Annotated in this window: 51 protein-coding genes, 2 pseudogenes, 1 riboswitch and 1 other annotated feature (1 of these 55 running past the window's edge); of the genes and pseudogenes, 39 read left to right on the top strand and 14 right to left on the bottom strand. The window is 43.4% G+C overall.

The window, feature by feature from the left end:
* A riboswitch (purine riboswitch) is annotated at positions 1 to 98 on the bottom strand (it extends 3 nt beyond the left edge of the window).
* A 433-nt stretch (positions 99 to 531) separates the two neighbouring features.
* Positions 532 to 769, top strand: a binding site (T-box leader).
* 52 nt (positions 770 to 821) lie between these two features.
* The 17 genes and pseudogenes from ileS (at position 822) to BMZ78_RS15470 (ending at position 17,335) form a co-directional block, all read left to right on the top strand.
* Positions 822 to 3,432 (top strand): annotated as a pseudogene (ileS, locus tag BMZ78_RS15550) (isoleucine--tRNA ligase).
* 399 nt (positions 3,433 to 3,831) lie between these two features.
* Positions 3,832 to 4,218, top strand: coding sequence for a Na-translocating system protein MpsC family protein (locus BMZ78_RS15545; RefSeq protein ID WP_093231331.1), 387 nt, complete (start codon positions 3,832 to 3,834; stop codon positions 4,216 to 4,218).
* A gap of 196 nt (positions 4,219 to 4,414) precedes the next feature.
* Entirely contained in the window at positions 4,415 to 5,833 is a 1,419-nt protein-coding gene (gene allB, locus BMZ78_RS15540) for an allantoinase AllB (RefSeq protein WP_093231330.1), read from the top strand.
* 173 nt (positions 5,834 to 6,006) lie between these two features.
* The gene (locus BMZ78_RS15535) at positions 6,007 to 6,585 is read left to right on the top strand and encodes a cysteine hydrolase family protein (RefSeq protein ID WP_093231329.1); all 579 of its coding nucleotides are present in this window, start codon (positions 6,007 to 6,009) and stop codon (positions 6,583 to 6,585) included.
* A gap of 82 nt (positions 6,586 to 6,667) precedes the next feature.
* On the top strand, positions 6,668 to 7,225 hold the full coding sequence (locus tag BMZ78_RS15530; RefSeq protein ID WP_093231328.1) for a UbiX family flavin prenyltransferase: 558 nt from the start codon (positions 6,668 to 6,670) through the stop codon (positions 7,223 to 7,225).
* A gap of 1 nt (position 7,226) precedes the next feature.
* Entirely contained in the window at positions 7,227 to 8,567 is a 1,341-nt protein-coding gene (locus BMZ78_RS15525; RefSeq protein WP_093231327.1) for a UbiD family decarboxylase, read from the top strand.
* Positions 8,568 to 8,595: 28 nt separating this feature from the next.
* Entirely contained in the window at positions 8,596 to 8,859 is a 264-nt protein-coding gene (locus BMZ78_RS15520) for a BMC domain-containing protein (protein WP_139203345.1), read from the top strand.
* 18 nt (positions 8,860 to 8,877) lie between these two features.
* Complete coding sequence (locus BMZ78_RS15515) at positions 8,878 to 9,861, top strand: hypothetical protein (RefSeq protein ID WP_093231325.1); 984 nt, start codon at positions 8,878 to 8,880, stop codon at positions 9,859 to 9,861.
* A 13-nt stretch (positions 9,862 to 9,874) separates the two neighbouring features.
* The gene (locus BMZ78_RS15510) at positions 9,875 to 10,309 is read left to right on the top strand and encodes a BMC domain-containing protein (protein ID WP_281244586.1); all 435 of its coding nucleotides are present in this window, start codon (positions 9,875 to 9,877) and stop codon (positions 10,307 to 10,309) included.
* 60 nt (positions 10,310 to 10,369) lie between these two features.
* Complete coding sequence (locus BMZ78_RS15505) at positions 10,370 to 10,651, top strand: BMC domain-containing protein (RefSeq protein WP_093231337.1); 282 nt, start codon at positions 10,370 to 10,372, stop codon at positions 10,649 to 10,651.
* A gap of 53 nt (positions 10,652 to 10,704) precedes the next feature.
* A complete protein-coding gene (locus BMZ78_RS15500; protein WP_093231323.1) occupies positions 10,705 to 11,394 on the top strand; it encodes a hypothetical protein in 690 nt (229 codons plus the stop codon).
* Positions 11,395 to 11,407: 13 nt separating this feature from the next.
* The gene (locus BMZ78_RS15495) at positions 11,408 to 11,680 is read left to right on the top strand and encodes a EutN/CcmL family microcompartment protein (protein WP_093231322.1); all 273 of its coding nucleotides are present in this window, start codon (positions 11,408 to 11,410) and stop codon (positions 11,678 to 11,680) included.
* Positions 11,681 to 11,783: 103 nt separating this feature from the next.
* Positions 11,784 to 13,604, top strand: a complete 1,821-nt coding sequence (ade, locus tag BMZ78_RS15490) for an adenine deaminase (protein WP_093231321.1) — start codon at positions 11,784 to 11,786, stop codon at positions 13,602 to 13,604.
* Positions 13,604 to 14,296 (top strand): cyclase family protein, encoded by a 693-nt coding sequence (locus BMZ78_RS15485; RefSeq protein ID WP_093231320.1) that lies wholly within the window; start codon positions 13,604 to 13,606, stop codon positions 14,294 to 14,296. Before ade ends, BMZ78_RS15485 begins: the two co-directional genes overlap by 1 nt.
* A gap of 12 nt (positions 14,297 to 14,308) precedes the next feature.
* Entirely contained in the window at positions 14,309 to 14,926 is a 618-nt protein-coding gene (locus BMZ78_RS15480) for a DUF1989 domain-containing protein (protein ID WP_093231319.1), read from the top strand.
* Between the two features lie 2 nt (positions 14,927 to 14,928).
* Positions 14,929 to 16,107 carry a M20 family metallopeptidase gene (locus tag BMZ78_RS15475; RefSeq protein WP_093231318.1) on the top strand — a complete coding sequence of 393 codons (1,179 nt, stop codon included), beginning with the start codon at positions 14,929 to 14,931 and terminating at the stop codon, positions 16,105 to 16,107.
* 139 nt (positions 16,108 to 16,246) lie between these two features.
* On the top strand, positions 16,247 to 17,335 hold the full coding sequence (locus tag BMZ78_RS15470) for a DUF871 domain-containing protein (RefSeq protein ID WP_093231317.1): 1,089 nt from the start codon (positions 16,247 to 16,249) through the stop codon (positions 17,333 to 17,335).
* Positions 17,336 to 17,521: 186 nt separating this feature from the next.
* On the opposite strand, the gene BMZ78_RS15465 is transcribed toward BMZ78_RS15470, so the two are convergent.
* From BMZ78_RS15465 to BMZ78_RS15455, 3 genes are all read right to left on the bottom strand, one after another.
* Positions 17,522 to 18,700 (bottom strand): MalY/PatB family protein, encoded by a 1,179-nt coding sequence (locus BMZ78_RS15465; RefSeq protein WP_093231316.1) that lies wholly within the window; start codon positions 18,698 to 18,700, stop codon positions 17,522 to 17,524.
* 218 nt (positions 18,701 to 18,918) lie between these two features.
* Positions 18,919 to 19,929: an ARPP-1 family domain-containing protein gene (locus tag BMZ78_RS15460; RefSeq protein WP_093231315.1), complete on the bottom strand. Its 1,011-nt coding sequence runs from the start codon at positions 19,927 to 19,929 to the stop codon at positions 18,919 to 18,921.
* Between the two features lie 2 nt (positions 19,930 to 19,931).
* Positions 19,932 to 21,293, bottom strand: coding sequence for a hypothetical protein (locus BMZ78_RS15455; protein WP_093231314.1), 1,362 nt, complete (start codon positions 21,291 to 21,293; stop codon positions 19,932 to 19,934).
* A 577-nt stretch (positions 21,294 to 21,870) separates the two neighbouring features.
* Between BMZ78_RS15455 and BMZ78_RS15450 the strand changes: the two genes are divergently transcribed.
* The 4 genes from BMZ78_RS15450 to BMZ78_RS15435 all read left to right on the top strand — a co-directional run bounded on the left by BMZ78_RS15450 (position 21,871) and on the right by BMZ78_RS15435 (position 26,278).
* Positions 21,871 to 23,529: a tetratricopeptide repeat protein gene (locus BMZ78_RS15450; RefSeq protein WP_093231313.1), complete on the top strand. Its 1,659-nt coding sequence runs from the start codon at positions 21,871 to 21,873 to the stop codon at positions 23,527 to 23,529.
* Positions 23,530 to 23,914: 385 nt separating this feature from the next.
* Positions 23,915 to 24,355, top strand: coding sequence for a thiol-disulfide oxidoreductase DCC family protein (locus BMZ78_RS15445; protein ID WP_093231312.1), 441 nt, complete (start codon positions 23,915 to 23,917; stop codon positions 24,353 to 24,355).
* A 9-nt stretch (positions 24,356 to 24,364) separates the two neighbouring features.
* Positions 24,365 to 24,841 (top strand): hypothetical protein, encoded by a 477-nt coding sequence (locus BMZ78_RS15440; protein ID WP_093231311.1) that lies wholly within the window; start codon positions 24,365 to 24,367, stop codon positions 24,839 to 24,841.
* Between the two features lie 471 nt (positions 24,842 to 25,312).
* Positions 25,313 to 26,278: a threo-3-hydroxy-L-aspartate ammonia-lyase gene (locus tag BMZ78_RS15435; protein ID WP_093231310.1), complete on the top strand. Its 966-nt coding sequence runs from the start codon at positions 25,313 to 25,315 to the stop codon at positions 26,276 to 26,278.
* Positions 26,279 to 26,577: 299 nt separating this feature from the next.
* On the opposite strand, the gene BMZ78_RS15430 is transcribed toward BMZ78_RS15435, so the two are convergent.
* Entirely contained in the window at positions 26,578 to 27,492 is a 915-nt protein-coding gene (locus BMZ78_RS15430; protein WP_093231309.1) for a Gfo/Idh/MocA family protein, read from the bottom strand.
* 167 nt (positions 27,493 to 27,659) lie between these two features.
* Entirely contained in the window at positions 27,660 to 28,589 is a 930-nt protein-coding gene (locus tag BMZ78_RS15425; protein WP_245739875.1) for a GNAT family N-acetyltransferase, read from the bottom strand.
* A 164-nt stretch (positions 28,590 to 28,753) separates the two neighbouring features.
* Here BMZ78_RS15425 and speE point away from each other — a divergent pair, with 164 nt between their 5' ends.
* The 6 genes from speE (at position 28,754) to BMZ78_RS15395 (ending at position 33,728) form a co-directional block, all read left to right on the top strand.
* A complete protein-coding gene (speE, locus tag BMZ78_RS15420; RefSeq protein ID WP_175482521.1) occupies positions 28,754 to 29,608 on the top strand; it encodes a polyamine aminopropyltransferase in 855 nt (284 codons plus the stop codon).
* Positions 29,609 to 29,667: 59 nt separating this feature from the next.
* Positions 29,668 to 30,327 (top strand): DUF2953 domain-containing protein, encoded by a 660-nt coding sequence (locus BMZ78_RS15415; RefSeq protein ID WP_093231307.1) that lies wholly within the window; start codon positions 29,668 to 29,670, stop codon positions 30,325 to 30,327.
* Positions 30,300 to 30,773, top strand: coding sequence for a GerW family sporulation protein (gene ytfJ / locus BMZ78_RS15410; RefSeq protein WP_093231306.1), 474 nt, complete (start codon positions 30,300 to 30,302; stop codon positions 30,771 to 30,773). The genes BMZ78_RS15415 and ytfJ overlap by 28 nt, the downstream gene beginning before the upstream one ends.
* 387 nt (positions 30,774 to 31,160) lie before the next feature.
* Entirely contained in the window at positions 31,161 to 32,318 is a 1,158-nt protein-coding gene (locus BMZ78_RS15405) for a D-alanyl-D-alanine carboxypeptidase family protein (RefSeq protein WP_139203344.1), read from the top strand.
* Entirely contained in the window at positions 32,315 to 32,899 is a 585-nt protein-coding gene (locus BMZ78_RS15400) for a nucleoside recognition domain-containing protein (protein ID WP_093231305.1), read from the top strand. Before BMZ78_RS15405 ends, BMZ78_RS15400 begins: the two co-directional genes overlap by 4 nt.
* A gap of 295 nt (positions 32,900 to 33,194) precedes the next feature.
* Complete coding sequence (locus BMZ78_RS15395; protein ID WP_093231304.1) at positions 33,195 to 33,728, top strand: spore maturation protein; 534 nt, start codon at positions 33,195 to 33,197, stop codon at positions 33,726 to 33,728.
* 353 nt (positions 33,729 to 34,081) lie between these two features.
* Here the strand turns inward: BMZ78_RS15395 and BMZ78_RS15390 are convergent, their stop codons facing one another.
* From BMZ78_RS15390 to BMZ78_RS15375, 4 genes are all read right to left on the bottom strand, one after another.
* A complete protein-coding gene (locus BMZ78_RS15390; protein ID WP_175482520.1) occupies positions 34,082 to 34,393 on the bottom strand; it encodes an AtuA-related protein in 312 nt (103 codons plus the stop codon).
* Positions 34,390 to 35,709 (bottom strand): acyclic terpene utilization AtuA family protein, encoded by a 1,320-nt coding sequence (locus tag BMZ78_RS15385; protein ID WP_093231302.1) that lies wholly within the window; start codon positions 35,707 to 35,709, stop codon positions 34,390 to 34,392. The genes BMZ78_RS15390 and BMZ78_RS15385 overlap by 4 nt, the downstream gene beginning before the upstream one ends.
* A 10-nt stretch (positions 35,710 to 35,719) precedes the next feature.
* Positions 35,720 to 37,009 carry a CitMHS family transporter gene (locus tag BMZ78_RS15380; RefSeq protein ID WP_093231301.1) on the bottom strand — a complete coding sequence of 430 codons (1,290 nt, stop codon included), beginning with the start codon at positions 37,007 to 37,009 and terminating at the stop codon, positions 35,720 to 35,722.
* Between the two features lie 231 nt (positions 37,010 to 37,240).
* Positions 37,241 to 38,650 carry a sigma-54 interaction domain-containing protein gene (locus BMZ78_RS15375; RefSeq protein ID WP_093231300.1) on the bottom strand — a complete coding sequence of 470 codons (1,410 nt, stop codon included), beginning with the start codon at positions 38,648 to 38,650 and terminating at the stop codon, positions 37,241 to 37,243.
* Between the two features lie 182 nt (positions 38,651 to 38,832).
* Here BMZ78_RS15375 and BMZ78_RS15370 point away from each other — a divergent pair, with 182 nt between their 5' ends.
* From BMZ78_RS15370 to BMZ78_RS19205, 3 genes and pseudogenes are all read left to right on the top strand, one after another.
* Positions 38,833 to 39,057 (top strand): hypothetical protein, encoded by a 225-nt coding sequence (locus BMZ78_RS15370; protein ID WP_093231299.1) that lies wholly within the window; start codon positions 38,833 to 38,835, stop codon positions 39,055 to 39,057.
* Between the two features lie 32 nt (positions 39,058 to 39,089).
* Positions 39,090 to 39,752 (top strand): aspartate/glutamate racemase family protein, encoded by a 663-nt coding sequence (locus tag BMZ78_RS15365; RefSeq protein ID WP_093231298.1) that lies wholly within the window; start codon positions 39,090 to 39,092, stop codon positions 39,750 to 39,752.
* 64 nt (positions 39,753 to 39,816) lie between these two features.
* Positions 39,817 to 40,025, top strand: a pseudogene (locus BMZ78_RS19205) (MMPL family transporter); the annotation flags it as partial.
* Positions 40,026 to 40,104: 79 nt separating this feature from the next.
* Here BMZ78_RS19205 and BMZ78_RS15355 read toward each other — a convergent pair.
* The 4 genes from BMZ78_RS15355 to BMZ78_RS15340 form a co-directional block, all read right to left on the bottom strand.
* Positions 40,105 to 41,937, bottom strand: a complete 1,833-nt coding sequence (locus BMZ78_RS15355) for an ankyrin repeat domain-containing protein (protein WP_175482519.1) — start codon at positions 41,935 to 41,937, stop codon at positions 40,105 to 40,107.
* Positions 41,938 to 41,951: 14 nt separating this feature from the next.
* Entirely contained in the window at positions 41,952 to 43,745 is a 1,794-nt protein-coding gene (locus BMZ78_RS15350; protein ID WP_093231296.1) for an ankyrin repeat domain-containing protein, read from the bottom strand.
* Between the two features lie 420 nt (positions 43,746 to 44,165).
* Positions 44,166 to 45,986 (bottom strand): ankyrin repeat domain-containing protein, encoded by a 1,821-nt coding sequence (locus BMZ78_RS15345; protein ID WP_093231295.1) that lies wholly within the window; start codon positions 45,984 to 45,986, stop codon positions 44,166 to 44,168.
* Positions 45,987 to 46,001: 15 nt separating this feature from the next.
* The gene (locus BMZ78_RS15340) at positions 46,002 to 47,798 is read right to left on the bottom strand and encodes an ankyrin repeat domain-containing protein (RefSeq protein WP_175482518.1); all 1,797 of its coding nucleotides are present in this window, start codon (positions 47,796 to 47,798) and stop codon (positions 46,002 to 46,004) included.
* A 368-nt stretch (positions 47,799 to 48,166) separates the two neighbouring features.
* Between BMZ78_RS15340 and BMZ78_RS15335 the strand changes: the two genes are divergently transcribed.
* The 7 genes from BMZ78_RS15335 to BMZ78_RS15300 all read left to right on the top strand — a co-directional run bounded on the left by BMZ78_RS15335 (position 48,167) and on the right by BMZ78_RS15300 (position 56,079).
* The gene (locus BMZ78_RS15335; protein WP_175482517.1) at positions 48,167 to 48,670 is read left to right on the top strand and encodes a GNAT family N-acetyltransferase; all 504 of its coding nucleotides are present in this window, start codon (positions 48,167 to 48,169) and stop codon (positions 48,668 to 48,670) included.
* Between the two features lie 448 nt (positions 48,671 to 49,118).
* A complete protein-coding gene (locus tag BMZ78_RS15330; protein WP_093231292.1) occupies positions 49,119 to 49,844 on the top strand; it encodes a pseudouridine synthase in 726 nt (241 codons plus the stop codon).
* Between the two features lie 107 nt (positions 49,845 to 49,951).
* The gene (resB, locus tag BMZ78_RS15325) at positions 49,952 to 51,514 is read left to right on the top strand and encodes a cytochrome c biogenesis protein ResB (protein ID WP_175482516.1); all 1,563 of its coding nucleotides are present in this window, start codon (positions 49,952 to 49,954) and stop codon (positions 51,512 to 51,514) included.
* 6 nt (positions 51,515 to 51,520) lie between these two features.
* Positions 51,521 to 52,729, top strand: coding sequence for a c-type cytochrome biogenesis protein CcsB (gene ccsB / locus BMZ78_RS15320; protein ID WP_093231334.1), 1,209 nt, complete (start codon positions 51,521 to 51,523; stop codon positions 52,727 to 52,729).
* Between the two features lie 60 nt (positions 52,730 to 52,789).
* Positions 52,790 to 53,506 (top strand): response regulator transcription factor, encoded by a 717-nt coding sequence (locus BMZ78_RS15315; RefSeq protein WP_093231290.1) that lies wholly within the window; start codon positions 52,790 to 52,792, stop codon positions 53,504 to 53,506.
* Positions 53,503 to 55,269: an ATP-binding protein gene (locus BMZ78_RS15310; protein ID WP_093231289.1), complete on the top strand. Its 1,767-nt coding sequence runs from the start codon at positions 53,503 to 53,505 to the stop codon at positions 55,267 to 55,269. The genes BMZ78_RS15315 and BMZ78_RS15310 overlap by 4 nt, the downstream gene beginning before the upstream one ends.
* 537 nt (positions 55,270 to 55,806) lie before the next feature.
* Positions 55,807 to 56,079, top strand: coding sequence for a hypothetical protein (locus tag BMZ78_RS15300; protein ID WP_093231287.1), 273 nt, complete (start codon positions 55,807 to 55,809; stop codon positions 56,077 to 56,079).
* On the opposite strand, the gene BMZ78_RS19410 is transcribed toward BMZ78_RS15300, so the two are convergent.
* The gene (locus BMZ78_RS19410) at positions 56,054 to 56,263 is read right to left on the bottom strand and encodes an IS4 family transposase (protein WP_281244587.1); all 210 of its coding nucleotides are present in this window, start codon (positions 56,261 to 56,263) and stop codon (positions 56,054 to 56,056) included. The genes BMZ78_RS15300 and BMZ78_RS19410 overlap by 26 nt on opposite strands.
* Before the next feature lie 221 nt (positions 56,264 to 56,484).
* Here BMZ78_RS19410 and tnpA point away from each other — a divergent pair, with 221 nt between their 5' ends.
* Together tnpA and BMZ78_RS15285 are read left to right on the top strand one after the other, a co-directional pair.
* Positions 56,485 to 56,877, top strand: a complete 393-nt coding sequence (tnpA, locus tag BMZ78_RS15290; RefSeq protein WP_093231285.1) for an IS200/IS605 family transposase — start codon at positions 56,485 to 56,487, stop codon at positions 56,875 to 56,877.
* Positions 56,878 to 57,671 (top strand): transposase (locus BMZ78_RS15285; protein ID WP_093231284.1); only part of this gene is annotated, 794 nt, incomplete at its 3' end.

Below are 57,671 nucleotides of genomic sequence, written 5' to 3'. Positions count from 1 at the left end.
ATAGGCAAATACTCTCGTAGCTAGGAAGTTTACGGCTTCCACTAGAAAGTCTCAACCCATATCGTTGAGATTATACGAGGTAGATAAGAAAATTATGGTATTTTTAATAATATCAATTATTTACGTCATCAATTTTATCAATATTTAGTTTACTGTCAAGTGGTTTTTTTCTATAAATTTTTTACATAAATATTGCTGTTATTAAGATGGAATCCACTCAGAACCCTATATATAGAGAAACTCTTGGATATGCCTGGCGTCATCACGAGAAGAAAGGTTTTATGCAACTGCTGAATCAAAGATCTATTCAAGAATCAAACACGTAGGTGGCGGTGGAAATAAAAATATTATGAAAGGAGAAATTTCATGGTATATCTATTGTCTGAAACTCATTGCGACAGCACAAAGGGAGATGGAACAAGCTCATCGCAGATTATATGAGTATCAAGAAAACTAATTAAAGGCGCAAATAATAAAGCAATTATTGATTTTTATGCAAGTTAGTGTAAAAATGAAAAAAAGAATGATTCGGTAAATTCAATGACGAGGAAAGTAGGTTATGGCTTGTTCCACAGAGAGTTGGTATATGCTGAAAGCCAATGTTCAGGTCATAACTGAAGATCACCTCTGAGAAGCAAAGCTGAACATTAAGTAAGCTTTGACGTCCCCGGCGTTATTGGGAAAGCGTATGAGAGCCATGGTTCTCTTGTCAGAAATAGAGTGAATCATGGAAGTAGGGTGGTACCGCGAGTGAAAACTCGTCCCTAATGAGGGGCGAGTTTTTTTTAAGGGAACGTATTCGAAATGAAAGGATGATCTGTATGCGGAGAATCGATGTAAAAGAAAAAGCAAGAACAAGAGAGCTACGAGTTCTTCAACAATGGAAAGAAGAAGATATCTTCCAAAAATCCATTGCCAATCGTGAAGGCAATCCTCCATTCGTTTTTTATGAAGGGCCTCCAACAGATGCCCCATATTGGGCATGTGCTTGGTCGGGTCATTAAAGACTTTATCTGTCGTTACAAAACGATGATTGGGTACAAAGTAATTCGAAAAGCTGGATGGGATACCCATGGGTTGCCTGTAGAGCTTGGCGTTGAAAAACAACTTGGCATTTCTGGAAAACAAGAGATTGAAAAATATGGTGTTAAAGAATACAAAGGTGTAGAATTTGTTGGCGCTCGCTATGAAGCACCATTCTCATTTGTAACACCTGAACATGGTCATTTTGTGATTGAAGCTGATTTTGTCAGCGATACAAGCGGTACGGGGATCGTGCATATAGCTCCTGCACATGGCGAAGATGACTATCGAGCAGCAAGACGGAATGGAATTAGCATGGTTCAAGTTGTGAATAAATCCGGTTGTTATACGGATGAAGTTGTACCGTTTACAGGTCGTTTTGTAAAGGATTGTGGTGTGGATATTGTTAAAAATTTATCTCAACGAAATCTTCTTTTCCACAAAGAAAAATATGAGCATAGCTACCCATTCTGTTGGCGGTGTCATTCTCCACTGCTTTACTATGCAATGGAAAGCTGGTTCATTAAAACAACAGCTATCAAAGATCAACTCATTGCAAATAATAAGACTGTTAAATGGTATCCAGATCATCTTCGTGATGGACGTTTTGGTAAGTTTCTTGAAGTACTGGTTGATTGGAACATCAGTCGTAACCGTTATTGGGGCACTCCGTTGAACGTATGGGTATGTTCCCAATGTCAAACCTAGTATGCGCCTCACAGCCATAGCGACTTGCGAGCAAAATCGATCGAACCCATTGATGAAAACTTGGAGTTGCATAAACCATATGTAGATGAAGTAAAACTCAAAAGTCCAAATTGCTTAGGGATTATGGAAAGAACACCTGAAGTGATTGATGTATGGTTTGATAGTGGATCTATGCCATTTGCACAATATCACTATCCCTTTGAAAATGAACAACTCTTTGATGAGCAATATCCAGCTGATATGATTTGTGAAGGTATTGACCAGACACGCGGTTGGTTCTTCAGCTTACTTGCAGTTTCTACACTGCTTAATGGTAAAACCCCTTATAAATCCGTTCTCTCTACAGGGCATATCCTGGATGAAAAAGGTCAAAAGATGTCCAAGAGCAAAGGCAACGTCATTGATCCCTGGGAAATCATTGAAGAATATGGTGCCGATGCTTTTCGTTGGGCATTATTATCTGACAGTGCTCCATGGAACAGTAAGCGCTTCTCAAAACAGATCGTGGTTGAAGCAAAATCGAAAGTGATCGACACGTTGAACAATGCCCATGCCTTTTTTACTCTTTATGCCAGCATTGATAACTTCGATCAGGCTCAATTTCCATTAAAGAAGTCGGAGAACAAACTTGATCGATGGGTTTTGTCTCGCCTAAACAGTGTTTTGAGAGAAGTACGAAAAGGCTTGGAGACTAATGACTTTTTAAACCCAGCCAAAAACATCGAAAGCTTTATCAATGATCTGAGTAATTGGTACATTCGCCGTTCCCGTGATCGTTTTTGGGATAGTGAAATGTCCGATGATAAAATTTCTGCGTACCAGACTCTTTATGAGGTTCTTGTAAAAGTGAGTATGATGATTGCACCTTTTACACCATTCATCGCTGAGGAAATTTATCGAAATCTTGTTGGAACCGGCAGCGTTCATTTAACTGATTACCCGGAAGTGGATGAAGCTGCAATTGATGAAACCCTTGAGCAAGACATGTTGACTGTTCGTCAGATCGTTGAGTTGGCCCGAAACATTCGTAACGAAACTGGAATTAAAACACGTCAACCCCTTTCTGAGCTAATCGTTATGCTTGATCGTGATTTGAACCTGAGTGACTATGAAGATATCATCAAAGACGAGATCAATGTAAAGAAAATACGTATTGAACGAAGCGATAGTGGATTTGTAGATTTCTCATTAAAACTAAATCTCAAAGTAGCTGGGCCCAAGTACGGGAAGAATGTTGGTGTACTCCAAAACTATCTTCGTCAGCTTACACCAGAACAAGCGAAAGAGATTGTCGAGAATGAGCAGTTTGACTTGGAAACGGCTACAGGTGAAAAACTAACCATTGTGAAGGAAGAACTTTTAATTGATAAGCAAGCGAAGCAGGGATTTGCTGCTACATCGGGTAATCAAATGACTGTTGCGCTAAATACAAGGATTACAAAAGAACTGAAACAGGAAGGACTTGTTCGTGAAGTTGTTCGGGCTATACAGGATTACCGCAAGAAACTGGATCTCCCTGTTGAGAAGAAGGTGAAACTTGTACTGAATGTAGATGAAGAACTAAAAGAAGCTATCGAGTGTTTTAAAGATATACTGTTCAAAAATGTACTTCTCCTTCAAGTTTCCTATGGAAAATTCAAAGACATGGAAGTAGTATCCATTGATCATAAAAAGCTTGGTATGTTCATTCATGTCGACTAAGAATCGCGTTGACAGTATCATCTATCCAATCTTTAGGTGAACGATCCTGCCATTATCCGTTCCGCCAGAAATAGGGTTGCACTTTCCAGCGTCAGGGGGTTCGCCAATTGTGATGTATTTCTGACAACTTGGGCGGCATACTGTTTAAAGTCGGGTAGTAAGGCTTCTTTACAGGCAATGGCCTTTGAAATAGCTTGTAGTCTCATGCATCACATAGATGCATTGTAAAAAGTAATCTATAAATATACGAATAAATACCTATTTTTATAATCGAATTTTTGTAAATAATATTCATAAAAAGCTGGTATTGACGAATAATAATTTTTTGCTTAATATAGAAAGTGAAATGAATATATTGGCAAGTAGGAAAGTTCATAGACCTTCTAAGGAGGACAATGCATGAGAAACCCTAAGTTCCTTGCTCCTACTAGTACAATCAAAAGAATGATTGCACAATTTTGTAATGAGATCAGTCAGGAGATGTATGGCTTAGGGGTAAAAAAGCAGCGGATCGAACTCTATGATGACAAGATCATCATCTTCGGTCAACACAAACGGGTTCCAGCTTTGACCGCTCTTACTGGCAAGTATGGCGATCTTACCTTAACGGTGGATGCAGCCTTGGTAAGAGAGTATAAAGAAAGACTCAAGGAATATCTCGAAAAGGAACTGAACTTGCAGGTACTAACAATCCTGAAAGATTATGACCCAAATACTGAAAATGCTTTTATCGCAATTTATTTGAAAAAGCCTTTAAGCATACACGATGGTCTTCCTGCATCCTGAACATAAAGATCTTTCCTGGAGACAAATGCGCAAAGGTCGGTTTGTCTGCCAGAACGACAGGTCTTGCGGACGGTTATACTCTGTTGAACGGGGTATCTCACGCCGTGGAAGTAGAGAGTGTGCTCTCTATTTCTACGGCGTTTTTTTATAAATGTTATATTTAACCATCATTTTTAAATACAGGAGGCGTGTTGGTATGCAACTGATTTTAAAAAATGCAACGATTCCACAAGGTTTTGGCAATCGTACGGTAAAGACAAACATCTTGGTAGATGATAACAAAATCGTTGGTTTTACGAACTGTATTGATGGCATTGAAGCCAAAGAAGTCATTGATATGGATGGCAAACTGGTCGTGCCAGGCTGTATCGATCCCCATACACATTTTATGGATCCTGGCTTTACCCACCGTGAGACTTTTGCCACCGGAAGTGCATCGGCAGCAGCTGGCGGTTTAACCTGTATCGTTGACATGCCTTGTTGCAGCAAGCCATCTGTGAGAAGTAGAGACGAGTTTTACCAAAAGCTCAATCCCATTAAAGACCAGTCTTACATCGACTTTGCTTTCTGGGGTGGAATGACTGGTGAAGATGTTCGTGAAGGTAAGCTCGACAATGTATGGGGACAGGTGGAAGAGGGGGTAACCGCATTTAAAGTGTATATGACTCCTTCGGTTCCCACTTTCCCGAAAGTCAGTGATGCGGAAATGCTGGAGATTTTCGCGAAAGTGGCGGAAACGGGCTTGCCAGTAGGTGTGCATGCAGAGAACTACGATATTTGTAGCTTTCGAGTCGAAAAACTGAAAAAACAAGGTCGGATGGATGGCCCAGCCTGGGCAGAAGCGCGAAACTCACTCGCGGAAAAAGTGGCGATTGAGCTCGTGATCAGCTTTGCCGAAGCGACCGGGGCCAGAGCCCATATCGTTCATATGAGTACCAAAGAAGGAGTCGGGTTGGTACGTCAGGCGAAGTTGCGTGGACTCCCGATTACAGCTGAAACTTGCCCGCATTACTTGGTATTGAATGCCCAAGAGGCAATGACTGAATTTGGTACTTTTGCGAAAATCGCTCCGCCTCTGCGTGGCAAGGAAGATAATGAAGTACATTGGAAGGCATTGGCGGATGGTACGATCGACTTTGTGGCCACGGACCATGCTCCCTATGAGATTCCAACGGAAAAAGAAGGGGAAGGTTTGGACATTTGGACCGCTTTCCCTGGCATTCCAGGCGTGGAGCAAATGGTTCCGATCCTGGTCAGTGAAGGGTTGAACAAAGGGCGTCTCACCTTGCAACGTTTCGTTGAGGTAACCAGTACCAATGCAGCGATCCACTTTGGGCTCTATCCAAAGAAAGGTTCCATGGAAATTGGAACAGATGCCGACTTCACGGTGATCGACCTCGAGAGAGAGTATGTCATTGACAAAGACAAAGTACACTCCATGGCCAAATACACCCCATTCCATGGCATGAAACTCAAAGGCAAACCCGTTATGACCATCGTTCGCGGTACGGTTGTGTACGATGAAGATCACGGCGGATTGGTTGGTAAAAAAGGTTATGGTCAGTTTGTGAAACGTCAAAGCAACATTGCCTTGCCAAGACAGCTCCAATTCTAGTTTTACGCTGTTTGCCGGTTAGGGAAGAAAAAGGTTTCATGCTTTACTGATGTTCCAACTTTTCGTATCAACCATGGGTTATTGGAATGAATGGTTTGAAGTCACCGGGATAACCCATGGATGAACGCATAAATCCGAATGATCCACAAAGGAAACAAGGGAGGAAGTTGGAGATGAAAGGTGAAAAACACGCACTTGTGATCATCGATATGTTGAACGATTTTATCGGCCCAAAAGCAACCTTGCGTTGTGAAAACGGGGAAAAAATTGTTCCTAACATTCGCAAGCTGATTGATTTCTGCCACGAAGTAGGCATCCAGGTGATCCATGTACAAGAATGGCATCGTCCCAATGATGCTGATTTCCGTGTTCGTCCTGTACATGCTGTTCGCGGAACCTGGGGAGCCGAATTCATTCCGGAACTGCAACCCGAGGAAGAGAAAGGGGACTACATTGTCCGAAAAAGACGTCACAGTGCATTTTCCTACACGGATATGGATCTCTTCTTACGTGAAGAAAAAATTGATACCGTTGTACTCACAGGTGTATGGACCAATGTCTGTGTAAGAAGTACGGGTTCTGATGCTCTGTACCATGGTTACAATGTGATCGCCATCAGTGATGCTTGTGCTTCGCAGACGGAAGAAATGCATGTGTCTGGTCTTCGTGACCTCGGTATTTTTGGTGAAATTTTCTCCACGGAAGAATATATCAGAATGGCCAGAGAAAAATTTGGGGCGAAAGCAGTGTAAGGGTAAACCACAGTTAAATGGAGCCTGTTGACAAAACTTCCATTTTGTCAACAGGCTGGACATAGCAAAAAGGGGCATGCCTATGAGAATTGTCGTTGGAATAACAGGAGCCAGTGGTTCTGTTTACGGATATACATTGATTCGGGCTTTATATGAGTTAGGGATTGAAACCTATGTCATTTTCACCAGTATGGGTGAGAAAGTACTGGAATTTGAATGTGGTGTCAATCCGGAAGAGATCAAGAAGTATGCCACCATTTTGAACAATAAAAACCTGTTCGCTCCCGTCGCCAGCGGTTCCTTCAAGACCGATGGCATGGTGATTGTGCCTTGTTCCATGAATACATTGGGAGCGATCGCAAACGGGGTGGGAGATACCCTGTTAAGTCGAACGGCCAGTGTGGTTCTGAAAGAGAAACGAAAGCTGGTCATCGTTCCGCGCGAAACGCCACTTCATTTGATTCATTTGGAGAATATGACCAAACTCGCTCAAGCGGGCGCGATGATCATGCCGGCTTCTCCTGGATTTTATCATCGTCCAAAAGAAATATGGGAGCTGGTCAACTTCATCGTGGCTCGTATATTGGACGCATTCGATATCGAGCATGAATTCCTGGCAAGGTGGGGAGAAAAACATTGAGATGATTACAAACATTCGACAGTTGATCGATTATTGGAGTCAGACAGGCAAGTTAATGCGAATCCGGAAAGAAGTGGATCCAGATTTTGAATTGGGAGCGGTCGTCAATCATCTTTATGGAAGACAGCCGATGTATTTTGAGAAGGTTAAAGGCTATGATGTACCGATGATTGCCGGATTTGGTGGCGATCGGGAGTTGATGGCGGATAGTATCGGGCTTTCTTCAGGCCGTGAACTTGTGCCGAAGCTGATCGAATCCATTGTCAATCCGCTGCCAACGAATTTGGTTCCTACGGCTCCCGTTCATGAAAACGTGATTTTGGAACCGGATGATTTGGAAGAACTTTTTCCCATCTGCAGGTATCACGAGCTGGATTCTGGACGTTATTATGTTGCGGGTGTATTGGTCGTCAAAGATATTGCAGGCAATAAGCGATATACCTCCATTCGCCGGATGCAATTTCTCGGTGGGAACCGAACCAATATCTTGATTACCTCTCCGGAATTGAACGAGCAGTATAATTATTACGAAAGCCGGAACGAACCGATGGAAGTAGCAGTCATGTTTGGAGTAGTCCCGGCAGTGGTTCTCAGTTCCCAGGTCAGTACGCATTTATATCATACGGATAAATTTAACATTGCGAGTGCGCTGATCGGTCAACCGCTAGATGTGGTGAAGTGCAAAACAGTGGATCTGGAAGTATTGGCGGAAGCAGAGGTTGTGTTTGAAGGTCGCATGCTGCCGCATGTTCGAGAGATGGAAGGGCCTTTTGGCGAGCTGGCCGGTTATTACGGCAAACAGGCACCGCAGCCAGTCATCGAGATTTCGGCCGTGACTTTCCGCAATAATCCGATCTGGCAAACGATTCATCCTTCCAGCCATGAAGAGTTGTTGCCAATGGCAGTTGTTCGGGAAGCGACCTTACTCAGTACTGTTAGACAAGTGGTTCCCGGAGTAAAAGATGTGGTGGTGACCTTAAATGGAGCAGCTCGCTGCCATGCCGTGATCCAGATTGAAAAACGGCGTGAAGGTGATGGGAAACAGGCGTTGCTGGCCGCTTTTGCCAGTGATAAAGACTTGAAGCATGTGGTCGTTGTCAATGAGGATGTGAACATTTGGGACCCCAATGATGTAGAGTGGGCGATCGCCACAAGAGTCCAGGCAGATCAGGACGTATTCATTGTACCTGGAGCCAATGGTTCTCCGCTGGAGGCATCGCACAACTTGCGGGGCGTATCCGCCAAAATGGGGATTGATGCAACGTACCCATTATACGCAGCGGACAAATTTAAACGGAAGTCGATTCCTTGGGGGCCCATTCATTTGGAGGACTATCTCTAACAGGCAAGGAGAATGAAGGAGGATTACTATGCAAGCCATCGGCTTGGTGGAGACAAGGGGGCTGGTTGCCGCATTGGAAGCGTTGGACACGATGTGCAAAGCAGCCAATGTTCGCATGATCGACCTGAAACGGGTCGGATCCGGTTTGGTCACCGTGATTGTGGAAGGGGATGTTGCAGCAGTCACGGCAGCCGTCGAAGCAGGAAAAGACGCTTATACCCGCACGGGTGGAGAACTCATTTCAAGTAATGTCATTCCAAATCCGCATCCCGAACTGGCCATGATTTTGTAGCATTGGAGGTGATTGAGGTTGTCTGAATTTATGCGAAACATCGTAAATGGGATCTTAAATAAAAATGGATCGTTTCCATCGACTGCTCGTCCGATCGCGACACAGCCTAGCGGACAGGAGAATGATCAAACAGCAGTACCACTGAATCTCAAAAGGCCCAATTATCAACGAGATAAAATGAAGCAGCGTCTTTCTCCCATTATAAACAGGATGGGAAGCTCTCAGATGCAGGCAGCAAAAACGAATGAACCCGGTACGCCAAAAACACCACCTGTTTCAATCCAGCACAAGCCCAATCGTGTAGAAAATCCGGTTCCCGGCGTTTATGTGGAAAACGCCCTCTCTCCTTTACAAAGACTCTCTCTGTTTCAAGTGATTGGACAAGAGACTCCTTCTTCGCTTTCTCAGCAAGAACAGGCACAGTTTATCGGCAAAACGAGGGATGGCAGTTATGTCTGGTTCTATCCAAAGCTGGATCCAAGTCTGGCTACCTATTTACAAGTGGCAGGAAAAGAGAATGAGGCGGTTGGAATTGTCGCAGCGAGTCGCTTTTCGTCGGGACAACTCTTTTTGATCGATGAAGTCATGAAAGAATTCCCACAACTCGCCTATAACACAGATGCCTGTAAAACAGAGGAATTTCCTTTTGTATTCCGTGTAACAGGCCATAATCCAGCCGAAATCCAAAAGTTGGTGAAAGAAATTTATCTCCGGCTCAATCGCCGAGTTGTTCATGGGGTCACTTCGTATTTCACAGCTCAACCAACTCGCTTTTTGGTTCAACATTTACAATTGCAAAACCAGGAAGCGGTAGCCGTTTTGGATGGAATCAATACATTTCATGGAGTGGGATTACTGGATCGATTACTGAAACAAAAACGTCTTGCTTCACTTCGCTTCCGTGTGGAGTCCAGCTATTTGTTAATCCAGGGAGAGCAGGAATTGGTCAGGAATACCATGGCCGCACTTAAACAGGAAGCAGACAGACTGCCTTTAGACTGAATAAGGGGAGGGTATGATGAAGCAGCAGGCTTTGGGTTTGATTGAAACCGTTGGGTATACGACCGCTGTTTCTGCAGCAGATGCAGCTCTCAAAGCGGCCAATGTCACGTTGATTGGAGTGGAGCGGGTGATCGGGGCTGGCAAGTCTTTGGGAGTTACCATCCACTTAAGCGGGGATGTGGCTGCAGTGACTGCGGCAGTGCAAGCGGGAAAGGAGGCAGCGGAAAGAGTGGGCAAAGTGATTTCGGCTCATGTCATTCCACGGGCTCACGATGAAGTGACTGATAAAATTTTGACGCAATTTCTATTGGGGCAACAAAAGGCAGAAGAAGTAGTAGCCAAAGAAGAAAGTGAGTCCGTGGAGTCGCAATCCTCTCTTCCTGAGGTAACAAACAAGCCATCAAGTGAACCAAAGAAGAAAAAGAACAAAGGCCAAAAGGAGACCTGAATGTTTTAAATGCTAATCGATTCCGAGAAAAATTCCATTTACCAAGAGGAGGAAATGAACATGAGTGAAGCATTGGGATTAATTGAGACCAAAGGATTGGTTGGAGCGATCGAGGCAGCAGATGCGATGGTGAAAGCTGCCAACGTACAAATTTGCGGTTATGAAAAAATTGGCTTTGGACTGGTTACCGTCATGGTAAGAGGAGATGTCGGAGCAGTCAAGGCCGCTACTGATGCTGGGGCAAGTGCGGCCAGTCGTGTAGGTGAACTTGTATCTGTTCATGTCATTCCTCGTCCGCATACCGAAGTGGAAAGAGCCATTCTATCCAAAGGAAAAGAATGATCTAAATGATGGGTAAAACGCGGAGCACTCTTTTAGAGGAGATTCTTCTAAAGTTGTACTACCGCGGCCGAGAGCATGAATTGGAACAGATGCCAAAGGTGTTGGCTCTTCTGTCTTATCATATGACAGGATGGGATCAGGGCTTAAAAGCATTACGTACGCTTGCAAAGGAAGCGATTCGATTGGAGATCTGGGCGGATCAGGCCCTGCCTTTGCCGAAGGAGTGGAGTAAGGATGTCCATCGTTTGCAAGCGCATAATCCATTGTGGATGGCTGAATGGTTTGAAGAAAGCAAGGATCGGTTTCAGTATCTGTTTATTCCTGTCCTGTCTTTTTCATTGATTTCGAAGTTAGTGCAGATGGATGATGAACATCCATACGTTCAGTTGATTTTATGGTCTTTACTTTCTGGAAAACAAGTAGCTGCCCTGACTGCAGGGATCGATCCATATGGTGCAAGGGGGGACAAGCGGTTTCAAGCAGGTCCTCCCCTGTTAAAACAACAAATTCGCAAGCATATCGACCAATTACGCAGCTATGGGATTGCATTTCTGGATGAGAGCCAAATTCACCAATGGTTGACTGCACAACGTGATCGCCAAAAACGTGTCATTACGAGTAAAGATATTGAACAAGCTCGATTAAACAGGCAGAACCAGATCATTGTTTCTCGCCAGACGATCATTACGCCATTGGCTGCTGATTTGGCTGAAGAAAGCTACATCCAAATTATTCGAAAGTAAGGGGAAGATGGTCATGTATCTGGGACAAGTGATTGGGCTAGCGATTGCCACTCGGAAAGATGAACGACTTGTTGGAACAAAACTGCTGATCACGCAGCCCATTTTACCGGATGGAAGCTTCTCTGGTCAGCCAATCATCGCAGTAGATTCTGTTGGAGCAGGTATTGGCGAGCGAGTGATCTTCGTCACAGGCAGTGTGGCCGCCCGGATCATGTCTGATCCGAACGCTCCCTGCGATGCAGCCATTGTGGGAATTATCGATAGCATAGAGAGCTTTCATCGTTAATGGATGATAGAACAGCGGAGTCGATTATTCAGAATAAGGAAGTTTTTGAAAGCGAGTGTTGGCACGCTTCTTAACTGGGGATAGAAGGGGTGATGGTTGGAGAATGAAAACATCAAGAATCAAACAGGCGATCGAGTGGCGTTTACTTATTGAGACTTTGCTCAATCCAAATAAATATGCAGACCTCGTACTAAAAGGTGGATATGTCATTAACGTCATTACCCGGGAAATCTATGAGGCGGATGTAGCGATTTTGGGTGAACGGATTTTGATGGTGGGTGATGCCTCCAAACTGATTGGCCCCCAGACCAAAGTGGAAAACGTTCAAGGCAAGTTTGTCAGCCCAGGATTTATCGACTCTCATATGCATTTTGAGAGTGCCATGCTCACGGTGACAGAGTTTTCGAAATTATCGATCCCGACGGGGACCACTACCCTTGTAGCTGATCCACATGAGATAGGAAACGTCTTGGGTGTAGTCGGTATGAAAGCCATGATCGAAGAAGCCAAACAACTGCCAAACAATGTTCTCTTTACGGTTCCTTGTTTAACACCAGACGCGCCTGGGCTTGAAACAGCAGGATATGATGTGACATCAAAAGACATGGAAGAACTGCTTAACGATCCTTACGTACAGGGAATTGGAGAAATTCAGGGCTTTGCCAATGTTCGACCCGTATTTGCCCATGCTTCTCATGTGTTGGATGATCAGCTTGCTTCAGTGGCTTATGCCAAAAGCATTGGAAAAACCGTAGAAGGAAACTGTCCGGGACTCTTTGGGGAAGAGCTGGCAGCTCATATCATCAGTGGTGGTACGCATATATCCTGTCACGAGACAACCACCAAAGAAGAAATGATCGAAAAGCTGCGCTATGGGGTCAGCGTATTTATGCGGGAAGGTTCTTCGCAGCGCAATATGGCAGAGTGTATCCGGGCCATTACGGAAGAAGGTCTCGATTCACGTCGGGCGATTTTGGTATCGGATGATATGGTACCAGAAGATTTGATGAAATATGGGCATATGAACGATATTGTTCGGCGGACGATTGCTCAGGGAGTCGATCCGGTCGAAGCAATTCAGATGGTGACCATTAACCCGGCCACCCACTTTGGATTCCAGGATGTAGGTGTACTTGCACCAGGAAAACGTGCCGATATCGCTGTGATCGGAGATCTCGAGCAAATGCGCGTCGACCAGGTCTATTTGGCAGGGAAGAAAGTAGCGGAAAATGGGGAACTGATTATCGACATTCCTTCCTACACCTATCCGGATTACGTCAAACAATCCATAAAACGTAAACCCGTCAAAGTCGAAGAACTCCACATTCAGGCAGATGGTTATCGGGTGAAGGTAAGAGCTATTGAAGTGATTCCTGATCAAAACCTGACCGGAGCCCTCGAATTTGATATGACGGTGTCACAAGGTGTCATTCAACCTGATGTGGGGCGTGATGTCTTGCCGCTGCTTGTCGTTGAACGCCATGGGCGTAGCGGCAAAATCGGGAAAACTTTTGTGCATGGCATACGCCTGAAATATGGAGCGATAGCGGAGAGTGTAGCTCACGACACCCACAATATCATTGTGACTGGAACCAGCTATGAAGATATGGCTCTGGCAGTCAATCGTGTCATCGCCATGGGTGGCGGAATTGCTATGATTAAAAATGGCAAGGTAGTCGGTGATCTGCCGCTTCGTGTCGGTGGACTGATTACTGATGAAATGACCGGAAAAGAAGTGAGTGAGCGGATTGCCCAGCTTCATCGCCTGGCAGAGGAAGAGCTTGGATGCACCTTGCATGTGCCATTCATGCACTTGTCTTTCTTGTCGCTGATTACCAGTCCGAAGTGGAAAATCACAGACATGGGCTTAATTGAAGTAGATCGGTTTGAAGTGATTCCAACAGTGATTCAGGGAGGGATTTGATGCAGCAAAAAGGCATACGTCTCGTGGATTTATCACTGGAAATCTATCAAGGTGCTCCAGTTTGGGGACTGCATCAAAAAACGATGATTTTCCCTAACATGACTCATGAAGAAAGTATCAAAAAACTTGGTTTCCCTTTTGCTACCAACAACTTGTTGATCAATGAGCATGGAACAACACACTGTGATGCGACCTATGAGTTTGACCCCAATGGAAAGTATATTACCGAAATGCCGATGGAGTATTTCTATGGACCAGCGATTTGCCTGGATGTGTCCTTTGTTTCACCCGATGATTACATTACACCACGAGACCTGGAAACCGCTTTGGAGCGTTCGGGTTTAACCATCGAAAAGGGTGATATCGTTCTTTTATGTACCAAACATTATAATCGTGCCTATGATACCAATGAATGGCTCACCCGTCATCCAGGGCTGAACTATGAAGCAGGTAAATGGCTGGCTGAAAAAGGGGTGGTCAATATCGGAATCGATGCGCCCTCGATCGATAGACCTGATGACACCAATTATTCAGGCCATGTTGTCTGTCGGGAATATCAGATTACCAATACAGAAAATCTCTGTAACCTGGACCAGGTAGCCAACAAGCGTTTTGTTTACTTTGGCCTGCCTCTCAAAATTCGCAAGGGAACAGGATCACCGATTCGGGCGGTCGCTTTGCTGGATGAATAAGGAGAGGGGGAAATGACGTTGACTGGCTATCAAATCATGGAAGAAATTTTTATTCCTCCATATGAAGGACGCAGTGTATTGGTCAGAAAAGGGGAACATCTTTGTATAATTGATGTAGAAGGAAAACAGGTAGGCGACTTTGTTTGCTTTGATTACCAGGATCCAACCGAACATGTATCTCCTGTGCATATGCGCGCTTCCTTGAGCAGTATTCGATTAAAAGAAGGCGATTATCTCTACAGCAACCGGCGCAGGCCACTGATGCAGCTGGTTAAGGATACAGTGGGCCGGCATGATTTCTTCTTTCCTGCATGTGACTATTATCGCTATAAAGTCGATTTTGGGCTTGAGGATCATCCAAACTGCCATGACAACCTGGTTCGGGCGTTAGAGAAATATCATATTCGCCCAGCTTGCCTTCCTGATCCGATTAACTGGTTTATGAATAACGTCTTGGATGAAAATTGGGATTATGAAATTCATGAACCCTTATCCAAACCGGGAGATTATGTGGAACTTGTAGCATTGACCGATGTGGTAGTTGCCCTTTCGACTTGCTCGCAAGATTTGGCTCCAGTCAATGGCTGGAAAGTGACCCCCTTAAAAATGCAGATTTTAAGGGGAGAGTAAAAATGGCTGAGATTGTGGATACCAGGGATGCGATTCAGTTTTTACAAGAGATGATCCGAATTGACAGTACCAATCCACCTGGTCATGAGCATCGGGTTACAGAATGGCTGGCGAGACGTTTTGAGCGTATACACTTGCCTTTCCAAGTGATGCAGATCGAAGATGGACGGAGCAACCTGGAGGTTCGCCTGACAGGAACGGGACGGAAAAAGCTTTTTTTCTGTGGCCATATGGATACGGTGGCTACAGGCGACTGGACTGCGTGGACATATCCTCCTTTCTCTGGGGAGTTGGTAGACAACCGTTTATATGGTCGGGGCGCTTCAGACATGAAAAGCGGCTTGGCCGCGATGGTACTGGCGATCGAATCGTTATATCGTGATGCAATGAAGTTGGATGGCGATGTAATTTTGCTGGCAACGGCTGGTGAAGAAGTGGATAGCTGTGGGGCACGCCGGTATAGGGAAGAAATCGGGGTTGACGATGTGGACGCGATCGTCATTGGTGAACCAACCCATGAAAAAGTGGTGATCGGACATAAAGGTGCGCTATGGCTGGAAGTCACCTGCTTTGGAAAAACGGCCCACGGCTCCATGCCTGACCAGGGGATCAATGCGATTGAACATATGATTCAATTCATTGAGCAACTAAAGATATATGAACACGAGTGGAGAAAAGAAGAGCGTATTCTGGGAAAAAGCAGTATAACTGTTACACAGATGCATGGTGGAATCCAAACCAATGTGATTCCGGACCGATGTGTGATTCATTTGGATATTCGCAGTGTCCCTCCTCAATCCCATCTGGATCTGATCCGTGAGATTAAACAAAAAGCAGAAGCGCTTTCCAAAGAAATCAATGGTTTTCGGGCGGAAGTTCGCATGTTATTGGATCGGGCTCCAATCTTAAGCTCCACCTCCTCCGATATCATACAAACGGCTTTACAAATCAAAGGGTTGTCAGAAGATGATGTGTACGGTGTTTCCTATTATACGGATGGTTCCGTGTTAAATCCGCAAAGTACCATTCCCACCCTCATTTATGGACCGGGCGATGAAAAGTTGGCGCATCAACCGAATGAATGGGTAGATGTTGATGCTTATATACGATCGATCTCCTTCTATAGAGAGCTGGCGATACAATATCTGGGACGGGGCATGAACTTCCCCCATCTACGCTAACGTAGGTGGGGGTTTCTGATTTGAAAGAATCTTTGTAGTGCAGGGAAAAGTATAGTATTGTTTTTGTAGAGAGAAGAAAGTGGCATTTTCATTTCCTGTCTGATCAAAAAATCAAGTCCAGTGAGGTGGATGAACAACCATGAAGCAATTAGGGATTTCCATTTATCCGGAACACTCCACGCCAGAGAAAGATAAAGCGTACATAAAAATGGCTTCTCAGTATGGATTTCGTCGGATTTTTACCTGTTTATTGTCAGTCGATGGAAATAAAGAAGAAATCATGAACCGATTTAAGGAGATCATCCATTTTGCCAATGATCTGGGCATGCAGGTCATTTTGGATGTGGCCCCGCCGGTATTGCGAAAATTGAATGTATCTTATGACGATTTATCCTTCTTCCACGAACTGGGTGCTTATGGGATCCGTCTGGACCTGGGCTTTACCGGTCATGAAGAAGCAGCCATGACTTGCAATCCCTATGGCTTGAAGATTGAAATCAATATGAGCCAGGGGACCAGGTATGTGGATCAAATTTTGAGTTGTCAGCCTAACCGCGACAATCTATGGGGCTGTCATAACTTTTATCCGCATCGATATTCCGGTTTATCGTATGACTTCTTTGTCAAGTGCAGTCAGCAATTCAAGGATTTGGGAATTCGTACAGCTGCTTTCGTCAATTCCCATTCGGCTACCTTCGGTCCCTGGCCGGTTATGGAAGGGCTGTGCACACTGGAAATGCATCGGGAATTGCCCATTGATGTACAAGCCAAACATTTATTTGCCACCGGCTTAATCGACGATGTCATTATCGCCAATGCGTATGCTTCCGAAGAAGAGTTGAAAGCACTCAGCCAAGTTGATCGGGAGGTTATCACTTTTCATGTGGAGTTATCGGAAGATATTACCGATTTGGAAAGAAAGATTGTTTTGGAAGAGACGCATTTTTATCGGGGCGATGTCTCTGACTATCTCATTCGCTCCACGCGAAGTCGTGTAAAATATAAGGCGGAAAGTTTCCCGCCACATAATACGGTGGATATGAAAAAAGGAGACCTGCTCATTGATAATGAGCTGTACGGTCAATACAAGGGTGAACTGCAAATTGCCCTTCAGCCCATGAAAAATTCAGGGAAAACCAATGTGGTTGGAAAAATTGTGGATGATGAGGTTTTTTTATTGAAGTATCTCAAGCCTTGGAGCAAATTCAAGTTTGCTGTCAAAGAGTAAGAGGGGATTTTCTCATAAAAAGAGCTGAAATGGAGCCTTGATTAACAGTCAGATGGCACCTGTATGGAAAAGATACAGGTGTCATCAGATAGAAATTGACACTTCCAATGCTTGAAGGCGGGGGGCCTTGGGTTAGCATGCGCAGTCCGTTTCCGTTATGGCGGGCACCCAAGGCAAATGAATTGTTCATCGACAGTTTTTGATTGCGGTCTCTATCCGTTGTAATCCTTCTCTAAGTATAGAGCGTGGGCAGGCAATATTGATTCTGACAAATCCTTCTCCTTCTTGGCCGAAAGTGGATCCTTCAGATAAAGCGACTTTTGCCTGTTTTAACAGCAATTGATGAAGTGTTTTTGCATCCATTCCAAGATTGCGGCAATCAAGCCATACCAAATAGGTTCCTTCTGGTTTGACTACTTGGATCTCTGGAATATGTTTTTCTAAATATTGGATTAGAAATTCAAGGTTTTTGGACACGTATTCCAAACATTGATCTAGCCATGATTCTCCATATCGATAAGCACTTTCAGTTGCCAGAACTCCAAATGTATTGGTGAATTGCAAATAATGGTCTTCGATTGCTTTTTTGAAAATCTGTCTTAATCTGGGATTTGGAATGATAATGTTAGAAGTATGCAAGCCAGCCAAATTAAAAGTTTTGCTTGGTGATGTGCAGATAATCGTGTTCTGGGCGAAATCTTCCGAAATCGCTCCAAAAGGTGTATGGGTGTATCCTTTGTAGACGAGATCACAATGAATTTCATCTGATACGACAAGGACATTTCGCTCCAAGCACATTTCTCCCAAACGGGTAAGTTCTTCCTTTGTCCATACACGTCCAACCGGATTATGCGGACTGCAGAGAATCAATAATCTGACACCATGATCCAATTTTTGCTGTAAGTCAGCAAAATCCATTTGGTATCGCCCATAGGTATATTGAAGCGGATTGGTGACGAGCTCACGGCCATGTCTTGTGACTACCTGTGCAAATGGAGCGTATACAGGGGGTTGGATTAAAACTTTATCTCCAGGTTTGGAAAAATGTTGAACGATGAAACTTAATGCCGGTACGATTCCGGGACTGAAGCAGATCCATTCTCTTTGTATGGACCAATGATGCCTTTTTTGCGTCCATTGTATGATGGCTTCATAATAGGATTCGGGCCGAAGGGTATAGCCAAAAATTCCGTGTTCAGCTCTTTGCTTGATCGCTTCAATGACAGGAACAGGGCTTCTGAAATCCATGTCAGCTACCCACAAGGGAAGAAGATCTGATTCCCCGAACACTTCTTCGACTCCATCCCATTTTTCGGATGCAGTATGATAACGATCAATGAGCTGATTAAAATCATATTGTAACATGATAGAACCTCCATAAAATAAAAAGCCTCTAGCACAACCACTAGAGGCTTGACTTCATAAATCATGTAGGACAGGCGGTCAGCGCTATAGCAGCCACTTACTGTCCTCGGAATGACAGTCTAATCCAATTTGGCACTGGATCGGGTAAGCCTGCATAGCCCAACTCAGTTCCTACCATGTACATAATATAGAAATTTTATAGGAAAGTCAATATGTTTCTACAAAGAATAGATCGAAAAAATGGAGGCATAGATGATCCGTTTTTGTTGATGAGAATGGAAAATGCGTCCAACCGGTTCAACTTCTTCCACAAATTGTCCAGCGAAATTCGTTCCAATCAATGTTTTTAATCTGAAATTCAAGTAGGTGTCTTCTTCTTTGACTTCATAATTTCCCAGTTTTGCAGAGGATAATTTGGTTAACAGTTTCTGTTCATACTCACTCCGTGCATTCTCCAGTTCCGCTCTTAACTCTGTTAAATTTTTCGCTTCAAAAGGTGAAGGAGGACCCGCTTCATTGCCTCCATTGATTCTTTCTTCCCACATAGCCGCTACACCGTAGCAAAAGCAGACCAAAGGCATCCACAATTCACGGAAATATTGATAGGTAGGAGCAATTTCCAATCCGACCAGTTCATCCCGTATGAAAAAGATGGCGCCAATCTGTTCAGAGAGAAGTTCAAACCGGCTTTGATACTGATTGAGATACCCACGCTCCCGGCTAATGATTTGCTCCAGGTGTCCCCGTTTGGGTAAATGAAAACGTTCATTGAGCAGACTGATATCAGGCCAGAGCTTGCCAAAGTCGTTTTTTCCCCTTAACGCCAATGCCTGGCTGCGAAGCTGAAGGGGCAGGATAAAGAACCACTGCTCTTTTCCTTTCAGATAGCCGCCTTGGGATTGCTGGACACAGCATGCATCATTCATCGTGATTGTTTTTCCCGGAGGCAGCAGCGCTGAGCGACATAGTGCATGGTTTTGTGCCCCATCCTGAATATAGCCCATATGCAATGGAACAACGGCGACCGCTTCCTCAGATACATTCGATAATTCCACATTTCCATATCCCACAACACGATTGAGCCTTAATCCTATCAGAGGAGGAGAAAACGCTCCTTCTGCTTCAGGCCCAAAGATCGGGATGACGGTCATTACACCGGAGCGCTGTGGGAGACCAAGCCGATACTCCGATAAGTCAAATAACTCTTTGGTTAATGTTTGCCATTCCATCTCTAAAACTCCTCTTCCCATTGAGAAAGTTTTTTAAGCAGATAGTTTTGTGCCGCTTGCAAACTATCTTCCTTTCCAACATAGATCCATAAAGATAATAGCAATTCGGCAAAATCAGCCTGATGCCAGAAAGAGAATTCCTGGATGTTTGGAGCGGGACGACGCAATTCCAGATGATCTGCATAAGAAAATTTGCTATGGCAAAATACAATGGGTGTCTGGATTTTCATTTGCTTTAATGTAGCCAGTACTCTGGCCAAATCGCCAGCATGATGGTTTTCATACCCATCGGATATGATCATCACCAGATCCGGTTCTGTTTCCAGGGCTGTGATCAGCGGACCAGCCAAATCCGTCGTTCCCTTAGGCTCCGGAAAATCTCCTTCACCACCAACCGTGAGCAATGTAAAGTTGGGACAGACTTTTTTCAATACTTTGGTTAGCGCAAGTGATTGTGACAGACAGCAGAATTCGCGTTCACCATAGCCGCGAGTGGAAGCAGAAGCATCCAGAATGCATACCACTTTCCCATCGTAGTGAGGAACACGTTCAGCTTCCATGGCGACCGCTGTTTCAATCGTTTGGAGATACATCTCCTTTTTTTCCGGGCTGTTACCATATAAATGCGCAATTGCAGCTGCAATTTCTCCCCGGTTTGTGGCAGTAACAGTTGTAGGACGTTCAAAAGCAAAGGCTTTCACCAATGGCTGATGGGTTTCTGTATAAGAAGTCCCGTTTTCATTGGATGGATTTTGTTCCTCTTTCTGTCTGTAAAGAGTGGCAAAAATCTTACGTACCCGCTCTGGATCGGAATGGTATTTTAATAGATTTTTCCGTAGATACTTCTGTTTTTCGGTATCTGATGAAGACAGATAGCGAAAGCAGGCGCGAGCGACATTTTTACCTAAAGCATGTTCAACGGCATCCACAACGGCACGCCGGCGTCGTTTGCTCATATCGAGCGCTTGTGGATGATTGAGGATAAAACGTAAAATGGTATGGCGTACATGTTTGTAATTCGCACGTTCCCTCCTCAGTGCCAGGAAAACGCGCAGGACTTGATCAGGATGAAGGATCGTGCACAAGAAGGATACAATCCGTTGCAAAATGTTTCTCTGTTCCTGGCCAAAATGTTGCCATGTACTCCGTAACAACTGGAATAAAATCCGTTCACGCTGCTCAGGCAATGCTTTTTCAGAAAGGCTTAATAGTCCATATAGGATGGGGTTTTGCTGATAAATGGATTGATGTAAAGAAATATCTTTCCATTCAGGCGGTAACCCTTTTCGCAAAAGAAAAGGTGAAGATGAAGATACCAAATGTTCTATAAAATCATGAAATGACTTTGTTTGTCCCCCATTCATCCCTATTCCTCCCTGGATCATCGACCTCTCCATTTTGTAGGCCATGCATACAGATAAAAAATAATTTCGTAAAAGAGCCAGTATTATTACTATAAATAATCATTATTGAAAGTCAATAGAATATGCAAAATAAGAATAATAAGATGTATTGTTGATAAACCAGGTTCCTTTACCAGTTGAACGACTTTGGCTTGTATTGATTGAGCGAGAGTGAAACGGAAAAGGAAAAGCGGCATATAACGGTAACTTTGTCAACAATCTGAATAAAATGGCCTGCTTGGTTGACTATTTTTCTGGCAAAATAGATATGTTATATATAATTTGTTACATTGTAAATCAATAGACATTTTCGTTAGTAGAAAAAGAAAGAAACCAATCGGAAGAAAGCCGTTTTCTAGATAGGCCTTGTTGCATTAATGGATTAGAAACCGTTATGGCATCTACTCTTTGAGCGAATCGTTTTTGTGTAGGATCGACTTTTGCGCCAAACAAGAGCGGGAGAACGTTCAAAAACGATGATCGGCTTAGTTATGCAACAAATCCTACATTAACAAATGTAAAGGGAGAGTGGAGTTGAGTGGATAAACAGTATAATCTCATGATCGCTGAAGGAGAGAAATGGCTGCGAAAAGGTGCTTCCATGGGGCATCTTCCTTCCATGTATGAACTGGGTTGGCGATTGATGGATGGAGTGGGGCTGGCAGCCAATCCGACTGAAGGAGAAAAATGGATGAGAGAAGCGGCAGAAAGAGGCTATCTCTACGCCAAAAGAGGTCTGGGCTGGCGTTTGTTTGATGGAACGGGAATTGAACGGAATATGGAAGAAGGAGAAAAGTGGCTGAGAGAAGCGATCGAAGACGGCGATGTAGTGGCGATGAATGAGTTGGGCTGGCGGTTGATTGATTTTACGGAGAAAAAAGAAGAAGGAGAAAAGTGGCTGCGTAAAGCGATTGCTGCTGGAAATACAGCAGCCATGGTTAACCTGGGCTGGCGGTTAATTGACGGGAAAGTTGGGACCAAAGACCCTGTCGAAGGACAAGATTTGATCCTGAAAGCCATCGAGGCAGGCAGTACTTATGGGATGCGTGAACTGGGCTGGCGCCTGATTGAAGGAGCAGGGGTAAAACAAAACGTCATGGAAGGAGAAAAATTGTTAAGGCAAGCGATGGAACAGGGCGATTTAAGAGCGACTTATTACTTGGGCTTTCGCATTTTGGACGGAAAAGTGCCGCAAGCTGATCCGAAAGAAGGAGAGAAGCTTCTACGGTGGGCTGCTGAAGCTGGTGAACCGGGAGCGATGCGTTCGTTAGGCTGGCGTTTGATCGATGGAAAGGATATGGAGAAAAATGTGGAAGAAGGGGAAATGTGGCTCAGAAAAGCGATCGATGCTGGAGATGAGATCGCTATGTATGAACTGGGCTGGCGCTTGATTGAAGGTGAAGGACTCAAGCAAGATGTATTGAAAGGGAAGAGATGGTTGAAGCAGGCAGCCATTTTAGGCGATCTTTATGCCATGTATTATCTGGCTGGGTGGATGTTATCTGGAAAAATCCCTGAAGATCATCCAGGTGAAGGCGAAGAGTGGTTGCGTAAGGCAGCGAAATTGGAATACCCAGCAGCGATGTGCCAATTGGGCTGGCGTTTAATTGATGGCGATGGCGTGGATCCCAATCCGGAAGAAGGAGAAATGTGGCTTAGAAAAGCCATCGCTCAAAATCATGTTGTGTCAAAGTGTGAATTGGGCTGGCGTATCATTCAAGGTTGTACCCCGACTAAAGATCGGGCTGAAGGGGAAAAGTTGCTGAGAGAAGCGATGTTGGCTGGGGATGTCAAAGCGATGTACTGTTTGGGATTGTTTATCATGGATGGAAAAATCGCTAGCGAAGATCCTGGGGAAGGGGAGCGATTGATGCGCCAATCTGCCGAAATGGGTCATCCAATGGCCATGAAAACATTGGGTTGGCGCTTACTTGATGGTGACGGTCTGGAGCAAAATGTGGAAGAAGGAGAAATGTGGCTTAGAAAAGCGATTGAAGAAGGAAATATTGATGCGATGTACGAATTGGGTTGGCGTTTGGTCGATGGTGTAGCCGTACGCAAAAACGTGCTTGAAGGAGAGAAACTGCTAAGAGAAGCGGCAGAACAGGGGCATGCCGATGCGATGTTTGCTTTGGCTGTTCGCTATTTGGATGGCAAGCTCCACTATGCGGCAGAATCAGGTGGGAATGTACATTAATGGAGATGTCCATCAAATTCGGTTTTCCTTATCCAGCTGAATGGTTTATTGCTCGTTTTTAAAGAACGGGAGTAACGGGAAAGGAAAACCGGCATATAATGGATACTTTGTCAACAAGTTATATTAATCTGAAATTTTCCGAAAATATGGATACATTTCTCCTGCGCTTCGGGATGGATTCCTTCCTCCGTGACAACTTCTGTACCATCACAGACACTTCGTAAGGAACCCATCCCTCTGCTTTATAGAAAGCAGAACCCCTTTTTCATTACGAAAACCAGCATATAACGGAAACTTGTTAATCTTCTTTTAATGCTGCGTTAAGCCATATTTAAGGTTTTTCCATGAAAATAAGAATAGGGCAGTGATGAAAGGAGGCTGAAACATGAATCACCTCCCTGAGGATCTGGACAGGCACTCCATCATTCTGTTTGATGGAGTTTGTCACTTTTGTAATGGTGCCGTTCAGTTTGTGATTAAGCGGGACAAAAAAGGGCATTTTCGATTTGCATCCCTACAGTCCAAAGTGGCACAGGCGCTTTTTTCTGCTTACCAGATTCAACGGCCATCGCTTGATTCCATTGTCTTGATCGAAGACGATCGTTACTATTCTGAATCCACAGCCATCTTGCGTATTTGCAGGAAAATGGATGGGGTTTGGAAGGGATTGTATCTTTTTATGTTGGTACCTAAACCGGTTCGGGATGTATTGTATCGCTGGTTTGCCAAGCGAAGGTACCGCTTTTTTGGAAAAAGCGAAACCTGTATGATTCCGACTCCCGAGATTCGCGAGAGGTTCCTGGAGATCGATGAGGTAGAAAGGTGAAGATGCAACATGACTCAAAACCGATTGATTCGTGTCCTCAAACAGTCTGTTCCTGCTACGATGCGTCTATTTTTGGCTGCCATCTTTTTACTTTATGGATTGGTGAAATTCTGGCCGGGCCAATTTGGTGTCCCAACGCCGGAGATCGCCGCCCGTAATGGTGAAGGCTTTGTCATGGCCTGGAGCTTTTTTGGTTATTCCCGTGTTTATGAAATATTCATTGGATTAGGCGAGGTATTGTCTGCCATTTTGCTGATCATTCCCCGTACGGCAACGCTGGGGGCGGTTTGTTATTTCCCGGTGGTATTGAATGTGATGATGGTCAACTATTGTTTTAACATTGGAGTACAGGATTTAAGTACCGTGTTGGCGGTCATGTGCTTCATTCTGTTGTGGTTGGACCGGAAAAAGCTCATGTTGATTTTCTGGAAAACGGAAAAAGTGGATCAATTACTTCTGGAATTGGAGAAGGGTGAGCGAAGATGACAAGTTTTGTGATTGGGGAATTGATTGTGATATTTGTTCTGACAACGATCTATTATTGGATCAAAGATGTCAGAGAGGAAAGAAAAGGGAAACGTACCGAATGAGGTTAAATGTCAATTCAAAAGTCCCTGGAGTTACAAAGCGATGCAATACCCGCTCCGTTTTTCCGACTCGTTCCGACAGCGCCCTGCAAGGAAGGATCTCAAGGCCGCTCCGAGCCGGAAGCTTAAGAAGCGGGCAAAAGACGCTACCGCTTAAAAGGATATTGCCCGCGTTTTCAATCTTTCGCTTTCCGGCTCTCCGCTGGGTAGGGCTCGTAAGTCACTCACTTGGAAAAACTCCGCTTATTTTCATGCATAGTTACGTATAAATATAAGCAATGAAATAGCTTCTAATAACAGGGATAAAGAGTACTTTTTCATAAAAAAGGGAAATGGATTGACTGTATCGTACAAAAAAGGAGCAGAAAAAATGGAATATGCAACGATACGGGCAGCCTATGAACGGATTCGAGAAGTAGTGCATCAAACCCCTGTGATCACATCACGCACATTAAACCAAATCACGGGCAAGACCATTTTTCTCAAATGTGAAAATTTTCAACGGGGTGGAGCGTTTAAATTTCGCGGAGCTTATAACACGATCATGCAATTGTCGGAGGAAGAGAAAAGGCATGGAGTTGTAGCTTATTCCTCTGGAAACCACGCCCAGGCAGTGGCGTTAGCAGCCAGGTTATGTGGAACGCGAGCGGTTATCTGTATGCCTGAAGATTGTCCCGCAGTCAAGCTGGAAGCGACAAAAGGTTATGGAGCCGAAATCGTGCTTTATGACCGACATGCCGAGGATCGTGAAGAAGTGGCAAAGAAGTTGGCGGAAGAGCGTGGACTGACAATCATTCCTCCCTATGACCATCCATCGATTATTGCGGGGGCGGGGACAGCTGCACTGGAGTTGCTTGAACAGGTTTCCGATTTGGATGCAGTGATGACAGCGGTTGGCGGCGGTGGATTGATTTCTGGCACCAGCCTGGCCACGCATGGAAAAGATCCTGCCATCCGGATTTATGGAGTGGAGCCTGATACAGCTGATGATGCCAGGCAGTCTCTGAAGCAAGGGGAACGGGTGATGATCGCTCCTCCAGCTACGATAGCCGATGGACTTCGTTCACAAGTGTTGGGTGAGCTGACTTTTCCCATGGTAAAAGAGCATGTAGCCGATATTTTGACCGTGACGGATGAAGAAATCCTGGCGGCTGTTCAGTTTGCCCTGTTGCGGTTGAAAATCGTCATTGAACCATCTGGGGCTGTTCCGCTTGCAGCCGCGTTGTTTCACAAGCTGCCCTCACAGGTAAAGCGGATCGGAATCATTATTAGCGGTGGAAATATCGATCCACAGGTATTATCGGAAGCACTGGATCGAAAGTTCAGTTTGATTTAAGTAGCTGTTAAGATGAATTTAAGGTTTCGGAGTAAAAATAGAAGATGAAAAGAGCTTGCAGTTTGAACTACCTCCCTAGGAAACTTGAAAAAGCACTCCATCTCGGCCCGAAGGTGGAGTGCCTGTTTTTTGCTCATAGATCAGTGCTTTTTGCTAGCATAATGGTTTTTTGATTTCTAGATATGATCGATTATGCAAAAGATACTGCTAAGAAATGCGAATAGCATGAATATATTATAAAATAGAGTAAATGTAAAAAGTGAAAATGGATATTACTTGGCGTTACATTGATGAATATACTAGCCATTTTTTCTTACCATTTGTTCTACCCATTGTTGAGACTGGAGCCCTTCCCAACCGTTGACAATAGGTTCATGATCATGAATTAAGCAGTCAATGAAATGATTTACTGCCCCTTCAAATCCTCTCCTTTTAAGGATGGATTCCCATGAATCCGAAGATTTGATTTGGATGCCATCACCCGCTTCAATTTCCATAATGTCTAGATTTTTTACTCGCATAATGGAGCCTGTTGAGACAATTTCCAATTGCTCTAAATTTGTCCCTGCTTTTCGGTGCATGGATGTAGTAATCAGGTATTTTCCTGATTTCATGTTATGTTGAGTATAGAGAAGTTGATTATTCCCTGTCTTTTGAATTATTCCATCCGAGATGGAAGTTGCTCCTAACCAACGGGCGGTATCTACTAGATGAAGATAGCTATCTAAGAGCGTAAAGTCGTATGTGTGATTAGGGTAAATTCCATTTATTCGATGTTTCTCGATGCGAATCCATGCTACTTCACTCATCTTTTGTTTCGCTTCTACGTAGAGAGGAGCAAATCTTCTATTAAATCCAACCATAAGTTTCCGATTCAATTGATTGCTTAATTCGACTAAACGTTTTGCTTGCTCTACAGTAGCAGCAAGAGGTTTATCCACATACACATCTTTGCCCATTTGAAGAGCTTTTTCAACAATTTCATAGTGTGTATCTGTAGAACTATGTACAAATATGGCATCACAAGCAGTTAATAATGAATCCATATCATTAAATGATTCTATGCGATATTGTCTACATAGTTCATCTCTTTTTGATTTAGTCGGAGAGTAAGCTCCTACAAGCTTCCAGTTCTTTTCAATGCTTAATAAAGGCAAATACACTTTTTGTGCTATGGAACCTAATCCTATCATTCCTACCTTGGGTTGATTCATATTTCTCCTCCTTTTACTATTATTAAATATATCACAAATAGTTTATAAATTAATACAAAAGGTACATAGTGTGTTGAATGATTTCATATATCATTGGAGGAAAACCGGCAGAGGAGCAATGTAACCATAAGATGAATCGAACAGTATCTGACTCATTTCTTAAATAATCAGGGTACGATGAAACTCCGTTCCATGATCCATCGCCCTGGCTGTGGAATATATCCCATACGTTGATTGATTTTTAATATCCCTTTGTTTACGGATAAGTTAAAGGTTCTGAGAATATTTACGTTTTGGGAGTAGGCATAGTCAGCAGCGATGGATTTCAGGATGGAAGCAATTCCTCGACCCCGGTAATCCGAACATACGCCAGTAAAAGCATTCCACATTTCTTTTTTACTGATATCTCTTAATACAGTCATTCCGATCCATTTGTCTGCGTCCTTAGCGATCCAAATCCCATCTGCACGAATACCACTCGACGATAAGAAGTGTTTTGCAAAGTCAATATTTAGCTCCTCAACACCGTAAAAGTCTGGTGTATCCTTACACAATTGAAGAAAAAGGTGATATAACCGATTCCACTGATCTTTATGAGATTCATTGCTTAAACTTACATATTTGACTCCATGGCATGTAATAGGAACTTCAGATAACTGAAATCTTGGACAATGGTTGGTTAAATCAAGAATCGAATCAAATTGATGGAATCGAAGACGAAAACCCTTGGATTCCGCCCACTTTTTTGAGGCAATATCCGTGTCTAAAATCACCGTTTCAAGCCCTTTGGGTTTCTGATCCTGAATGATTTTCCATAAGCGATGCCATAGTGCGGTTCCATAACCTTTTCGGCGATGATTGACGTCTACTTGAATCGTTGCAAACAAATATCCGTTTCTTAAGCCAGGCCGTTTTATCAAGTTAGCATAAGCAACGATTGAATTTTCCACTTCTAAAACCAGGCGCTTCCAGTAATCCGAACGCTGTGCTTCTTGATCCAGAGTTCTAAATCGCTCTAATGACATGGGAGAATGTTGAGATTGGTTAAAAATATTCAACACATCTTTTCTATCTTCTTCATTGTAATAACGAATCATCAATGACGATCATCCCCTTTAATTTAAGATGATGGGTTTGTTGTTGAGATCGTTGAACCCATTTTATATTTCCATTATAGTAGGTGATTAGTTAGCAAAACTCTCGTTATTTTGATACAATTAGTCTTTGGTTTATATATTTCATACATAAAGGAGGGTTTGACATGACCGAAAATCTGAAATATCTCCAGACAGTGGATGGAAACACCTGGCTTGTAGAAGATGAAGCAGAAAATTTAAAAATCAATTATCGCATCAATGAAGTGGTGTATCAGGAACGTTCACCATTTCAGCATGTAATGGTCGTAGATTCTCCAGTCTTTGGACGGATGCTCGTATTGGATGGAATTGTGCAAACGACATCATTGGATGGACATATTTATAATGAAATGATCACTCACGTTCCGCTTTCAATCCATCCCAACCCAAAGCGTGTACTCATTATTGGCGGTGGAGATTGCGGTGCAGCACGTGAAGTGACGAAATATGAACAAGTGGAAGAAATCGACATGGTCGAAATTGACGAGCTGGTGGTGAAGGCCTGTAAAGAGCATCTCACTGAAGTTTCCGGCAATTTGTCAGATCCACGGGTCAACTTTATCTTTGATGATGGCATCAAGCATGTAAAGAAATACAAAGATCATTACGATGTGGTCATTGTTGATTCTTCGGATCCCATCGGACCTGCTACGCAACTGTTTGAGCGCAGTTTTTATGTAGATATTCATGCGGCTCTCAAAGAGGATGGATTGATGGTATGCCAAAGCCAATCGCCGATCTTCCATATGCACATCCTGAAACAAACCTACGGATACATTCAAGAACTGTTCCCGATTAGCAAAGTGTATACAGCTGTTGTGCCTACTTATCCAGGTGGCATGTGGAGCTTTACATTGGGTTCCAAAAAATATGAACAGGTCATGTCCGATCAGTTTGACAAAGATACCAAGTATGTGAGTCAGGATATTTTGAAACAATGTTTTGCCCTACCTGCTTTTTTGCAAGCAGCATTAAAGTAGCATTTGTATAAAAGCCCCAATCACTTGCCTAAACTACCTAATAATGGCAGGTGGTTGGGGTGAAGTTTTTTTTATGGGTTGGAATGATCCTGGTTGCGCTTCTTATTATTCTTCCATTTACATCTGTTCGTATCGAACTGCTATTTAAGTGGGAAAATGAGAATGATCGGGGCGAAGTAAAGATTCGAGCGCTATTCGGTTTGGTTCGCTTGCGTTTTACCTTGCCGCAATTGGATTGGGCAGGAATCGATCGAGGTTTAAAGGTTTCATTGGCCGAAGAAACGAACGACACATCCCCCAAGAAAGAAATCATTGGGAAAAAGACCATTCAACGAGGAAAAGAAATGGTTCGTGAACTGTTGGATCAGATCGATGGGTTGAAAGAAATTTTACGGTGGTTCTTTAGCAAAGTGACCTGTGAAAAATGGGTTTGGATAACTTCTGTTGGCACAGGAGATGCGGCGGAGGCAGGCTTTTTGACAGGAATAGTCTGGACGCTGAAGAGTATGCTGATCGGCTGGATCAGTCCGTACATACGCTGGCAAAAAGCGCCTGAATTACATGTTGAACCGTTGTTTTATCGCGAGGCTGTGGGGATGACCTTTCACAGTATAATTCGCTTCCGCTTGGGGCATGCTATCCTTGCCATCAAACGTTTATATTGGGATCGGAACAAAAGGAGGAACTTGAAGTGGCAGAGCATCCAATCCAAGGCTTGATGCAAACAGCAATGGAAAATTTGAGAGATATGGTGGATGTCAATACCATTATCGGTGAACCCGTGGAGGCACCGGGTGGTCAAGTTATTATTCCTGTATCGAAACTGGGATTTGGCTTTGCAGCAGGAGGAAGCGAATTTAGCGGAGGAAGTCAAAACAAGAACCCAGACACTGTTAGGGGACAGGGTGATTCGGAGAGAAATGGCTCTGGTCAATCCAAAGGTCAAAAATCGTATCCATTTGGCGGTGGAAGTGGTGGGGGTGTTTCTATTACACCCGTTGCTTTTATTGTCGTTGGAGAAAAAGATATTCGTTTATTGAGCCTGGAGGGAACCACACACCTGTATAATCGCTTGATTGATTCGGCTGCGAATTTGTTGGATAAGGTTGGTGGCGGACAGAAGAAAAAGGAAGAAAAGCCGGAAAGAGAACCGGGTTGCCATTAGAAGTTCATGGCAAGTCTACAAGCTAATTCATAACTTAAATCCGTACGAAACTGCGTATAAAAAAAGCAGCAGCGTATTTTGCCCGCTTCTTAAGCTTTCGGCTCGGAGCGGCCCTGAAATACTTCCTTGGAGGGCGCTGTCGGAACGAGTCGGAAAAACGGAGCAGGTATTGCATCGATTTGTAACTTCAGGGGCTTTTGAAATGACTTCTAAATTCAATCGATTGCTATCACCATAGAGGAATGAAATCGGCAGTTAAACGAATACTTCGTTCACAACCTGACGACATTGCATTTCGATGCAAATGTCGTTTTTTCTTTTTCATAACCTCATCCAACATGCATATATTTTTGGTACAAACCCATATTTGAGGGTAAGGTGACGAAAATGAAAAAGATGGTTTCAGCCTTATTGGCTTTTGTGATCTGGATAGTGGGTATTCCTGTACATACAACCACGGTATATGCCTATACCGAAGAGAAACCTTTTGTGAGTGCTCAGTCAGCCGTATTGATGGATGTCGCATCCGAGCGGGTACTTTTTGGCAAAGAAGCGCAAAAACCAATGAAAGTGGCCAGTTTGACGAAGATTATGACAGCGATACTGGCGATTGAAAAAGGAAAATTGGATGAGTTGGTAACCATTAGTCCACGTGCCGTAGGGATCGAAGGATCTTCCGTCTATTTAAAACAAGGTGAAAAGGTTCGTCTTCGCGATTTGCTTTATGGTTTGATGCTCAGGTCCGGAAATGATGCGGCAGTAGCGATTGCCGAACATATTGGTGGCTCGGTCGAAGGGTTTGTTTATTTGATGAATGAAAAAGCCACTTACTTGGGTTTACAGCATACACATTTTATGAATCCGCATGGCTTGGATCACCCGGATCATTATTCCACTGCATATGATCTGGCAAAATTGACAGCCTATGCGCTGAAAAATCCTGTTTTTCAGGAGATCGTAAAAACGAAGTCGATTACCTTGTCAAGTCCCTGGGAGACAGGGAGGCAAACGTTTTTCAATAAAAACAAGTTATTACGCATGTACCCATGGGCTGACGGAGTGAAGACAGGGTTTACGAAACAGGCAGGACGTACCCTTGTTACTTCTGCTACCAAAGATGGTCACCAGTTGGTGGCTGTGACGCTGAATGATCCGAATGATTGGTACGATTCGATCAAACTCTTTGAATATGGCTATGAGCATTATGATCTGGTTTCCATTGTGAAAAGGGAACAATTGATCTGGCAAAAGCCCGATCATAAAAGGGGAGAAAAAGAATTTGATCTGGTGGCAGGTGAAGAATTTCGTTATCCCCTGACTGCAGAAGAAAAAAAGGAGAAGCGAGTAAAAATCGAGCCTTTGATCAGTTATCCCTTAAAAATGATCCAAGAGGAGAATATGCCTGTGGGAAGTGCCCGAATCTATCTGGATAATCAGTTGATTGGAGCGATCCCTTTGGTGACCAAATCTCCAGCGCGATCTACATTCTTTTCAAAATGGAAGGAAATCATTTTTTCTTGGCTAGAGCAGGGGGAAGAGCTGTGATTAATTATATTTGGTTGTTCATGATTGTTGCAGGTTTCATTGCGGCGGCACTCCAGGGACGCATCGATTTGGTGACATTAGCGGCCCTGAAAGGAGCAAAAGAAGCAGTAGCCGTTTGTATCGGTTTGATCAGTATTCTGGTTTTTTGGTTAGGCATGATGCGCATTGCCAAAGATGCCGGCTTGCTGGAAAAGTTGGCGCATTTGTTACGACCGGTGGCCAAGCTCCTTTTTCCCAGTGTCCCTCCGGATCATCCGGCGATGGGATATATCTTGTCCAATATGAGTGCCAATTTTTTTGGCTTGGGAAATGCGGCCACACCGATGGGACTCAAGGCAATGGAGGAGTTGCAGAAGCTGAATCCTGATCCGAAAACGGCGACACCGGCTATGTGTACACTCCTGGCTTTAAATACCTCGGGATTAACTTTAATCCCCACGACAATCATTGGGATCCGGATGAAACATGGCTCAGTGGACCCGACTGACATTATCGGTCCTACTTTAATTGCGACCTTTTGTGCTACCACTTGTGCCATCCTGTTGGATCGATACTACCAACGGCGCGAGTGGAACAGATAGAAAAAACGTAGATAAATATGGAAAAACCCCCTTAATTATTTTAATTTGAGAGGAGGAAACTGCTACAAAGCATGGAAATGAATATCCTCAGACGAAAACCAAGTCTAAAACCCATACATGATGATTACATAACGAAATCATGTATATGTACCGGTGGCTAGCCGGGAATTTACGCCTGTGGAGTGTTATAACAAACAATAGTAGTATCTTCCATAGAAGTACGAAATCGGACACGTTGAAACAGGAATTTTCTAGACATAGGGATATTTTTCTATGTTTTTAGTAGCAGTAAAACATGTATGAAGTGATTTCGGCCATATCCAAGTGGATGTTACCCGTTTTACTGGTTTTCATCCCCCTGTATGCCCTGATACGCCGGGTTTCCATTTATGAAAGCTTTGTGGAAGGGGCAAAAGAAGGATTTCCCACAGCTGTACAAATTATCCCTCATCTGGTAGGGATGATGGTGGCTGTTTCGATTTTTCGCGATTCAGGAGCCTTGCAGTTTGGACTTCAATTGTTAAAGCCTGTAACTGAGTGGCTCCATATTCCTGAAGAAGTATTGCCGGTAGGGTTATTGCGCCCGATATCAGGAACGGGGTCCCTGGCATTTGTCGAGAGCATTTTGCGTACTTATGGACCTGATTCATTTATCGGGAAGTTGGCTTCCACGATTCAGGCCAGTACGGATACAACCTTGTATGTAATTACGGTTTATTTTGGCGCAGTCGGGATCAAGCGCTCACTATATGCCCTGAAAGTGGGATTGTGGGCAGATTTGGCCGGTTTTCTCTTCTCTTGGCTCATTTGTTCCATGGTCTTTCAATGAAATCAGATGTAATTAGAAACAGGCTACTGTATGGAGAACACAGTGGTCTTTTTTGTGTGGAAAAAGAGTTTTTGAGATAGAAAGGAATTACAGCTGCTTGTAACAATGTTTCTGTTATATGCCGGTTTTCCTTTTTCCGTTTCACTCCCGCTCAATAAAAACGGGCAAGAAGTCGTGGTTTCTTTTGCCCAAGAATCCCTGTAAGCCGTTTGATAACCTATGAGTATTTTTAAATGTTGTAAATAGAGAAGGGGGCCTTTTTCCCAATCACCACAGGGGTGTGTAGGAAAAAAGGCCCCCAAAGCTTTCAAAAAGATATGGGGAATGCATGGGTCTTTAGGTGTGGGTAGTGGTCAAATCTCGATTTCCAATTCCAATAAAGCATAACTTAAGCTTTTACCATGAGTGTCTATGTTTAACGATGTGGTAACCCCGCCCAACAATGCATTGTAACATACAAATTGAAGGGCAGAGATATTGGGTAGTTCGTAACGGATTACATCTCCTTTAATGATCTCTTTCAAGTGATTTTTTACAGCCTCTGGTGTTACGTTTTCACATAAGACATCATAATCCTGCTCTTTATACGGAATCAGCGACAAAATCAGAGTGTTTCCCTTGTCACCGGCCCGGCAGTGGGCAAGCTCATATAATTTTTTTTTCATACCCGACACTCCCGAATGGTTACATGAGGTTTCACTTTTTCGCGGGGAATCAAACTGGATATGATTCCAATGACTTCATTTACATATTTCCGTGCTCCCCCTCCACCCGCTGGACCGTTTGTATAGAGTGCCTCAACCTCAAGTCCAATTTGTTCCGCCTGTTCTTTGGTAGAGGCTTTGCCCGCTACCCGCAGGCGTATTTCATAAGGTTCGGAATAGTGATGAAAAGATGTTCGGTGAACTGAAGAGCTTCCGATATAATCAATGCGAAGCTCCGTAAAATGATCTTTTAAACGCTCGTAAATAATTTCTCCTGCCAATTTCGCCCTTTTTAGAGCATTTGGACCTGCATAGGAAATTTCACCTTCTCCTACAAACCCCGCATGATAGCCAATACTTACCTTCAACGTTGAGGGCTTTTTCCTGCCGCTACTGTTGGATACCTCCACCTTGTTATGACCTACTTCCCGTAGCCGAACGGACCTGAAATCAACAACAACATCGGGAGTAATGTAACCAGTGGGATCTGTCACTTCGTATAGAAGCTGTTCCTTGGCCGTCGCCAAATTAATCAGTCCACCAGTTCCTTCCAGCTTGCTGATAACGGCTTTTCCATCTGAGTCAACATCCGCAAACGGGAACCCTAGCTGAGCCATGTGGGGTACCTCTTTTTTTCCAGGGTCAGCAAAATACCCTCCCGTAATTTGTCCTGCACATTCCAAAAGGTGTCCAATCACTGTTCCTTGTGCCATTCGATCAATATCATCCAGAGACCACCCATAGTGATAAACCATTGGAGCAAGAAACATGGAAGGGTCAGCAACCCTTCCGGTGACAATAATTTCCGCTCCAGACTCCAATGCAGGCAACAGGGCGTCCGCACCAAGGTAAGCATTGGCTGAGATGATTTCTCCATAACTGGATAATGGTTTGTCCATCTCAAGCGAGTGTTCCTCCAGGTTGATGTGCTCCAGTACATCGTCCCCTGTTACAGCCGCTACCTTTATCGAAATACCTTGACGTTGGGCAATTTGTACAATCCGCTCAGCAGCAGCAATAGGGTTTGCTGCACCCATATTGGTAATAAGGCGGACGCGATTTTTTTTAATCACTGGTAAAAGAAGTTCCATTCTCTTGTCTAATAAAGCATCATAACCATGAGAAGGGTTTTGCCGTTTTCGTTTTTGAGCCGATGCTATGGTTCGTTCTGCCAGACATTCCAATACGAGATAATCCAGTTTACCTCTTTCCGCCAGAATGACTGCAGGCTCAAGCCGATCGCCTGAGAATCCTGCTCCTGATCCAATTCGTAACATCCTCTCACCTCTATAGAGAAATGGCTCCTGTTATCAATGCAACGATGGTCATCACTATCGTCGTTCCAAATGCCCATTTGAAAATAAATCGCTGATGGGCCCCTAGTTCTACTCCTGATAATCCCACTAATATAAACGTGGAAGCAGTTAAGGGGCTTAGCGGAAATCCGGTTGTCATCTGCCCTAGTATTGCTGCACGGCCAATTTGAACAGGCTCAATTCCAAACGAAACAGCCGTTTTACTGATGATGGGAAGAACACCGAAATAATACGCATCAGGGGTAAATACCAGGCTGAGTGGCATGCTGGTAATCGCCACAATCACTGGCAAATGTGTTCCCAGTGAATCGGGAATTAACGACACCAAAGTCGTTGCCATGGCATCAACCATTTTTGTACCTGTTAGAATTCCGGTAAAAATTCCTGCTGCAAAAATCATGGTGGATACGAAGACAACATTTTTAGCATGAGATAAAAGTCGTTCTTGCTGTTCCTCAAGGTTGGGATAGTTGATCAGTAAGGCAACGGCCAATGCCACCATGAACAAGACAGGAAGGGGCAACCAGGCCATGATCAGTGACACGATGAGGGCAATGGTCAGGACAAGGTTAAACCAGAACAATCGCGGACGTCTGGCTAATGCCTGTTCTTCGGTAAGTTCACCCTGATGATTATCGTTTAACGGTACAATACCCAATCGCTTACGTTCTTTTTTTCCTAGCAGATAGGCAACAAATATCACCCAGAGTATACCAGCGATCATAGCCGGGATAATGGGATTGAATAAACGGGCTGAATCTACATGCAATGAACTCATCGCTCTTGCGGTAGGACCACCCCACGGAATGATGTTCATCACACCTGCTCCCAGTGCGACGACTCCTGACAGTATAAGTGAATTCATTTTAAGCCTTTTGTAAAGAGGGAGCATGGCTGAGATGGTAATCATAAACGTCGTGGATCCGTCACCATCTAAAGCCACAAGCAATGTAAGAATAGCTGTACCGACAACGATCTTTAGCGGATCTCCTTTGACCATTCGAATAATCCGGGAAATGATGGGATCAAATAAACCAGTATCAATCATAAGGCCAAAATACAAAACAGCAAAAGCAACCATGATTCCTGTAGGCGCCACCTTCTTGATACCCTCTAGCATCATCCCGCCGATCTCTGCACCAAAACCTCCAATCAAGGCGAAGATGATCGGTACAACGATTAAGGCAACCAAGACCGAAAGCCGCTTTGTCATAATGAGATAGAGAAAAACCCCAATCGTTAAAAAGCCTAAGATCGACATTTCAATCCTCCCATTCAAACAGTTTGAATTCTCTATCTTTATTTACAGCAAATTTCATACCAAAAAAGAAAACGCCTCAAGATAGCGCTTTCTTTTTATCGAATTATAAGATTTTAGAAACGAAAAAATCCCATTTCCATTTCTACAACAAAAACGTTTCGTTTATCTTTACACCTTGTTTTATAAAAAATTAGAAATATCATTCCAATTATTTAGAAATGAATCGGATACCTAAGAGTTGATCTTATACTTTTTAATTTTGTTATATAAGGTGGCTAAAGAAATTCCTAAAGCTTCTGCCGCTTTTTTCTTTCCTTCCATATCGTTCCCAAATTGATACAGTGTCTCAAGAATAAGTTTGCGTTCCACCTTTTCAGTTGCTTCCCGTAAAGTTTGAATGGATTGTTTTTGAGCCAAATCTGTCAATTCTGATTTAGTGATCCACTCTGGAAAATGATGGAGGTGGATATGTGTTTCCTCAGCCATACAAATGGCATATTCGATAGCATTTTTTAATTCCCGAACATTGCCGGGCCAATCATAAGACTGCAGGACTGCTAATGTTTTTTCGTCAATCGAATAAGTAACGTTAGAACTATTTGAAGAGTTTACGGTGGATGAACGAAAAAGAGAATAAATTAAATCAGGAATGTCTTCTCTTCGTTCACGGAGCGGAGGAATTTGCAAATGGATGACATTTAACCTGTAAAACAGGTCTTCGCGAAAACGGTTCTTTGAAACAAGCTGTTGCAAGTCCTTGTTCGTTGCTGCGATCACCCGCACATCGATGTCCCGTTCGATCGTATCCCCTACTCTTCGAACTTTTCGTTCTTGTAAAACACGTAACAGCTTTGCCTGAAGGTCGTAAGGCATATCCCCGATTTCATCCAGAAAAATGGTTCCGTGATTCGCCAGTTCAAACAGTCCCATTTTTCCACCCTTTTTTGCATGGGTGAATGAACCTTCTGCATATCCAAAAAGTTCGCTCTCCAATAGTGCTGATGGGATCGCCGCACAATTTACTGGAATAAAAGGCCTGTCCCTCCGGTCACTTCTGTTATGAATCGCTTGGGCAAAAAGCTCCTTTCCGGTTCCGCTTTCCCCTACAATGAGAACCGGCAAGCTGGTTTCAGCCGCTTTTTTTGCAATATGAACGGCCTCTCTTAAACCTCCATTTTTTCCAATGATCTGATCAAATGTGTATTTCGCCTGATATAGGGAATCCATGGTTCTTTCCAATTGCTTTAATTTCTCCTTTTTCTTTTTCAGCTCTTGGGAAAGTTTATGAACTTCCGTTAGACTCTTGCAAACAGATACGGCACCAATGATCTCACCATTGAGAATGATAGGAGCCATATCTACCATATATTCAATGTTTCCTTCTTTCCGGTAAACTGCAACTCTGCTTTTTCCATCTGCTAACGTATCAGGTAACTGTGCGGTAGGTCGAATTTGTCGGAGTGATTTTCCAACAATCATCTCGGGAGTAACACCTGTAATCTTTGTATATTCCGGATTAATTAGCTGAACGGTTCCCTGGTGGTCAATCACCAGAATACCATCGTTGATCGAATCAATGATGGCCTTCCACCATTCGATCTGTTTTTTATAAGAGAAATCGTCTGATATTTTTAATGACATTACCTGTGTCACTCCTCTTATCTTATTAGTTAAAAGATATTTTCTATTATTTATTATTCTAATCAATAGGACTCAAGGTTGGGATACGATATTTTCGGATAAAACAAAAAGGATATGAGACTTATCACCGATCAACTGTCGGTCTAAGATTGGTCCATGTTTCTTCGGTAGGAAGGATTCCTGTGTTTACGAGTGGTCAACTGCAATATATAAAACAGGAGATCTTTGACGTAATTGTATTACAAGCTGTAAAGCATGGTTTCATTGAAGGAAGGGAATTGTTTTCAGTTTTCACCGGTGAAGAGCAGACCTGGGAGATGGCCTCTTTGGCTGACACGGTTGTGGTCGGAAAAGGAGAAATGGAAGAGAATTTACTTTTTATTTTCGTAAAATTATTATTAGATTGAAATCATACTCTTAATGAGAGGTGCAAATTGCTGTGAAAACAATTGGTCTACTTGGAGGTATGAGTTGGGAGTCAACGGCAATTTACTATCAGCTGATCAACAAACGGATTAAAGAGCGCTTAGGAGGGCATCACTCTGCAGAAATCATTCTGTATTCTGTAGATTTTCAACGGATCAAAGACTTGCAACACCGGAATGAATGGGAAAAGGCGACTGAAGAGATGATTCGTGGAGCGAAGCGAGTAGAACAAGCAGGAGCAGATTTTCTCGTAATTTGTACGAATACGATGCACAAGATGGCGGGAGAGGTGCAAAGCTCAATCCAGATTCCTCTCATCCATATTGCCGATGCGACCGGAGAGAAGATTACACAGGACAATTTTCGTCGTGTGGGACTTTACAAAGGACGGCTCATGGAACGATTCGGCTTAGAAGTGATAGTTCCGACGAAGGATGAAAGAATGATCGTCCACGATGTGATTTATAATGAGCTGACCTTAGGGGTTGTCAGAGAAGAATCAAAGCAGAAGTATCTACAAATCATAGAGCATTTGGCTGAGCGTGGAGCAGAAGCAATCATCCTCGGCTGTACGGAGATTACCATGCTAGTCGGGCAGAAGGATGTCTCCTTACCCGTTTATGATACTACGGCGATCCATGCCATTAAGGCAGCAGATTTTTACATCGACCAATAAGTTCGATTTCTCATGTTCCTATGCTATTTCTTTGGTGAATGATAGCTTGAGCCAGCTTTTAGAAGGCGTCATATCATCGGCAGGGTTAATTTTAGCTGCGACATTTGCTGTTTTAATGACCCAACCTAATTGTTTGTGTTTGGATTTATCGTATCACTGGGGATATTAATGGACGTTTTTCTCGTGCGGGAGATGTTATTGCCTGCTCTGATTATGTTGTTTGAAAAAGGTGATAAGGGTCATTCACCAACCAAAGTGGTTCAAAACATGTAAATAAGTGGCTTCTAGAATGAAGTTGTTGAAAAGTTTACCCATCTGGTTTGTTCACCAGATGGGTGGTATTATATGTTCACTATAATGGAATTTTGTATTCCCGTATACTGGTGAGCACAATCAGGTTTTTCCCAGTATGATCGATCAACATTCTTTTAATCTCATTTTCCTCAAAGAAGATTTTTCTCGTCAGTTCGCCGGTTTCTGCATCGAGGAAGACGAGCAATCCATCTGGACAATAGACGACCACCTCATCCCCGGCAAAAAGGACTGGACAAAGAACGGCACCTGGATATCCTTGTTCGAACATGCTGCGTGGATCTTCTGTGATCTCTGCCGCAATAGGTACCCGCCATTTGATCCGCTTTTTTTGTGTGGAAAGGACGATGATATCACCCAGCCATCCTTCTGGACGTTCCTCGAGATAATTTAACGCTGTTCCCCAGACGGCTACCCATTTTCCATCTGGGCTAAATGCTCCCCTTGATGTACAATCGATAAATTCATGGGTAGGGCAATGTCCCAAATAATACTCGACCAAATCGGTTTTGTTGGAATGAGCGGACGTGATCAAAATCTCAGCACCGCCTTGGTCATATTCCGTAGAGAAGAAATACTTTCCATCGGGAGATACATATGTACGTCCAAATGTTGAGGTCAGTGGATAAATTTGATTTGTTTTTAGATCAATGATCTGATTCCCATCCAGCATCCATCTTCCATTGGGAGTGATCGTGCAGTGATAGGAGCCCAGAATTTGATCAATCACTTCCAACGTTTCGAGACTTCGCCGTTCAATACAGTCAAGATGAGGAGCTTGAACGAGAATGGAATTTCCATCCCATGAAAAATGAAGTTTCAGATCGAATTGATCAGTCTGAATTTGTTTCTCTCGTTTTAAAAAGGATTCGAAATCCACTTTGGCCAAGAGTTCATGTTGGAGTTCCCATAAGAATTCCTCTTTTTGCGGATGAGTCGGATCATAAGACCATTTGACGATCCCGCCGCCTTCCATTGCCGAGATCAATAGAGGCTTCGTCGGATGGATGACAAAGCGATAGGGTTTGGCATTGGGAACAGCAGGATAGGGATCTGGCATTTGTTCCAGTTTTTCTTTGAGTTCACTAAAGAGAGGGGAATGCTCTTTGCCAGCATGCATGGGCAGTTTTCCTTTTTTGGATCGAATTTTTGGATCGGCACCATAGAAAAGAAGAAGATCCACAAGTTCCTTGTTATTTGCCGAGACAGCAATGTACAGAGGAGTTTCTCCTTTTTCATTTTGTATGTTGGGATTGGCACCGGCTTTCAGTAATATTTCCGCGATTTGTTTTGCCCTTTTGGATATGGCATAGTGCAAGGCAGTGTTTCCATCTTCGTCCTGTGCATTAAGATCAGCGCCTTGCTGGATCAGATATTGGATCATCTCTTGCCGGTTGTGCAAGGTATGTACCATTAGAGGCGTTTTTCCCCAGTCTGCTCTACCATCGATCACCTCTCCGTCGGCCAGATGTTTTTTTACTTCTTCCAATGTTTGTGCTTCGTGCAACTTCCGATTTTCCATTTTTTTCAAGTGTTCATTGACTAAATTGCGAATCATCCATGCATTGGGATGATCGAAATATTTTTTTCGTAAAGTTACTCCTTTTTCCAGCAGAACTTTAATGGCACTTTTGCGCAATTTCTGGCAAGCGGTATCGATGGGCGGCGAACCGATGTGATTTTTTGCTTCCGGGTCTGCACCGGCTTGAAGCAATATTTGGACAATCGTACCGTTCTTCGCATAATGAAGCGGGGTATTGCCTTTGACATCTCGCCAGTGCACAGCATCTGGGTGTTCCTTTAAAATGCGCTGTAATGCCACTTCATTGCCAAACGTGCATACAGAGAAAATATCATTGTCTTGGTAACGCATTTGTCTCTTTCCCCCTATTGACATGGCAGTTCCATTGTTACCATTTCACGGTCGGTGGCGATGCGGATTTCCCTTGGATTGGTTGTCTTGCTTAGTGCAAGGATTGTTTTGCTGTTGAGCGTATATTTTTTCCAAAGTTCTCCCGTGTTTCGATCAAAGAACAACAGGGTACCATGGGGAAGTGTCGCAACCACGGTATCATCGACGATCAGTACTTTTCCAGCGTAGCCATCAGGGAAACCTTGCTCTTTTAGCGTTTGATCTCCGCCTGTGATTTCTTTATCGAGCTTGAATCGCCACGCGATTTTGTTTTGCACAGGAAGATAAAGTCCTACAAATCCCACGAGCGGCTTTGGACCGACAAATGTGCCGTAAACGGCTGCTTCGAAGAAGGCTGCTGCTTGTCCATCTTCAGAAAAGGCAAGATCGACAATGCATTTATAATCGCCATAGTCATTTTTTATCTGCTGTTCTAAGAAGGATGCATGTTTCCGATGATAAGAAACCAATCCGTGATAGTCCGATTGATAATATGCATAGAAGATGCGTTTGGAATCGGGTGACCATTTGCAGAGGGATGGTTGAATCATTTGATCGAATTTGGTACATGCAGGTTGCCATGTTTTGCTGGCAAAATAGTAAAGATACGGGCCTACAGCCAAATATTCCCCATCAGGCGAGAAATCGACGCAATAGAATTTCTGTTTTGATTCCTTTGGCAGTTTGAGAGCTTCCATCAGCGAGAAATCTTCATAGTTGCGAATTTGCACACCCCAGATTTGCGGAGCCACGACCGCAATCTTGGACCCGTCTGGGGAAATGGCGAGATGATAAAACTTATATTGTCCCAAGGCGATCGACTGACTCAATTTTGGTTCGGGATCATAGACGATCTTGCCAAGAACTCCTCCAGGAAGCGGGGCAAGCAGTTCATGGCGAAAAGGGTGAAGTCGGTAAACGGAGCCAATTACTTTTCGCGGATGGTAAGAATTTTCCGTGATTCCTTCATGGAAGGAAAGAGTTGGCGGTTCTTCTTTTGCAAGGGAAGATGCTTTGGCAAACAGAAACTGAAAAATTTCTTCTGACTTTGTAACATGTTGAGGCAAACGTCCAGATCTACTTTTGATTAAAGGAGATGTGCCATGTTTGAGCAAGATCGAGATCAGCTCCTTGTTTTCATACCTTGCGGCGTAATGCAAGGCGGTTTCTCCACTACTATCGCGAAAATTGGGGTCAGCGCCGTGTTTGAGCAGAAGTTCGATCATTTCCCGATTGTCCGTTCTTGTCGCAATGTGCAATGGAGGTTCATCATGAAACGGTGCGATATTGGGATTGGCACCATGTTCTAATAGCAATGGAACTACAGAAATTTGGTTATTTTTAACTGCGTCAATTAAAGGGGTTATTTCGTCCTCATTTTGCAAATGGACATCTGCTCCTGCAGATAAGAGCAGTTTCGCCATTTTTTCACTTCCCAGAGCCGCAGCGACATGGAGCGCTGAGTTGCCATCCCGGTCTTGATGATTGACATCGACTCCTTGTTCGAGCAGAAATTTTACTACGTCGATTCGTTCATCCCAAACAGCTGTAATAAGAGGTGTTTCTGCAAAGTCATTTGTGCAATCCAGGTCTGCTCCCAATTCAATCAACAACGCTGCAATTTCACGATTGCCTGCATAATGAAGCAGGGTATTGCCGTTGACAAACGAAGTTTTCACGAGTTCGGGGTTCGATTGCAGAAAAACTTGTAATTCTGCTGGATTCCCCTCTTTGCAAATGCGAAGAATCCCACGTTTTTTTATAACCATGATGTTCCTCCTTATACGTATAGATGCTTAGAAAGGAAGGCATGAAGATCAATCTTTTCAAATGTTTTATCTAAGTTTCTGAATCAGTTCTCCGGCATGTTTTGGTTTGTCTAATTTAAATATTAAGTTAGGCTTTCCTTGTTTTATATAATACTTTTATATTAAAAACCTTGCACGCTTTCATTTAGGAGCAATGGAAGATGGCGGGCAGTGACAATTTGTCCATTATGTCTGCGAACTTGTTGGAGAAAAAAAGCATGAGAAAATCCTTTCTCAATCACTAGCATCTTTGCAGGGCTCATGAGTTTGCGTATGGGAAAACTTAAACGATCCTTTTTAAGTGGCTTCTAGAATGAAGTAAAATTACCCATCTGATGAGAGAACCAGATGGGCAATCTGTGGTGATATGCCAAATGTTCTCTATATTGGAATTTTATATTCCCGTATACTGGTAAGCACGATTAGGTTTTTCCCAGTATGATCGATCAACATTCTTTTAATTTCATTTTCCTCAAAGAAGATTTTTCTCGTCAGTTCGCCGGTTTCCGCATCGAGGAAGACGAGCAATCCGTCGGGACAATTGACGACTACCTCATCCCCGGCAAAAAGGACTGGACGAAGAATGCCACCCGGATATCCTTGTTCAAACATGCTACGTGGATCTTCTGTGATTTCTGCTGCAATTGGTACCCGCCATTTGATCCGCTTTTTTTGTGTGGAAAGAACGATCACATCACCGAGCCAACCTTCTGGACGTTCATAGAGATAGTTTAACGCTGTTCCCCAGACGGCTACCCATTTTTCATCTGAGCTAAATGCGCCATCCGAAGTACAATCGATAAATTCATGAGTAGAGCCTTCTCCAAGCCAGTAGTGGATTGGTACCTTTTCGCTAACAAAGAGGTTGGGAGCGATCACCAGACTTGCTCCGCCTTGATCGTATTCAGTGGAAAAGAACAATTTCCCATTAGGAGATACCGATTCATTCTCAGCGATCTCGGCCAGTTGACGAGTTTCTTTCGTGTCTAAGTCAACGATTCGTATTTCATCAAGCATCCATCTTCCATTTGGTGTAACGATGGTGGAAAACGATCCGGGAATTCGTTCCAAAACTTCGAGTGTGTCAAAGCTTCGCCGTTCGATACAGTTGAGGTGTGGAGCTTGGACAAGAAACGAGTCCTCCTCCCAAGAAGGCGAGAGTTTGTGTCGGTATTGGTCCGTTTGGATTTGCAGTTCTGGTTTTAAAAACGATTCGAAATCCACTTTGTCCAGCAATCCGTGTTTCAGTGCCCACAAAAATTCCTCTTTTTGTGGGTGATCAGGGTCATAAGACCATTTCACCAACAGTCCACCCTCCATGGCAGAGACGAGCAGAGGTTGGGTCGGATGAGCTACAAAGTGATACGGCTTGGCATTGGGAGCGGGTGGATATGGATTGGGCAGTTGTTCTGTTTTTTCTTTCAGATAAGAAAAGAAAAAACCATGCATCGGGAGTTGACCCGTTTTACTGCGAATGCGCAGATCGGCACCAAAAGCGAGCAACAGATCGACAAGCTCCTTGTCTCTGACGGAAACAGCCAGATGAAGCGGCGTTTCCCCTTTTTCATTTTGCAAGTTGGGATTAGCTCCCGCTTTGAGCAGGATTTCGGCAATTGGCTTTGCTTTTTTGGAAACAGTGTAATGCAATGAAGTAAACCCATCTTCATCCTGTGCATCCAATTCTGCTCCCTGTTCGATCAGATATTGGGCGATCTCTTGCCGTTGATGTATACAATGGAACATGAGAGGCGTTTTTCCCCAGTCTGCTCTTCCATTGATCTCTTCCCCATTAGCAAGAACCTCTTTTACTTCCTCCAATGTTTGTGCTTCATGCAGTTTCCGATTTTCTATTGTTTTTAAGTATTGATTGACATAATTTTCTATACTAAATGCGTTAAGATGATTGAAATACTTTTTTCGCAATGTGACTCCCTTTTCCACCAGTACCTTCACAACATCATATCTCAACTTCTTGCATGCGGTATCGGTGGGCGGCGATCCCTTGTGATTTTTCGCTTCCGGATCTGCGCCGGCTTCAAGCAAGATTTGAGCAATCGTATCGTTCTTTGCATAATGGAGCGGAGTGTTGCCCTCAATATCTCGCCAATGTGCTGCATCGGGATGCTCTTGTAAAATACGTCGCAACGCTTCCTCATTGCCAAAGGTACATACGGAGAAAATATCATTTTCTTGATATCGCAATGTCTTCTCCTCCTATCAACGTGGAAGTTCCATGGTAATGATTTCGCGATCGGTGGCGATGCGAATTTCTCTTGACGAATCGGTCTTGCCTATGGCAAGGATCGTGTTCGTGTTTAAAGTTCGGAAGCCTTGAATTTCACCGGTTTGTCGATCGCAGAACACTAGGTTTCCATAAGGGAGAGTAGCCACTACGGTATCGTCAACGATTAACACTTTTCCTGCATAATATCGCTGGAAGTCTTGCTCGATCAGAGAATTCGGCAAGTTTGGAGTCGATTTATCAATCTTTATCCGCCAATGGATTTTGTTTTCTTTTGGCAAATAAAGTTCTACATAGCAGTATAACGGTTGGAAACCAATCGTTGCTTCAAAGAAGGCTAAGGCGTTTCCATCCTCAGAAGAAGCAAAATCTACAATTGTTCTTTTTTTGGTCCAGCTATTTTCTATTGTTTGTTCCAAATAGGATCGGTTTTTCCAATTGTACGAAACCAGGTTCACATGAGAACTGTGACAGTACGAATAGAAGATTTGTTTTGCATTTGGTAAGACAGTACAGAGGGATGGTTGAAGAGGCTCTAATCGAAATCTCTCGCAAGCGGGAACCCAAGTTTGGCTGGCAAAATGATAGAGATAGGGACCAATAGCCAAATATTCTCCATCAGGTGAGAAGGCGACGCAATAGAGTTTTTGTTTATGGACATGTTTCTCCGGAAGTCGGAGACGCTCGATCAGTGAGAAGTCTTCATAATTGCGAATTTCTACGTCCCAGATCTGCGAAGCGGTGATCGCCATTTTTGTTCCGTCTGGTGAGATGGCAAGATCATAAAACCTGTTTTGTCCTAACCAGATTGACTGGCTCACTTTGGGTTCTGGAGCAAAGACGATTTTTCCGAGCGATCCACCAGGGAGTGGGGTAACCATTTCGTTATATCTGGGATGGAGGCGATAGATCGGGCGAAGGAATGCATTTGCATAGAGCTCGTAGTATTGCTCATATTCCTCAAATCGTTCATGGAAAGTAGGTAAAGAAATTTCTGGATTTATATTAGCGCTAGCCTGTACAAAAAGGAATTGGAAAACTTCTTCTGATTCGGTCACATGTTGTGGCAATTGACCGTGAGAGTCCGAAATCGCAGGGATTGCGCCGTGTTCAAGGAGTAGCGAGATGATTTTTTTGTTTCCAGCTTCTGTAGCAATATGTAAAGGCGTTCTCTTACAATCGCCCAGGATATTGGGATCTGTACCGTGTTTGAGTAAACATTCGATTGCTTTCTCATTGTACGCTTCAACCGAGATATGTAAGGGAGCATCAAGAACATGATTCAACTTGTTGGGAGTTCCCCCGTATTTGAGCAACAAGGAGATGATCGAAATGTGCCCATTTTTTACTGCCTCGAACAAAGGAGTTTCCTCATATTCATTTTCCAGGTTGACATCTGCCCCTGCAGATAAGAGCAATTGCACCAGTTTTTCACTTCCCAGAGCCGCAGCGACATGAAGAGCCGAGTTGCCATCGCGGTCTTGATGATTGACATCGACTCCTTGTTCGAGCAGAAATTCTACTACGTCGATTCGTTCATCCCAAATAGCTGTAATAAGAGGTGTTTCTTCAAAGTCATTTGTGCAATCTAAGTCTGCTCCTAATTCAATCAATAACGTTGCGATTTCTCGATTGCCTGCATAATGAATCAGGGTATTGCCGTTGACAAACGAAGTTTTCACGAGTTCGGGGTTCGATTGCAGAAAAACTTGCAATTCTGCTAGATTCCCCTCTTTGGACATGCGAAGAATTCCACGCTTTTTGGGTACCATATGGTTCCTCCTTATATACACTAAATGAAAGAATGGAAGAGGCTGTTGACAAACCCGGTTTTCCTTTTCCAGTTGAACGACTTCTTGCTCGTTTTTAAGCAACTGGAGTGAAACGGAAAAGGAAAACCGGCATATAACGGAATCTTTGTCAATAAGCTGAGAATGGCATGCTTTTGTTTTATTTTTATCCATTAGAATGTTATGTCTTAATTTTAGAACAGGCTTCTACGAAAATGAACCTGAGAAATCGATCAAATTATCCTTGTATAATATACAGAAAATTATAAATTTATTACTCTCACGTTTTTTATACGGACGACATGCAAAAGATAATCTTGAATTGAACGGTATCAAATGAGGTGATTTTGTTGGAAGTTGTCCAGGCAAATAAGGAGGATCTGGATTCCATTTTGGATCTGTATCATACGGTGGTTGAAGTTTTGCAGAAAAATGGAAATGATCAATGGGATACAGATTATCTCAACGACGAACTCATTCAAGAGGATTTGAAAAAAGGACATTTGTTTGGAATCAAAAAAGGGGATCGCTTTGTTGCTGTCCTGGTTCTGACTGAGGAAAAAAAGCCTGAATACAATCAGGTTGCGTGGAAGATAACCGATGAAAATCCCCTCTATATACATCGGTTAGCCGTGCATCCCGATTTTCAAGGAAGAGGGCTATCCAAAAAGCTGTTAAACTTTGCAGAGGAGTACGCCAGGAAAAACGGATATGGCAGTTTGCGACTGGATGCATACAGCCGGAATCCTGTAGCTTTAAATCTATATCAGGGTTTTGGCTTTGAAGAAAGGGGAGAAATTCGATTGCCAAGCAGAGATTTGCCTTTTGTCTGTTTTGAAAAAGAGGTGGAATAAAAAATGAAACAACATTTCCGCCGATTTTTATATTTTTAGCGTTATATAATAGCTTTTCTGATCAAAAGATGTTAACGTAAAGAAAGATGCCGGAAATCCTTCGATAGGAGCCGGCTCTTTTCGTTTAGTGAGAAGGGATGAGTTGTTTGGATCAATCGCAGTACAAACTAGAATGAATATTATTGTACCAAACTGTTTGTGATGCTATCCGTTTTCATCTTTCTGATGGTTTGTTCAGCAACATGAGGGCCATTTATAAACCTGGTTTTCCTTTTTCAGTTGAACGGCTTCTTGCTCGTTTTTATAGAGCGGGAGTGAAATGAAAAAGGAATACCAGCATACAACGGAATCTTTGGCAACGAACGGTGAGAACTGAAATCTTCTATTATTATATGTTGTACTTGTGAAGAACTCTTGAAATGGATAAGATGACTAAGGGGTGAACAAGATGGAGCGCTTGCAGAAAGTAATGGCCCAGGCAGGAATAGCCTCGCGAAGACAAAGTGAAGCGTTGATTTTAAATGGACATGTTCGAGTAAACGGGCAAGTGGTCAAAACTTTGGGAGTAAAAGTGGATCCACTTCTCGATGTGATCGAAGTGAAAGGAAAACGCATCACGCTGGAGAAGAAGCGAACATTTCTTTTTTATAAGCCATTACGGGTGATTACAAGTATGTCTGATCCACAGGGACGAAAAGTGGTGGCAGATTATTTTCGCCATATTCCTGAACGGGTATATCCGGTAGGACGCCTAGATTATGATACCGAAGGGTTGCTCCTCTTGACCAATGATGGAGAATTGGCCAACAGATTGGCTCATCCAAGATATGAAATAGATAAATGTTATGAAGTTACTGTCAAGGGAAAGCCATCCAGGGAAGCACTGCAATTGCTTCGACGAGGTGTCAGACTGGAAGATGGCTTGACCGCTCCAGCCAAAGTCCGGGTACTTGCCAGTGATGAAACGTCAACACGTTTGGAAATGATTATCCATGAAGGCAGAAACCGTCAAGTGCGACGGATGTGTGAGGCAGTGGGGCATCCTGTGCTTCATCTGATCCGTACACGTTTGGCATTTTTGACACTGGAAGGGTTAAAAAGAGGGCAAGCCCGTGAACTGACTGCAGCGGAATTAAAACGATTGAAAAAGATGTTAGGAATGGTTGTGACTTGATCGTTCAAATAATCTTCAAATTTTCGGGTCGGGTGGAAGAAGAATATGGCGATATAATGAAGTTTAGGATTTCACAATGTTTGGTTTTAAGCCTGGGGGGAAATGGGATGATCGAAAATACGAAATGTGAATGTGGACACAATAACCCCATTGGTACCATTTTATGCGAGCATTGCGGAAAACCACTTACCGAAGAAATGAAAGAGAAGAAAACCATTGAGCGCGAGATGCGTTATGAGGGAACAGCGCGTCGCTCTCAGAAACAGACAAAAAACTGGATTGACCAGATCTGGAGTTTTTTCTCTTCCGTAAAAGTGGCTGTGATTCTCATTCTCATTACACTTGTTGCCGCTGGAATTGGCACGATTTTTCCGCAAGAACGCTTAACCGGTTCAAGTAACCCTGAACTTTTTTATAAGGAGAAATATGGAGTTTGGGGAGAATGGTACTATCAATTAGGTTTTTCGGATATGTATAACTCTTGGTGGTTTGTCACGCTGATTGCGATGATTGGTGTGTCACTGGTAATCTGTAGTTTGGATCGTGTGATTCCGCTTTATCGGGCACTTAAGAATCAAACGGTGGTTAAAAGCACCGATTTTATTTTGCGCCAGCGTATTTCTCATCAAGAAACGATCGATCAGAAAGAAAAAGAGGAAAAGGTGCAAAAGTTAATAGAGGCACTAAAAAAGCGTTATTATCACATCCGTGAAGAAGACGGTTCGATTCTCGCCGAAAAAGGGCGAATCAGTCGATGGGGCCCTTACATCAATCATATTGGCCTGATTATTTTCCTGTTTGGTGTTCTCCTCCGTTCTCTGGTTCCAGGGTGGTATTTGGATCAGGCTCTTTATATTCGGGAAGGAGATACGGTTAAAGTTCCTGAAATGCCTTACTATGTCAAAAATGAAAGGTTTAAGTTAGAAACGTATCAAGGTGAATATGCAGGAGTTCCAAAAAAGTACCAAACGGATGCAGTTCTTTATCAAAAAGATCCATCTGGAAAACTGGTACCCGTGCATAAACAGTCGATTCTCGTCAATCATCCATTGGAGTACAAAGATTTACTCCTCTATCAAATGGATTTTCGTGTTGAACCGAAAGCGATCAAACTGAAAGTGGTAGAAAAGAAAACAAAAAAAGTGCTAGGCCAGTTTGCAGTAAACTTGCGTGAAATCAAACCGGATCAGGTATATCGGGTAGCTGATCTCGAAATTCGGGCTTTGGAATATTATCCGGATTTTGCGCTTGAAGATGGACGGCCGATTACGGAGTCCCAAGAGCCAAACCGTCCGGCGTTTATCTTTGAAGTGAAGAAAAAGGGCCAAAAACAGGGGGAGAAATCGTGGGTCATTTCTGGACAAAACACAGATCAGCTCACGCCAAACAATCAGTATGATATTGATCTGGCTGGATTAGAAATGGCTCAAAGCTCGGGTTTGATGGTTCGTGTCGATAAGAGTCTGCCAATTATTTTTGTTGGAGGAATCATTTGTTTGATTGGTCTGGTTATGGGCTTTTACTGGCATCACCGCCGCGTCTGGGTCCGTTATCAAGACGGGGTGCTTTATTTGGGAGCCCATACCAATAAAAGCTGGTTTTCTTTACGCCGTGAACTGGATCAAATCGCCAAGCAAATCGGGATCAACTTAAAATTGATTCAAGAATAGGTGGGAATAAAAATGGAACGGCTTATGGAAAATTTATTGCTGTGTACCTTTTTCCTTTATCTCTTGTCATCCGTCGCCTTTGTAATGGGGATTTCAGGTAAAAAAGGTGAAGCGCCCAAACAGAGAGAGCGCCGTTGGGGCAATATTGCGGTAGGACTCGCCATTGTGGGGGTTGTATTTCAGATCGCTTTTATCATTACCCGCATGATTGTCAGTGGTCACTTCCCTACCAGTAACATGTTTGAATTTACGGCGTTTTTATGTTTTACGATTGTACTTGCTTTTATTATCATCTTTTTCATCTATCGTACAGTGGTATTAGGGGCATTTGTGATGCCACTGGCCGTTATTCTCCTGGCTTATGCCTCTGTGTTTCCAAGAGATGTACAGCCACTCATTCCAGCACTTCAAAGCCACTGGCTGTATATCCATGTAACCGTAGCCGCTTTGGGATCCGGTGCATTTGCGGTTGGTTTTGCCGCAGGATTAATCTATTTAGTGAATCAAGTGGGTGCACAGAAAAAAGGAAAAAATGCCTTATTCTTAGAATTAACTTTAGTAGTTGTCCTAATGTTTATCAGCTTTACTCTAAGCAGCTTTGTATCCAGCTCATTCGGATATCAAGCTTCATTTGCACATATGGTCGATAATCAACCGACTGTCCAGGAATATGAACTTCCGCCGATCGTGGGTCCACATGGTGGAAAAGTAATTCAGATGGATTCGTTTTTGGGGATGAAGAAACCATTATTTGAAGCTCCAGCCTGGATGAAAGGACAAAATGCGGCCAGTAAGCTGAATTCCACACTGTGGGGGATCATTGTTGGATTGATTCTTTATGCGCTGATCCGGCTGTTGGTACGTAAGCGTCTATCGGAAATCCTTCATCCGCTGGTGAAAAAATGGAATCCAGAATTGCTGGATGAGATCAGTTACCGTTCGATTGCGATCGGTTTCCCTGTTTTCACCTTGGGAGCATTGATTTTTGCGATGATCTGGGCCCATGAAGCGTGGGGACGTTTTTGGGGATGGGATCCCAAAGAAGTTTGGGCACTGATTACGTGGCTGTTTTACAGTGCCTATCTACATCTAAGATTATCGCGTGGTTGGCATGGTTTAAAATCCTCATGGTTGGCAGTCGGTGGGTTTGTGATCATCATGTTCAATCAAATTGTAATTAATCTGGTAATTTCCGGTCTACATTCTTATGCGTAAAAGTTATAAAATAGAGTAAAAAGTAAAGAAAAAGATTGATTGTTCACATGAGGTGAAACCATGGATAGGCAGTATGTCATTTTGGTTGTGGATGATGAAGTAAGGATTCGGAGACTGCTCCGGATGTATTTGGAGCGAGAGGGTTACAAGATTGATGAAGCCGAAAACGGCGAAGAAGCGTTGGAGAAAGCATTTCAAAAAAACTATGATCTGATTCTCCTGGATCTCATGCTTCCAGGTATGGATGGTCTGAATGTATGTCAAGAGATTCGCAAGAAAAAAGCAACACCGATCATTATGTTAACGGCTCGTGGTGAAGAAGCCAATCGGATTGAAGGTTTTGAATCCGGAACCGATGACTATGTGGTCAAACCATTTAGTCCACGTGAGCTGGTTCATCGGGTGAAGGCAGTTTTACGCCGGGCTTCTGCAACTGCGTATCTCTCTACCAATATGGAAACGCATAATGTGATTGTATTCCCTGACCTGCAGATTGACCATGATGCACATGAGGTCAAAGCAGGCGGAAAGGTGATTAATCTTACTCCAAAGGAATACGAGTTATTATATTACCTTGCCAAATCTCCAGACAAGGTATTCACAAGGGAAACCTTGTTAAGAGATGTTTGGCATTATGAATTCTTCGGTGATTTGCGTACGGTTGATACGCATGTCAAACGTCTGCGCGAAAAACTGAATCGTGCTTCCAAACGGGCAGCACAAATGATTACGACCGTATGGGGAGTCGGTTATAAATTAGAGGTGCCGAAAGAGTGATATTAAGAAGTGTAGTAGGAAAGCTATGGTTAACGATTATCTTACTTGTATCTATAGTTCTAATCGCATTAAGCCTGTTTCTTAATCAACAGGTAGATAAATCCTATAATCGGACGCATAAACATAACTTGGAACGATTAGCCAATGAAGTAAAAACAAAACATGTCAACTTGAACCAAGTACAGGAAGTAGGAAGAATTTTCGATACGTACATGGTTGTCGTAGGACCAAATGGGACAGTGGATACATCGATCTCCAAGCCAAGTACCCCACAGGAGGCTGAAGATGTTCTCCAGTTAGTGGACATGAATCAAGTTCGTCAGGGTAAACAGTTTACAGGTACAGGAAAAATCAATTCAACAGGTCATGAAATCATGTTTGTAGCTGTACCCTATTCCCTGAAAAATGGAGCGCCAGGAGCGGTTGTCTTCTATCAACAGCTCAATGAATCCATTGAGGAAGACATCAAGAAGTGGATTCTCTACTCGGCATTAATTGCCATTGCCCTGACGACCATCTTTGCTTTCTTCTTGTCATCACGGATTACCCAACCGTTAATCCAGATGAAGAAAGCAGCAGAAAAAATTGCGCGAGGCGATTTCAGTGCTCGTGTTCGTGTACGTGAGCATGAGCGGGATGAAATTGCGGATCTCACATTAACGTTTAATCGAATGGCTGGACAATTGGATGATTTGGTCAATATGCTCTCCCATGAAAAAGAACAATTGACCAGTATTTTGCGAAGCATGACGGATGGTGTCATCACTTTAAATGCCAAAGGAAAAGTGATTATGACCAATCCGCCAGCTGATCGTTTGCTAGCCATTTTCCGAGAGCCTGGCAATTTGTCTTTCAAAGCGACCTTGCCTCCTCCACTGAAGGAGTTCTTTGACACGGTCGTCAAAGAAGAAAAAGAGATTGTGGGAGACATTACCGAGCAAGGTCGGACATGGGCTGTCGTAATGGCTCCATTATATGCGCGGGGACAACTGCGTGGTGCGGTCGCTGTGTTCCGGGATGTGACAGAAGAGCGCCGCCTGGATAAAATGCGGAAAGACTTTGTCGCCAATGTGTCGCATGAGCTCAGGACACCACTGGCGATGCTTCAAGGATATAGTGAAGCGCTCATCGATGATATTGCTCAGTCGCCCGAGGAGATCAAAGAGATTGCACAAGTGATTAACGAGGAATCCATGCGAATGGGGCGACTCGTGCGAGAGTTGCTTGATTTGGCGCGGATGGAAGCGGGGCATATTCAGATGCACCTTTCCCATCTTGACGTAACGCAGTTTATCCAACGAGTGGTGCGGAAATTCCAGGCACTTGCACGTGAAAGAGGCGTGGAAGTGACGGGAGAAGTAGCAGAAAACCTGCCAATCGTGCGCTGGGATGAAGACAAGATTGAGCAAGTGCTGACCAATTTGATTGACAATGCAATTCGCCATACACCAGAAGGCGGAGCCGTTACCGTACGCGCTTTTCAAAGCGGCAAACATATCTTTCTGGAAGTGGAGGATACCGGAACAGGTATTCCAGAAGAAGATTTGCCTTTTGTGTTTGAACGCTTTTATAAAGCGGATAAAGCGAGAACACGTGGCAAAGGCAAATCAGGGGGTACGGGCTTGGGACTGTCTATTGTCAAGCACTTGGTCAATGCCCATTTGGGAAATGTAACTGTTCGTAGCCAGGTAGGAAAGGGAACGGTTTTCTCTGTGCAATTGCCGGTGGAAGTTCCTGAAGAAGTAGAAGCAGTCAAGATGTAAAAAAGATATAAAATATGGTTACATAAAAATGGATCCTGTTTTTGGAATTATAAAGAATGTTGAAAAACAAGGGGCTCCTTTTCCAGTTGAGCAACGGAAAAGGAGTCCCTGTGCCAATAAAGAAACTTTGTCAACAAGCTGAGCTCTCGTTTGGAGAGCTCTCAGGCCGTTGACAAACCCGGTTTTCCTTTTCCAGTTGAACGACTTCTTGCTCGTTTTTAAGCAACGGGAGTGAAACGGAAAAGGAAAACCGGCATATTTCGAAAACTTTGTCAACAAGCTGTGAGCTCTCGTTTGGAGAGCTCTCTTTTTTGTAAAAATGGCCAAAAAATGGGTTGAGCTGATGGGAAAACGGGAAAGAGGAAAGGAAATGGCTTCACTTGTTAGATAGGGTGGAATTTTAAAAAAGCTGGAAGTGGTTATTGAAGGGAATTCATTGCTGACCAGGCAGATCCCTTTGCAAACACGAGGGATTCCCGAGGACACTTTGTTTCATGGCAGAATTCCTGTTATTCGTCTAAAATGGGAGGAACAAATATGAATCATCCCGATGATTTGAGAGCATGGGAACAAGAGATGATGGTCAAACATAGCTGGTATATCCATTTTGTTCCCGGTGAAAATGGCTATGCCAATATTCATACACATGGCCTTATGGAAAGCTATCATCATCCCGATCTGCAAATCGTGTTATTCCTTGATCCAGATATTGCACAAGGGATTTTTTACAGAATGCTGCCTGAAAGCCCACTAGCTTTAGCCCTATGCATTACCCATAAGAGTTTTATTGATGAAGAATATTCCACATGAAAGTCAAATCTTGAAGCCGTTGAAAGCCTCGCCAAAGAACTCTTGCACCAGGGACCCCATCACTTTTCCTTCCAAGAAACCCACCTAATTTAGCAATCCAACGAACTGCAGTGGAAAGAGTAGATGGGTCAGAAGGAAGGGAAGAAGTTCGATGGATAGCAGTATAAAGAGTCCTCTCACTCATTTTCAGATAAAGCCAGAGTACAAGATTCATTGGGGGTCTGTCTCGATTGATAGGTTAACCATAAAAGTCGCTAAGCGACTCTATATTTATGGGTAATGCATAGGGCTTTAGCCGTGGGATGAAAGGTGGCGTTGCTCGGTATCCCCTTCATGGGGATGCTTAGAGCAACCATTTTTTAATTTTTTATTTTAGTTTGAATATTAAATTGATACAGTTATAGTATGAGTCAAGAGTATAGACGAACAAAAACGACTGTATCATTGATTAACTATCATTTTGTTTTTTGTCCCAGATATCGCCGTAAGGTACTGGTAAACAATGTAGAAGAACGATTGAAGGAAATTGTAGAGCAAATCTGCAAGGAAAATCAGTGGAATATCATGGCAATGGAAGTAATGCCCGACCACTGTCATTTATTCTTGAATTGTCTTCCAACCGATTCTCCATCAGATATGATGGCGAAATTGAAAGGGGTGACTTCCAGAAAACTTCGCCAGGAATTCTCGCATCTGAACCATTTGCGAAGTCTGTGGACTCGTTCCTTCTTTGTCAGTACTGATCGAAATGTGTCCAGTGAAACGGTGAAGCAGTACAAAGAAAAAGGGGGGGAATAGATGCCAAAGATCACACTAAGGTTAGAACTACATAAGCCAACTCAAGCCAAACAGGAAATGTATCAGCGAATGACGGAAATAAACACAGCATTTGCTAACTGGCTACTTCTTCACCCAATGTTGAACAAAGCAACCAGTAAGATTTTCAAAGAGTTTTCTTATGGGAAATTTCCGTCTGCTGTAGTGAACCAGACGATTCGGGAAGTCAAATCAAAAAAGAAAAACCAAAACACGAAATCATTCAAAAAGCTATGGTGTTGCTTCAACAATCAGAACCTCAAGGTGGAAAAGGTTGGAGACTTCTATACGGTTTCCTTTCTCACCCTGGAAAAACGGATCGGTGTACCTGTTGTAGCCCGTCCTTATCAGCAGGCATGGTTGGAGAGAATCCTAAACGGAACCGTCAAACAGGGGGCCAGCGAGCTATACAGGAAAAAAGGAAAATGGTATATCGCGATTTCAATCACTTTTGAAGTGGAACAACGAAAAGAAACAAAAGTAATGGGGATTGATTTGGGATTAAAATACATAGCTGTCGCCAGTGTTGGCGCAAAATCATGGTTTTTCAAAGGAAATCAGGTTGCTTTTGTACGTAGACGTTTTGCAGCTAAAAGAAAAAAACTGGGGAAATCGAAAAAGCTTTCTGCAATCAAAAAGTCTAAAAATAAAGAGTCTCGCTGGATGAAAGACCAAAATCATAAAATAAGCCGTCAAATTATCGACCATGCACTTGCCAACGGTGTTGGCATGATTCGTATGGAAGATTTGACGGATATTCGAAATAGAGCAAAGTC

This window comes from Thermoflavimicrobium dichotomicum (genome assembly GCF_900114055.1).
Taxonomy (GTDB): Bacteria; Bacillota; Bacilli; order Thermoactinomycetales; family Thermoactinomycetaceae; genus Thermoflavimicrobium; species Thermoflavimicrobium dichotomicum.
Note: the sequence above shows the minus strand (reverse complement) of the source record. Positions and strands in the feature narration are given on the sequence as shown.

Bases quoted from the DNA above. Each gene is read 5' to 3' on its own strand.
- BMZ78_RS15545 (WP_093231331.1), top strand. From the start codon at position 3,832: ATGAGAAACCCTAAGTTCCTTGCTCCTACTAGTACAATCAAAAGAATG.
- allB (WP_093231330.1), top strand. From the start codon at position 4,415: ATGCAACTGATTTTAAAAAATGCAACGATTCCACAAGGTTTTGGCAAT.
- BMZ78_RS15535 (WP_093231329.1), top strand. From the start codon at position 6,007: ATGAAAGGTGAAAAACACGCACTTGTGATCATCGATATGTTGAACGAT.
- BMZ78_RS15530 (WP_093231328.1), top strand. From the start codon at position 6,668: ATGAGAATTGTCGTTGGAATAACAGGAGCCAGTGGTTCTGTTTACGGA.
- BMZ78_RS15525 (WP_093231327.1), top strand. From the start codon at position 7,227: ATGATTACAAACATTCGACAGTTGATCGATTATTGGAGTCAGACAGGC.
- BMZ78_RS15520 (WP_139203345.1), top strand. From the start codon at position 8,596: ATGCAAGCCATCGGCTTGGTGGAGACAAGGGGGCTGGTTGCCGCATTG.
- BMZ78_RS15510 (WP_281244586.1), top strand. From the start codon at position 9,875: ATGATGAAGCAGCAGGCTTTGGGTTTGATTGAAACCGTTGGGTATACG.
- BMZ78_RS15505 (WP_093231337.1), top strand. From the start codon at position 10,370: ATGAGTGAAGCATTGGGATTAATTGAGACCAAAGGATTGGTTGGAGCG.
- BMZ78_RS15495 (WP_093231322.1), top strand. From the start codon at position 11,408: ATGTATCTGGGACAAGTGATTGGGCTAGCGATTGCCACTCGGAAAGAT.
- ade (WP_093231321.1), top strand. From the start codon at position 11,784: ATGAAAACATCAAGAATCAAACAGGCGATCGAGTGGCGTTTACTTATT.
- BMZ78_RS15485 (WP_093231320.1), top strand. From the start codon at position 13,604: ATGCAGCAAAAAGGCATACGTCTCGTGGATTTATCACTGGAAATCTAT.
- BMZ78_RS15480 (WP_093231319.1), top strand. From the start codon at position 14,309: ATGACGTTGACTGGCTATCAAATCATGGAAGAAATTTTTATTCCTCCA.
- BMZ78_RS15475 (WP_093231318.1), top strand. From the start codon at position 14,929: ATGGCTGAGATTGTGGATACCAGGGATGCGATTCAGTTTTTACAAGAG.
- BMZ78_RS15470 (WP_093231317.1), top strand. From the start codon at position 16,247: ATGAAGCAATTAGGGATTTCCATTTATCCGGAACACTCCACGCCAGAG.
- BMZ78_RS15465 (WP_093231316.1), bottom strand. From the start codon at position 18,700: ATGTTACAATATGATTTTAATCAGCTCATTGATCGTTATCATACTGCA.
- BMZ78_RS15460 (WP_093231315.1), bottom strand. From the start codon at position 19,929: ATGGAATGGCAAACATTAACCAAAGAGTTATTTGACTTATCGGAGTAT.
- BMZ78_RS15455 (WP_093231314.1), bottom strand. From the start codon at position 21,293: ATGAATGGGGGACAAACAAAGTCATTTCATGATTTTATAGAACATTTG.
- BMZ78_RS15445 (WP_093231312.1), top strand. From the start codon at position 23,915: ATGAATCACCTCCCTGAGGATCTGGACAGGCACTCCATCATTCTGTTT.
- BMZ78_RS15440 (WP_093231311.1), top strand. From the start codon at position 24,365: ATGACTCAAAACCGATTGATTCGTGTCCTCAAACAGTCTGTTCCTGCT.
- BMZ78_RS15435 (WP_093231310.1), top strand. From the start codon at position 25,313: ATGGAATATGCAACGATACGGGCAGCCTATGAACGGATTCGAGAAGTA.
- BMZ78_RS15430 (WP_093231309.1), bottom strand. From the start codon at position 27,492: ATGAATCAACCCAAGGTAGGAATGATAGGATTAGGTTCCATAGCACAA.
- BMZ78_RS15425 (WP_245739875.1), bottom strand. From the start codon at position 28,589: ATGATTCGTTATTACAATGAAGAAGATAGAAAAGATGTGTTGAATATT.
- speE (WP_175482521.1), top strand. From the start codon at position 28,754: ATGACCGAAAATCTGAAATATCTCCAGACAGTGGATGGAAACACCTGG.
- BMZ78_RS15405 (WP_139203344.1), top strand. From the start codon at position 31,161: ATGAAAAAGATGGTTTCAGCCTTATTGGCTTTTGTGATCTGGATAGTG.
- BMZ78_RS15395 (WP_093231304.1), top strand. From the start codon at position 33,195: ATGTATGAAGTGATTTCGGCCATATCCAAGTGGATGTTACCCGTTTTA.
- BMZ78_RS15390 (WP_175482520.1), bottom strand. From the start codon at position 34,393: ATGAAAAAAAAATTATATGAGCTTGCCCACTGCCGGGCCGGTGACAAG.
- BMZ78_RS15385 (WP_093231302.1), bottom strand. From the start codon at position 35,709: ATGTTACGAATTGGATCAGGAGCAGGATTCTCAGGCGATCGGCTTGAG.
- BMZ78_RS15380 (WP_093231301.1), bottom strand. From the start codon at position 37,009: ATGTCGATCTTAGGCTTTTTAACGATTGGGGTTTTTCTCTATCTCATT.
- BMZ78_RS15375 (WP_093231300.1), bottom strand. From the start codon at position 38,650: ATGTCATTAAAAATATCAGACGATTTCTCTTATAAAAAACAGATCGAA.
- BMZ78_RS15355 (WP_175482519.1), bottom strand. From the start codon at position 41,937: ATGCGTTACCAAGACAATGATATTTTCTCTGTATGCACGTTTGGCAAT.
- BMZ78_RS15350 (WP_093231296.1), bottom strand. From the start codon at position 43,745: ATGGTTATAAAAAAACGTGGGATTCTTCGCATTTGCAAAGAGGGGAAT.
- BMZ78_RS15340 (WP_175482518.1), bottom strand. From the start codon at position 47,798: ATGGTACCCAAAAAGCGTGGAATTCTTCGCATGTCCAAAGAGGGGAAT.
- BMZ78_RS15330 (WP_093231292.1), top strand. From the start codon at position 49,119: ATGGAGCGCTTGCAGAAAGTAATGGCCCAGGCAGGAATAGCCTCGCGA.
- resB (WP_175482516.1), top strand. From the start codon at position 49,952: ATGATCGAAAATACGAAATGTGAATGTGGACACAATAACCCCATTGGT.
- BMZ78_RS15315 (WP_093231290.1), top strand. From the start codon at position 52,790: ATGGATAGGCAGTATGTCATTTTGGTTGTGGATGATGAAGTAAGGATT.
- BMZ78_RS15300 (WP_093231287.1), top strand. From the start codon at position 55,807: ATGAATCATCCCGATGATTTGAGAGCATGGGAACAAGAGATGATGGTC.
- BMZ78_RS19410 (WP_281244587.1), bottom strand. From the start codon at position 56,263: ATGAGTGAGAGGACTCTTTATACTGCTATCCATCGAACTTCTTCCCTT.
- tnpA (WP_093231285.1), top strand. From the start codon at position 56,485: ATGAGTCAAGAGTATAGACGAACAAAAACGACTGTATCATTGATTAAC.